Origin of the sequence: Sphingorhabdus sp., from assembly GCF_023910635.1 — a bacterium.
Lineage (GTDB): Bacteria > Pseudomonadota > Alphaproteobacteria > Sphingomonadales > Sphingomonadaceae > Sphingorhabdus_B.
On record NZ_JAAVVZ010000015.1, the window covers coordinates 1 to 56994 of the forward strand.

The following is a 56994-nucleotide window of genomic DNA, read 5'->3' on the forward strand; positions in this document are numbered from 1 at the left end:
CAAAGCTAGACTTAGAACCACTAAGCCTGCGCTTTGCCGCCTTGCACTGAACAAAATGGCCTCAAACCGCGAAGGTGAATTTAATAGGTCCTGACCCTAGCTATAAGACGGCGTCTGGCCGCTTTCGAAGGGATTTGAATTGATGAAAAAAGTCGCAACTTTTCTCGCTCCGTTGGCGCTGCTTGCTTTGGGTGCATGCGCAACGCCCTTTAACGCCGATGTGTCGCGTTTTCAGGAACTGCCCGCGCCGCAGGGTCAGACCTTTATGATCCGCGCGGCCAATCCCGCCAACACCGGTGGTATTGAATTTGGCCAATATGCCGCGTTGGTCGCCAATGAGCTTCAGGAAATTGGGTATGTGCCGTCATCGGGCAGCACCGCCGACATGACCGTATCGCTCGATTATGCCGTTGATGAAGGCAAGGAACGCAACATCGTTCGTCAGGATCCGTTTTACGATCCTTATTGGGGCTTTGGCAGCTTTTACCGCCCTTATGTTGTGCGCACGCGGCGCGGCGCACGTTATGTTATGGGCTATTATGACCCGTTCCTCTACAGCGGCTTCAACCGGCCATATGATGTTGACAGCTTCACGGTGTACACCGCCAATCTGGATCTAAAAATTGACCGCAATATTGACGGAAAACGCCTGTTCGAAGGCAAGGCAGAAGCCAAGTCGCGTTCGAACAAACTTCCCTATCTGGTGCCTAATCTGGTTGAGGCCATGTTCACAGGATTCCCCGGCAATGGTGGTGAGACCGTCCGGATTTCTGTCGCGCCAGAGGAAAAGCGCTAGGGTCAGGACCTAAGCGCGATCAAGGTTGTGGCGGTCTATACGCCGCAGCCCAATTCGGTCTTTCCATAAGCCGCGCCCTCACCCCGGGTGGCGGCGATGCCTGCATAAAGCTCCGTCCCGGTAAACAGCCCATCGCGTCCGATGTCGAACCCTTGCGCGCGAAATACGTCCATAACCTTGGCGGGTGAATCATCGAAATATAAAGATTGCGATTCATAATGCTGCGCTAGGCCGGTCAACGATAACCCTTCAAATGACCGGCGTAGCCGCATATATTTGCTTTTGCCTTCCACCGCCGAATAGGCCTTTTGACGGGCAGATTCACTATTATATTCCTTTGCCTCCAACGCCTCCCATTGTGCGCGTAACTGCGCGCCTATCTTGGCAAATTCCGCACCGATTTCGCCGGACAACGCACAGGTTTGAGGATTAAATCCGATGGAAATTGGCTTGCCCCCCAGTCGCTTTAATATCGACGGTGCGTCTGCAAGATATCCATAGCGACCATCGGCAAGCTTCACCTCAATGAAGTTATCTGCCGTGGTTCCCAATAGTGTCAGCTTTGTGCCCTCGCGCAGCCGGTCAAGCAAATTGCTATCTGCCAGGGTCGTGGCCCAGACATCGATTAGTCCATCTGCAACCCATGGCTGGTCGTTCAATGACTTTAATAAGACCGGGGGGCGACTTTCCGACATGTTGGTGAGGGCGACAAAGCCATTGCCGTCGCTCAATTTAAGCCACGGGCCATCAGGGGTTGAGCCAGGCTGGATTGTCCCGGTAACTTGCGAACCACGCGGAAGCTTGCCAAGAATGTTGCTACCCGCAGTGCTCGGTCTATCGCGTAAGTTCACCTCAGTCATCGCGAAGAATATTTGTGCGCCGGGGGATGAGGCGTCCCCGGCTTGCGTTATAAGCGTATCTGCATCCCGCTTCAAATCGTCAGCGATGAACAGCCAGAAATACAAACCGGCCAGCGCCAATAAAGTCACGACTAAAGCGAACCGCATGCGCCATGTGCGATTTGGGGCAGATGTTGACGGTTTTTTCGCCGCTTTTGGCTCCAACGCTTGCCCGCAACTGGCGCAAAAGGCAGCTTTGCTTGGATTAGCGGACCCGCACGACGCGCATTTTTTTCCCATCATTGTCCTTCCGACTCACATCGTGGGGATAAGCGCTGGAAAGCCTGTTGAAAAGGGGTGGAAAATTCAGGCTTCGAGTTGGCGGAGCAAAGCGCGGACATCATTGTCCATGTCGCTGTCTTGTTGCCGAAGCCCTTCGACCAACCGAACGGCGTGAATGACAGTGCTGTGGTCACGCCCACCGAACTTGCGTCCGATTTCAGGGTAGCTGCGCGGCGTCATGACCTTGGCAAGGTACATGGCGACCTGACGCGGGCGCACAACAGCGCGCGCGCGGCGCTTCGAAGACATTTCGCTGCGGTCGATGCGATAATATTCGCATACGGCACGTTGAATTTCGTCGATGGTGATGCGGCGGCGGCAAGCACTCAGGATATCCTTGAGCTGCTCTTCGGCCAATGTCCGCGTGACCGGCTTGCCCGTCAATTGGGCATAAGCGAGCAGCTTGTTCAAGCCACCTTCGAGTTCGCGGACATTGCGGCTGATCGTGCGGGCAAGAAACTCGACCACATCTTCACCCACTTGTGCCTCTGGCATATTGGCGAGGCGCTGTTGTAGGATCAAACGGCGTAATTCCAGATCCGCGGGTTGAATGTCGGCAACAAGGCCCATCGACAGACGCGACAATATGCGCTGGTCCACCCCATCAAGCGCTTGTGGTGCGCGGTCAGCGGACACCACCAGGCGTTTACCCGCACCAATAATGGCATCGATGGTGTGCAGAAACTCTTCCTGCGTCGACACCTTGCCAATGATGAACTGGATATCGTCGATCAGCAGCACGTCAACAGCACGCAAACGTGCCTTGAACTCCATGACTTCCTTGCGCCGCATTGCGGTCACAAATTCCATCATGAATTTTTCGGCGGACATATACAAAATCTGTGCGTCGGGATTTACCTCGGCATAGGCATGGCCAATGGCATGCATCAGATGCGTTTTGCCTTGGCCGGTCGCGGCTTGTAAATAGAGCGGGTTGAACAATGGCTTGTCTTTCGACGCCACGCGCTCCGCCGCGCTCAGCGCCAGCACGTTGGTTTGGCCCTTGACGAAATTCGCAAAAGTCATGCGTGGATCAAGCGCCGACCGTGTGGCTTGTGCCGCATTGGTTTCTTGCGCGACCGTGCGTTCTGCATTGGAGGAAGCGCGGAGCAATTCGACGCGCGGCGCACCGGGGCGGGTGCGAATTTTCAACTGCTTGACGCTGCTATTGGTGCTTGACCATGCAAGGCGCAAGCGGTCGGCATAATGGTCGGAAACCCAGCTTGCCGAAAAGTCCGAGGGCAGCAAAAGCTCCAACGTGCCAGTCAGGTCACAATAGTCACCAAGGCTGATGGAGCGAATCCATTGGCCGTAAACCTGCGCACCCAAATCGCGACGCAAGCCGGAGGAGATATTATGCCAATCGGCGTCAAAACGGACATGCGACGTAGAAATGTCATGTCCGCTTCCTGATAAACCGATTTTGCTTTGCGATACTGAATTGCCTTCGGCCAACGTGCCTGCCCCCATTTTCCACCCCAACCAGTACCACATAACCGCGCGCTATCTGCCAGACACAGGACGAACGGGGACGGGCCAAGCACTTGTTACCAAATGCAGCCAAGCTACGTGTTCATTCTCCATGTGAGGCATTGCCCGACTGTCGTCATGCGTTGCTGGAATTCGGTTATTAGACACCAATAAACGAGTCTATCAAGAGCAGCGCTGTAAAAAAATTGAAATAAATGGCATTGACTCGGTGGGAGCCAAGCAAATGCGTTACATATTTTATAACCGCATGTTTTAATATGATTTTTATCGGATCGCTAGCGCAGACGTTGCCCGAATCGCCGGAAATCCTCACACTCTAATTCTATCACCGTTGGCAAATAAAAACCCGCCGTGTTTGCGGCGGGTTTTGAATGTCTAAAACCGGAAGGTCCGGCGCCGTCAGTATCGCTTAAGCAAGACCGCCGACCGCCTTTGTGAGGCGACCAAATTTGCGCGAAGCTGTGTTTTTGTGGAATACACCCTTGGATACGCCGCGCGCCAGTTCAGGCTGCACTGCGGCAAGGGCTGCGGCTGCCGCTGACTTGTCGCCAAGTTCAATCGCCGATTCGACCTTTTTAATGAAAGTGCGAATGCGGCTGACGCGTGCGCCATTTACTTCGGTGCGACGCGCGTTGCGACGGATACGCTTTTTTGCTTGCGGCGTATTGGCCATTTTTGTCCTCGAATTTCAATAATTGAGAAGACGTGCCCATGCGGTACGCCCGTTGAAGGAGCGGCCCTTAACCCTGCCCAAGAGATTCGTCAACCTCATAATGCCGCCTCATCGCTGGCATTTCGGGCAGTAGAAGGTTGATCGTCCCGAATCAACGCGCCGCAATATAGTGCTGCCACAGACGCAAGCTTCACCCTCGCGGCCATAGACACGCCAGTCCTTTGCGAAATAACCAAGTTCTCCATCGGGCGCTGCAAAATCGCGCAAGGTAGACCCACCTGCGGCGATAGCGGCCGTGAGCACCTCTTTAATCGCGATGACCAATCGGGTCAGCCGCGCTTTGCTTATGCTTGATGCAGGGGCAACCGGGTCGATACCAGCCATGCTTAGCGCCTCGCACACGTAGATATTGCCCAAGCCCGCCACTATATTCTGATTGAGCAGCATAGCCTTAATCGGCGCTTTGCGACCCAACAGTGCCTTTTGCAGAACAGAGGTATCGAACGCCTCCGACAGCGGCTCAGGTCCCATTTTGGCAAAGAAGCGATAGGCGTCGATCTGGTCCGAATCGATAATATCCAGCGACCCGAAACGGCGGTGATCATTCAGTGCAACCACGCGTCCACTTGCCGTTTCCAGAATGAAATGGTCGTGCTTTTCAATTTCCACCGGGTCTACGCGCCAGCGGCCGGACATCCCTAAATGAAATATCAGCACGTCCTGCCGGTCGGTGTAGATCAATCCATATTTGGCGCGTCGGCCAAGTGTTTCGATGCGCGCGCCCGTTAGCCGCTGGCGCAAATCGGGTGGAATCGGCCATCGCAGGTCCGCACGGCGCGGCTCAGCGCGCACGATCAACGCGCCTTCAAGGACCGACCGCAGGCCGGACACAGTGGTTTCAACTTCGGGTAATTCGGGCATATGCTTTTGCACTTAAGGGTCAGGACCACTTAAATCCACCTTCGCGGCGTCAAAATGGCGAAGATATCGAAGCGAAATGACCGCTGCCAGGCAGTCATTCTGCCTGCAAGGGCATTTCGTTTTGAGATCGATGCCATTTTGGCGCCGCGAAGGTGGATTTAAGAGGTCCTGACCCTAACAGTCTTTGCGGCTGGCGCAACAATCGGCTAGAGGCGAGTTAATGAACGACACCGTATCCTTTGGCTATGAGGAAGTTAGCCCCGAAGAAAAGACGCAGCGCGTTGGCGACGTCTTTTCCAATGTCGCGCGCAAATATGACATTATGAACGACGCGATGTCGGGCGGCATGCATCGTTTGTGGAAAGATAGCTTCGTGCGCCGCGTCAAACCCCGCGCAGGCGAGGATATTCTCGACATGGCCGGCGGCACGGGCGACATTGCCTTCCGTATGGAAAAATCAGGCGCGCAGGTCACTGTCTCCGACATTAACGAAGACATGTTGGATGTCGGCATGGAACGCGCCATGAAGCGCGGTATCGACAGCCTCATCTGGTCGGCGCAAAATGCAGAGACGTTGACCTTCCCCGACGCGCATTTTGATGCCTACACAATTGCCTTTGGCATCCGCAACGTCACGGACATTCCTAAGGCCCTGCGTGAGGCGCACCGTGTGCTGCGTTATGGTGGCCGCTTTTTCTGCTTGGAATTTTCCACGGTAGAATGGCCTGGCCTTGCCCAAATATACGATGTGTATTCCGACAAATTGGTGCCAAAGCTGGGTAAGGCCATTGCAGGTGACGAAGACAGCTACCGTTATCTGGTCGAATCCATCCGTCGCTTCCCCGACATGCAAAATTTCAAACGCATGATAAGTGAGGCTGGCTTTGTCCAAACCAAAGTTGAGCCCATATTGGGCGGTCTGGTCGCGATCCATAGCGGCTGGAAGGTTTAACCCCGCACCCCATGACTCGTCCCGTTACCCACATCATTCGTTTGCTCAAATGGGGCCGCATTCTTGCGCGCCACGGCGCTCTTCGCGCCATTGAGGCGGATCGTAACACCCCTGCCCAAGTCAAGCGCCTGTGCCGCATCGCGCGCTTTGGGACGATTCAGCCAAAGGTGCCGGATTATGCAGGCGCATTTCGCGCGATTGGTCCCGCCGCAATCAAACTCGGGCAAACGCTGGCCACCCGACCCGACATCATCGGCGAAGAGGCTGCGCATAATCTGCTGATGCTTCAGGACCAGTTACCGCCAGCGCCATTTGACCAAGTCTATGCGCAGATCGACAACAGCCTGAATAAGCCAGCGGCAGCATTGTTTGAATATATCGACCCTGTGCCTGTCGGTGCCGCCTCCATCGCGCAAGTGCACCGTGCCCGCACGAACGAGGGCAAGGATGTCGCGATCAAGGTGCTGCGCCCCGGCATTCGCGAACAGTTCGCCCGCGACATTGAAACCTATGAATGGGCCGCCGCGCATTTGGAGGCGCTTGGCGGCGAAGCGGCGCGGTTGCGGCCACAACTGGTTATCGCCAATCTGAAACGTTGGACCTTACGCGAACTCGATTTGCGGCGCGAGGCGGCAAGCGCGTCCGAACTGAAAGATGCGATGGTCGCGGTGGAAGGTTACACGATCCCGACCATCGACTGGGACCGGACGTCAGGCCGCGTGCTGACTCTGGAATGGGTCGACGGCGTAAAAATTTCCGACATTGATGCGCTCAAGGCGGCTGGCCATGATCTTAATAAATTGGCCGAAAAGCTTGTCCTCACATTTTTGCGGCAAGCGATTTCGGAAGGCTTTTTCCATGCCGATATGCATCAGGGCAATTTGTTCGTCCGCGCCGACGGCACGATTGTCGCCATAGATTTTGGCATCATGGGCCGCATCAACCGGCAGGCGCGTTTCTGGCTGGCGGAAATTCTCTATGGCCTGACAACCGGCAATTATAAGCGCGTCGCCGAAATCCATTTCGAGGCGCAATATGTACCAAGCTATCACAATGTCGACGAATTTGCGACTGCGCTGCGTGCGGTCGGTGAGCCAACGCGCGGCAAACCCGTTAGCGAATTGTCGGTCGGGCAAATGCTCGACAGCCTTTTTGCGATCACGCGTGATTTCGACATGCAAACGCAGCCGCATTTGCTGCTGCTACAAAAAACGATGGTGATGGTCGAAGGTATTGCCACCTCATTAAACCCAAGTATCAACATGTGGAATGTTGCCGCGCCATATGTCGGCGACTGGATTCGGGGTGAGTTGGGGCCTGAGGCAATGCTCGCCGACGGATTACGCAAGCAAGCCGAAACACTGCGAATGATCCCTGACCTCATCCGCCGTTTGGATGAACAGCTACCGCGCAAGGGCGGCGCGCCCGAACCACCGCCATTGCCACCCGTGCAGCTTATTTGGGAACGTAAAGGGCAAAGCAACACCGGACGCTATCTGCTGGTTGCAGCATTGGCTGGTGCCTTGGGCGCTGCTGGCATGTGGTTTTGGGGTTGAACCAAGCTTTCGCCAGCTTGACCTTTGCTTTTATGCGCATAAAGTGTGCGCATGAATAAACCTTCGCAGTTTACCGCGCCCCGGCGTCCGACAAATATAAGCTTGCCATCCGATATGGTTGACGAGGCCAAGCGGCTTGGCATCAACGTATCGCAAGCCTGCGAAACCGGGCTGCAGGAACAGGTGCGCAAAGCCTTGGGCGAAGAGTGGAAACGCGAAAACCGCCAAGCTATTGAAAGCTGGAACAAATGGATCGCCGAAAACGGCATGCCATATGATGAGTATCGCCAGTTTTAATGGCGCGCTTTGACATTTACAAAGGCGCACAAGCGCGCGGTCTGTTGCTGGATATCCAGTCCGATTTGCTGGATGAATTTGGCAGTCGTGTGGTCGTGCCATTATTGCCAGCTAAAGACATGCAGTCCGTGTCGCGGTTGCATCCCGAATTTGTGATTAATGATGAACATTATATCATGTCGACACATCTGATTTTCGCCATTCCGCTTGATAGGCTTGGCGCAAAAATTGGCTCTCTGGCGCAGGAAGATTTAGTCATCACCTCCGCAGTCGATAAACTATTCAGCGGGTATTGAAGCGCATGAACGAAAAACGCATCCTCCTCATCGTCACTGGCGGCATTGCGGCGTATAAGTCGCTTGAACTTGTCCGCTTGCTCAAGCGCCAAGGCCTATCCCTGCGCGCGGTCATGACTCAAAGCGCGACTGAGTTCGTGACGCCCTTGTCGATGTCGGTAATGACCGAAGACCAAGTATATGGTCATATGTTCGACCTGAAGGAAGAAAGCGAGATTGGGCATATCCAGTTGAGCCGTCAGGCCGACTTGGTCGTAATCTGCCCCGCCACGGCCAACATCTTAGCCAAGATGGCGGCCGGCATATCCGACGACCTCGCGACCACCATATTGCTGGCGACCGATAAGCCAGTGCTTGCCGTTCCTGCGATGAACGTCCGCATGTGGAACCATCCGGCAACGCAGCGGAATTTGGCGCAATTGCAGGCCGATGGCGTCCACATCATGAACCCTGATGAAGGCGCAATGGCGTGCGGCGAATTTGGCCCCGGACGCTTGCCGGAGCCACCCGCCGTTGCCGAGCGGATTTGCGCGATGTTGGGGCATGATTTCGATATAATGCTGACATCGGGCCGTTCACCAACGACGGTCCCAAGCAACGCTGCGTTGACGGCGGAGCTGGCGCATCGGCCCTTGTCTGGCCAACGCATCCTGGTAACCGCTGGCCCAACGCATGAGGCGATTGACCCTGTACGCTATATCGCCAACCGCTCTTCGGGGCGTCAGGGCTTTGCCATTGCAGCAGCGGCCGCAGCCTTGGGCGCTGAGGTCACGCTCATTGCTGGTCCCGTTCATTTGGTGACCCCGCCCGGCGTCGCCCGAATAGATGTTGAAACCGCCATCGAAATGCAGGCGGAGGTGGAAAAAGCCTTACCCGTCGATGCCGCCATCCTAGTGGCGGCCGTTGCTGATTGGCGCGCGGTGCAAGCGCCTGAACAAAAAATCAAGAAAGACGGCGGCATTATCCCCGCGCTAAACTTAACCGAAAATCCCGATATCCTCGCCAGCCTCGCCAAGCATCCAAATCGACCCAAGCTGCTGATTGGTTTTGCGGCGGAGACAGAGAAGATTGTGGAACATGCGCAGGCAAAGCTCGCCAAAAAGGGTTGCGACTGGATCGTCGCCAATGACGTGTCCGGCGATGTTATGGGCGGCGCAAACAACGCGTTTCATATCGTTACCAAAGATGGCGTTGATAGCTGGCCCGAAAGCGCCAAGGACGTGATTGCCCGTAAATTGATGGAGAAGGTTGCCGATGCACTCGCAAAAGGTTGATATCCGCGTCAAGCGCCTAGATCACGGCGCTGGCCTGCCGTTGCCCGCATATGCAACATCAGGCGCGGCGGGCATGGACATTACCGCCGCCGAAAGCCTGACCTTGCGCCCCGGCAAACGCCACGCCGTTACAACCGGTTTCGCCTTTGCCATTCCCGATGGCTATGAAGTTCAAGTGCGCCCACGCTCTGGTCTTGCACTGAAACACGGCATTACGTGCCTCAACACACCCGGCACCATCGACAGCGATTATCGCGGCGAAGTGAAGGTCATTCTCGCAAATTTAGGCGACGAAGATTTCGTGATCAACATAGGCGACCGGATCGCGCAGATCGTTGTGGCACCGGTCACGCAAGGCATAATGTTCGAAGTCGAAGCCCTTGACGATACCGAGCGGGGCACCGGAGGCTTTGGTTCCACTGGCGTATGACGCTCAGCGACCAACAGCTTGACCGTTACGCCCGGCATATTGTGCTGCGCGATATTGGCGGTGCGGGTCAGTCCAAATTGCTGTCGAGCCATGTGCTGCTGATCGGTGCGGGCGGCATTGGTTGCCCTGCCATGCAATATCTGGCGGCGGCGGGCATAGGGACGATCAGCGTGGTTGATGATGATGTTGTGTCCTTGTCCAACCTCCAACGGCAAATTCTTTATAGTGACAGCGACATTGGCACGGCGAAGGTCGATGCCGCTGGCGCCGCCGTCGCGCGATTGAACCGGGATGTCACATTCCATGGCCGCAAGCAGCGTATTGACCGTTCCACCTCAGCAGACATTCTGAAGGGCGTCGATGTCGTCATCGACGGTTGCGATAATTTCGCCACGCGCCTGATCGTCAACGATTTGTGCCTTGCCGCCAAAGTGCCGTTGGTCAGCGCCGCGATTGGCCAATTTCATGGACAGATTGGCACCTTTACCGGATGGCAAGCCGACGCGCCTTGCTATCGCTGCTTTGTCGGCGACGCGCATGACCCCGATGATTGCGACGACTGCGCCACACAGGGCGTCCTGGGCGCGATGTGCGGTCTGATGGGATCATTTGCTGCTATGGAGGCCATACGTGCGCTGACCGGCTTTGGAGAGGCGCAGATGGGCAGGCTGCATTTGTTCGACGGCATCGCCCCGGCGATGCGGACTATCCGCTTGCCGAAAGACGCAGGGTGCAGGAGTTGCGGCGCTTTAACCGCTTAACCGCCTAAAATTTCTGTCACCCACGCCGGCACCATTAATGTCGCAGGGCCATGCCGCGATTCTTCGAACCATGATGTGCCGTGCGACGGTTCAAGGTTCAGTTCCAACGTTTTTATGCCCTTTTGCCGCGCCTCGCGGACAAGACCAGCAGCAGGATACACCGCGCCGGAGGTGCCAATGCTGACGAACAAATCCGCTTGGTTCAGCGCGTGGTAAATTTCGTCCATGCGATACGGCATTTCCCCAAACCAGACGATGTCCGGCCGCAACTGACCCGAAATTCCGCAAGCAGGACAGGCTGGCCGGTCCATCAACGTCTCGCGCCAACGGTGGCGTGCATCACAGGCGTTGCACCACGCGTTCAAATGTTCACCATGCATATGCAACAGGCGCTGTGTCCCTGCCCGTTCGTGCAGATCATCCACATTTTGCGTCACCAGCAGCAGATTGCCTGACCATGCCGCATCCAGCCTTGCGAGCGCATAATGCGCGGCATTTGGCTCCACCTGTTGAATACGTTCCCGGCGCATATCGTAAAAGCGCAGCACAAGATCGGGATCACGGGCGAAAGCTTCGGGCGTGGCCACATCCTCCACCTTATGCTGCTCCCACAACCCGCCTGCGCTGCGGAAGGTATCAATGCCGCTTTCGGCGCTGACGCCAGCGCCGGTTAGGATGACGATGTTTTTGATGTCTTGCCGCACATGCTTTCCTTCATCGTAACCCAAAACTTGTTTCAGTTGCCTAATATAGTAAGACCCAGACATTAGGTCAGGGCAAGAAATATGAAAATTGGAATTATTGGCAGCCAAGGGCGCATGGGTCAGGCTTTGGTCGATGCGATTGCCGCCAACGGCCACGAACATGCAGGCGGCGTCGATAAGGATGGCGATCTTGCGGGGCTAATCGCTGCATCCGACGTTCTGGTCGATTTCTCGAGCCCGCACGGCCTTGAGGCCAGCCTCGACGCATGCGTAGCTGCGGGCAAACCCATCATCATTGGCACGACGGGTTTGGAAGAGCGCCACCATTTCCTCATCGACGATGCCGCGCGCGACATTCCCATCTTGCAGACAGGCAATACGTCCTTGGGCGTGAATATGCTCGCCGCCTTGGTAGAACAAGCCGCGCGGCAGTTGGGCGCAGATTGGGACATCGAAATCCTAGAAATGCACCACAGGCACAAGGTGGACGCGCCATCGGGTACAGCCCTGCTGCTGGGCGAGGCCGCGGCAAAGGGCCGCGCGGTCAATTTGAAAGATCACAGCGAACGGGGCCGCGACGGGATTATGGCCACACGCAAGTCCGGCCATATCGGCTTTGCATCCTTACGCGGCGGCAGCGTGGCTGGCGATCACACCGTCATTTTTGCGTCCGACAATGAACGCATCGAGCTTATCCATCGCGCCGAAAATCGCGCGATATTCGCTAGCGGCGCGGTGAAAGCTGCGGAGTGGCTGACACGGCAAAAGGCGGGCCGGTATGATATGCAAGAGGTTTTGGGCCTTTGAAAAAAGAAGATATATTCGAATTTTATCGGCGCTTGGCGGAGGCCAATCCTGATCCGGAAACAGAGCTGGCGTATGGCAATGCGTATCAGTTGCTTGTTGCGGTAACCTGTTCGGCGCAATCGACCGATGTGGGGGTGAACAAGGCGACGAAGGCTTTGTTCGAGGATGTAAAGACGCCCGCGCAAATGGTGGCGCTTGGGCTGGAGGGTTTGAAAGCGCATATTAAGACCATTGGGTTGTACAATAACAAGGCAAAGAACGTTATCGCTTTGTCGGAAATCCTCGTGCGCGATCATAATGGCGAAGTGCCCGCCGACCGTGATGCGTTGGAGGCTTTACCCGGCGTGGGGCGCAAGACCGCCAATGTGGTGATGAACACCGCGTTCGGCGCGGAAACCTTCGCCGTCGACACCCATATCTTCCGCGTCGGTAATCGCACAGGGATTGCGCCGGGAAAAACCGTGGTCGCGGTCGAAAAAGCGCTGGAGAAAAGCACGCCAAAGCCGTTCCGCATTGGCGCGCACCATTGGTTGATCTTGCATGGCCGCTACATCTGCAAGGCACGCACACCCGAATGCTGGCGCTGCGCCGTAGCTGACCTGTGCCGCTTCAAATCCAAAACCCCTGCGCCCAAAATCAAGTCAGCAAAAGTTCAGAATGAAATGGGTAAAGTTAAGCCATAATGTGGGAGAAGTTTGATGCGTAAAATGCTGTTAATCATTCCTGCGATTGCATTGCTGTCAGGCGGCGGTGCCGTTGCGATTTCAAGCAAGAACGCACCTGAACCCGTTCGCGCAGTGGGCGAACCCAAAAATTGCGTCACGATATCGCAAATACGGTCAACGAAAGTCATTGATAGCCGTACCATCGAATTCCGCATGGTAGGCGGCAAAACCTATCGCAATGCCCTGCCCCAAAGCTGCCCCGGATTGAAGTTCGAAGACCGCTTTTCCTATCGAACGTCACTCAACCAATTGTGCAGCGTCGACATCGTCCGCGTACTGCACGACCAAGGCGGGCAGCTTTACGAAGGCGCAGGCTGCGGCCTTGGCAAGTTTCAAATGGTGGAGAAAGTAGCCGCTAATTAGGTGATGAAGTGGCGCAGCATCCGTCGCCCCAGCGCAGGCTGGGGCCTATCACGCCTGTCGATCTAACCAGACACACGTAATGGGCACCAGCCTTCGCTGGTGCGACGGTGTTGTTTGCTGAAAGATTTGGTTAAGGAAATAAGGCATTTGTCACCGGAATTGTCCAAATCACCCCTCCCCTTCAGGGGAGGGGAAGGGGGTGGGGTCTTTCGGCGTTGCGTAAACCTATCTACCCCACCCCAACCCCGTGGAGCCTCTCGGACCAGTCCTGGGGACTGGTCCCTCCACGCCTAAAGGGTAGGGGCTTAATTCCTCACCACGCACCGCCGCAAGGCAAAGGCGGCGGCGCGAATACCGCGCCGCACCTGCCCAACCTTACTTCCCCGTCCAATTACCGGGCCGCTTCTCGACAAAAGCTGCCATGCCTTCCTTCTGATCTTCGGTACCAAACAACCCATGGAACAAGCGGCGTTCAAACAGTACGCCTTGCTGCAACGTCGTTTCAAACGCGGCGTTGACCATTTCCTTGCAGGCGATTGCAGCCAAGGGGGCCATCGCGGCGATTGCCGTGGCCGTCTTTATGGCTTCCTCGACCAGCTCTGCCGCAGGAACAACCTTGGCGACCAATCCTGAACGCTCAGCCTCTGCCGCGTCCATCATCCGGCCCGTCAGGCACATTTCCATCGCCTTGGCCTTACCAATCGCGCGGGTCAGGCGTTGTGAGCCGCCCATGCCGGGGGTGACAGCCAGCTTGATTTCCGGCTGACCAAATTTGGCATTGTCGCCCGCGATGATGAAATCGGCCATCATCGCAAGCTCACATCCACCGCCAAGCGCAAAGCCGTTTACGGCGGCGATCCAAGGCTTGCGGGTGGCGGTCACGCGGTCATAGCCTGCGAAGAAGTTTGAACCGTATATTTCGGCAAAGGACTGCGACGACATTTCTTTAATGTCCGCGCCTGCGGCAAAGGCCTTCTCGCTGCCCGTCAGGACCGCGCATCTTTGACTGTGGTCGGCGTCAAACGCCGCAAAGGCCGCGATAAGGTCAGCCAACACCTGGCTATTCAGCGCGTTCAACGCCTGAGGCCGATTGAGCGTCATCAGCGTTACCGCGCCGCGTTGTTCGACCAATATCGTTTCATATGTGGCGTTAATGCTGGTCATAATGGCTTCCATTCTTCCTGCGCCGGCAAGGCGGCAAAGATGTCGTCGATCAGGTCCTCAGTCACGCCTTCGGGCGTTGCCGGGTCCCATTTGGGTACATTATCCTTATCGATGATGACGGCGCGCACGCCTTCGGCAAAATCGGGGCGGACAATCACGCGGCTGGCGATACGATATTCCATCGCCATATTCTCGGCAAAGTCGGTCAGGCGCGCGCTTTCGGCAAGCTGGCGCAATGCAACTTTACAGGTTTGCGGGCTTTTGGTCCGCAAGGTCGCCAACTCCTTCATCGCCCATTCGCTCTCATCACCTTCAAGGCTGGCGAGGATGCCCTCAAATGCATTGGAGGCAAAATGGCGATTGATCTGAAACAGCATGTCCACGATCTTCGACGCGGGCGGCGTTTCAGACACGGTGCCCAATATGCCGTCAAGGCGCTCGACATCTTCGCTCGCGATCCGCATTTTGGCTTCGGCTAGCGCGCTGCTCGGCACATAATGGGTGGCAAGGCCAAGCGCGAGGCAGCCTGCACCTGCAATACGCGACCCGGTCAACGCCAGAAACTGGCCCACGCGCCCCTCCAGCCGCGACAGATACCAACCGCCACCAACATCGGGGAAGAGGCCAATACCCGTTTCGGGCATTGCAAATTTGGTGTTCTCGGTCCCCACGCGGAAACGCGCAGGCTGACTTATCCCAACGCCCCCGCCCATCGTAATGCCGTCCATGAACGCCACGACCGGCTTTGGGTAAGTGAACAATATATGGTTCAACTGATATTCGTCGTGGAAGAATTTCCGGCCGGAATCGCCATGATCATTAATCGCCGAATCGCGCAGGAAAGCGATGTCGCCGCCTGCGCAAAAGCCGCGTCCCTCTGCATGATCGATAATGACGCATTTCACCGCATCATCGTCGCGCCACGCCAGCAACGCCTGCGTCATTGTGTGCACCATAGGCAGCGTCAGCGCATTCAACGCCGATGGCCGGTTCAGGCTTATGAAACCGGCATGACCTTCGATACGCGTCAAAATATCATCGGTCATTGCCTTAGCAAATCCCGGCCAATGATCATGCGCATGACCTGATTGGTCCCTTCCAGAATCGAATGCACGCGCAGGTCGCGCCAGAAACGCTCAATGGGATAATCACGTAAGTATCCATAGCCGCCAAATAATTGCAGCGCCTGATTGACAATCTCACTGCCGCTGTCGGTCGACAGGCGCTTGGCCATCGCCGAAAAGCGGGATTTGTCAGGGGCGTTCGCGGTGACCTTGGCCGCAGCGATGTAGAGCAAAGCCCGCGCGGCCTCCAAATCGGTTGCCATATCGGCGAGCATGAACTGCGTATTTTGAAATTCGGAAACGGGCTGACCAAATTGCTGACGCTCTTTGGTATATGCTATCGATTCATCCAGACACCGCTGCGCGCCGCCCAGCGAACAAGCGCCAATGTTCAACCGTCCGCCGTCCAAGCCCATCATCGCAAAGCGGAAGCCATCGCCCTCTGCGCCAACGCGATTGGCCACGGGCACGCGGCAATCTTCGAAAATCACTTGCGCGGTTGGCGAGGCATTCCAGCCAAGCTTTTTCTCAGGCGCGCCAAAGCTAAGCCCCGCTGTGTCCTTGTCGACGACAAGGCAACTAATGCCCTTTGCTTTCTCATCGCCCGTGCGGACCATCACGACATAAACGTCATTATAGCCAGCGCCCGAGATAAACTGCTTCGTGCCATTCAGCACATAATGATCGCCATCGCGCCGCGCGCTGGTTTTCAGCGCCGCAGCATCAGACCCGCTGCCAGGTTCCGTGAGGCAATAGCTTGCAATTTTCTCCATCGGCACAAGCTCGGGCAAATAACGCCCCTTCAACTCTGCATTGCCGAAGCAATCAATCATCCACGCGGCCATATTATGAATGGAAATAAATGCGCTGGTGGTGGGGCAGCCATAAGCCATCGCCTCCATGATCAACGCCGCCTCCAACCGGCCAAGGCCCGTGCCGCCCGATTCTTCGGAGACGTAAATCGCGCCAAAGCCAAGCGCGCCTGCCGCTTTCCACACATCTACCGGATAATGCGACTTTTCATCCCATTCGGCGGCAAAAGGCGTGATCGCGTCTGCGGTGAACTTGCGCGCCATGTCCTGTATGGCGACTTGATCGTCGGTGAGTTCAAACTGGTTTTGCATAAAGTCGCCGTAGCATCAACGTCTTGAGTTATCCAGCCATTAGGGTCAGGACCACTTAAATCCACCGTCGCGGTTTGAGGCCATTTTGTTCAGTGCAAGGCGCAGAAGCTTGGGCTTAGTGGTTCTAAGTCAAGCTTTGCCAAAGCAGTTATAGACAATATGGGCCAAATCCGACGGACGCTAAAATGGCTTTAATCTGGCAAGCAAGCGCGCAAATAAAAACGGAGCCCAAAAAAAACTTGGCGCAACCGCATCATGCCTGCTAACCGAACGCGACCCGCACCCATAGCTCAGCTGGATAGAGCGCTGCCCTCCGAAGGCAGAGGCCAGAGGTTCGAATCCTCTTGGGTGCGCCAGCTGCCCCAAATTTCCCAAAATCACGGCACGATTGCCACTTTGGCACAACGACGTTTGACCGGTTGTCCGGAGGGCAAAGTTTTAGCATCGCCGAACGGTATCATTTGGCCGCATTGAGCCTTACGCAGCTTGGCGCGAGCAAGGCCCAGATGTCTTCGAGGACGTCGGCGAAGGCTGGCACCGGGAGTTCGAGCGATTCCACATAGGCGCGCCAGCGTTGCTGTGCGGCTGCGTCCTCGGCCATCGCTACCGACAATCCGCTTGGCCGTTCCTTTGGGACATGCGTTGTCCGTCGCCCGAAGGTGGCAGCAATGGCGGTATCGAGCGCTTGGTCGTCGATCGGCAGGGCTTTGGGAATCGCCCACAGATCGTAAAAGTCCTTCATCCGGCCATTGGCGAGACCGAGCGCAACCATGGCCTGGAATTTCTCGGCGATAACCTGTGCGGGCGGATAAGTGCGGATGCTGGGCCGTTCCATGTCGAGGAGTGACGGATAGTCTACGGTCTGGCTGGCATCGGCGAGCGCATCGCCGAAGGCGATATCGAGCGTTACCGGAATACGCGCCCGTTCGAGGTAGGCAATGGTTTTGAGCCTGATGCCGTCATATTCCGCTTCCTCGCGGATGGTCGTCGCCGCGAGTGCGCCAATGTCGAAGTCGAGCCCGTCTTCGCTGGTAATCGCCATGATTTCGGCAAAGATGGCCTTGATCGTTTCGACGTCGGCCTCGCCGAAGCCCATAAAATCGGCGTCGCGCGTTTCGCGATTGTCATGGTCGAGCCACTGCGTGACCAGCATCCCACCTTTGAGGATATAATTTTCGCGATGGGCTGACTGCGACAACCGGAATAGCAGCCGTTCGAGTGCAAAGCGCACCAGCAATATGTCGAAACCACGACCCTGCGCGCGTGCCATATTGAGCAGCCGCTGTTTGACCGAGGCAGCAATATTTTTCGGCGCGTCAGCCATTGAAGGTCAGCGCCTCCAGATAGGGCCGCATGGCACGCCATGCACCTCCGGCGCGTGCGGCGTCGGCGATCTGCGCCGGATCGGCCTTGCGTTGATCAAGCGCTGCACGCAGCCCTTCGACCGCAACCGAGCGATCAACCAGCCGACCGTTGCGAAACAGGTCCGCAATCGTCTTGGCAACCGAGTAGACCAGGACATCGACCCCAGAGATCGTGTGCCGTTCGACGCCCTGCTGGAGATATTTTTCGGCAAAGCGCACGACGCGGACCGGCGGATAGCCCGATACCGGAGACCAGTCGCTCGCCCCGATCGCCACCCAGGTCTTTCGGGGCATCTGGTCGGTCAGCCCGTGATAAGCCAGCGCCGACACCATCGCGATCACGCCTTTGGGTATCCGTTTCGCAACTTCGGCTAGCGTTTGCTCGCTGTCCACGTCGCTTTGCGGATCTTGGTAGAGACCGCGACCGATCCGAATGATGTAGCCATCGTCGAGCGCACGCTGGATCGTCGAACCGGCGATCCCCGCGTTCCGCAGTTCCTGCGCACGGACGATCGACTTGCCCGATACGAGGGCTTTCAGCTGTTCACGCTGGCTCAGCGTCGCGGCGGACATGTTACAAATCCTATGACAAGATCGATTTTCATCAGAGGTTTTGTAACAAACTGTTCCCGAGCGCGCCAGAAGCAAAATCGACTCGGTCGGCAAATATCGAAAAGGCTGTTTCTGAAAGGGGAGAGCCTTCCCCTGAATTCCGGTGAGAATTCAGGTGACAAATGCGTCATCCCCTTCACCAACCCGTTCAGCAAAAAACCCCGTCATCCCCGCGCAGGCTGGGATCCATTACGCCTAGAGGAATCCCGCAAGCCACGTTGCTTACCCCCTGCAAGACGTGATGGATCCCCGCCTGCGCGGGGATGACGAGCCGGTTACCGTAACTGGTAATTGTAATTGGCCCTTAATTGGACCCGGCAGCTCTTCGAGCTTATGTAGCGATAATCTGCCGATGATCTTAGGTTCGGATATTCACAGCCGAGCGGCGAGCTTCGAACTTATATTCCAACCCAGCAGCGAGAGCTTCTCTGGTTGTGTGGACGAGGTCCTTACCCGTGAAGCTAACTGGCAACATTACTTCAGCCTCGGCGCGACCCGCTCCCAGAGGTTTAATCGCCGAAACCGCTAACGCCGGTGACCGCGACTGCTGCAATCTCGCAAAGCGCTTTACCCCATCCAGCGCACCCGAAACCGTTAGCTTCTGCTCGGCTGTAGATACCGTATGGTCGTTGCGACCGCACCCAGCCAAAGCTGTCGATGCAAGAATTGTTGTCAGCACGAGATTCCGCAAACGCATCTTTATTCTCCAACTATTTCATAGAGTCTACGATGGCATGCGTAAGAGAAACATGCAATTGGATTTCTTCTCAATTGATCCGAATGACGGCAACAAATGCGTCATCCCCGAAATAGCGCTGCATTTCGCCCGCCTTTGCCTTGCTGCGGTGCATGTTGCGAAATTAAGCCTCTCCCCTTCAGGCGTGAAGGGACCAGTCCCCCTCCACGGGGTTGGGATGGGGTATATAGCTTTACGCAACGCCGACAGACCCCGATAGCCGCAGCTTTATGCCGCCGGGTCGAGTTCGAAACTCGCGTCGTCAAACACTTCGAGTTGGTCCGGCCTTGGCAAAGTGTTGTTCCCTTTCAGGCGGGCGAGAAGATAGGCCACGGCGAGCACCATCTCTGCCGCGTCATAAGGCTTGGGCATCGAGCCGATTGCGACGGTTTTGGCCGAGCTTGCCCGGCTGACCTGTCCGCTGATGAGCAAAACCGGTATCTCCATTGCCTTGAGATGCTCTGAAAGTTCGATGCCATCGTCACGTCCCGCGAGCCGGATGTTAACCAACGCCAGATCAGGCTTTTCTGCTTTGGCAACTTCCAGCGCTTCGGCGTGACGATCCGTAAGGTCGAGGACCTTGTATCCCGCATTCTGCAACTCGTCTCGCAGGAGTATCGCCACGAGCGCCTCATCCTCGACGATCATCAGAGTTTGATTCGTCTTGCTATCTTTCGCGGCTGTCATGATCATTCCTCTTCTCGTTAGCTTTTGATCGCGCTGGACGCCGGATGCGCCCCTGCGGCCGGCTCGCGCACCGCTTGTGGCGCACCTTCCACCAGAGCGATCCGGCTATGTGTGATGGAAACCTGGGTGCCTGGGTGCGCGGCTGTTATTTCCACCGAAGCATGCAGTTGCCCGGCCAGCGCCGCAACGATGCTGGTGCCGAGGCCGGATCGGACCGGCGCGGTCAGCGGCATGCCTACGCCGTCGTCGCGCACACAAAGAACCCAGTTCGGCCCGTGAAAGTTATAGTCGACCGTAATAACTCCCCGCCGTCCGTCGGGAAAAGCGTACTTGAGCGCGTTAATCACCAGCTCGGTGACGATCAAGCCTAGGCTCACCGATACTCGAGCTTCGACCACGCCTTCTCCACCTTCGACAATCAACGCAATTTGGTCGACGTCGCCGATCATCGACGCCGAGATGCTTTCACACAGTCGGGTGAAATAGGCATGCACATTGATGTCGCCGTCTTCGGACGTTGACAACAGCCGTTCGAGAGCGGCCACGGACATAACCCTATGATGTGCATTTTCCAAATGGCCGCGCGTCTCTTCCGACGCAGTCGTTCGCGCATTGTGCAGTAATACGCTGGCGATGATCTGGAGACTGTTAGCGACCCGATGACGAACCTCCTGCAACAGGACTTGGTTTGCGCGGGCGGATTCTTCTTTCAGCGTCGCGTCGGTCCGCGCATGCGTGACATCCGATATAGCGACAAGGATACGAGTCTGTTCAAGATCAAGATACGTCAGCCGGCTCGCCTGAACGATCAGATGCCTAACTGGCCGTTGCGGCTGTTGCAGGTCGATGTCTCGGTCGGCTGGCTGCCCTTCACCAGACAAGGTTGCGGCCAACAATGATCGCAGTTCGGGATTATCCCATGTGCCGCCATCCAAGGCATAGAGCGGTTGCCCCGTCAACTGCGCCGCGTCGACGCTGAAAACGGAACAGAACGACGTACTCGCGGCGATGATATTGAGTTGGCCGTCCAAAAGTAGCAACGGCGCGGGCGATGACCTGACGATAGCCAAAGTCAGGCTCAGCGCTATGTCTTCAGGACTATGTTTTTCGCTCGACATCATAAGCCTTCGAGAACCGGAGGCTCGCGAAACGAGAGCTTGGGGCCGGGAGGTCGCGATCGTCGAAGGGTGCAGGTCAACACCCCTCACGGCGCTCGCATGGATCAATAATGCATGGCTGCGGGTAAAGTTCCCACCTTGAGAAATGCCGCACGCTTGCCAGCGCAAGATTCTTGCAATTTTTTGGCAGCGAAATCTCTCAAGCAGAGCATATAAATGACTGCCTGCGGCGGACGTTTTCTTTCGGTATTTTTGCCATTTTGACGCCGCGAAGGTGCGATTTAAGTGGTCCTGACCGTAGATTGGAGGGTTGGCTGTCCCTCGTCGGCAAAGCGAATTGGCGCGGCCAGATCAACTGCCTGTCTGGTGTTGAACACGAACAGGTTTATGAAAACGTGGCGGTGGAAGCATTGCAAGCAATGCCAGGTTATGCATAAGCGCCAGCCATTACAGTAGATAAAGTGCTACATAAACCTGCTCTTTACAAGCTCATTCTCCTCTCTGGAAACCCCAAAGGGCTTGAAGTATTCCGAGATGGTGAAGCGAAAACTTTAGGTGCCCACGTCTGCGTCGCACAGTATCGGCGCAACACTGGCGTTAAAAACCGCTAAAACTTGCCGAAAAGCGCAACGCCGATCTGGCGCTGTTGTTGGTAGGAATATTCACCAAGGCCATACGTGGGAAGACCAAGCGCGCCGTTTAAGGGGCGCAAATCAAACAAGTTTTTTACAAAAACTGTCAGCTCTATTCGTTCATCGCTTGATCCGATTCCCATGCGCCCGTCAACCAACCAATAAGGTTTTTGGATAATGGGAAAGGCAGGTCCACTGCCAAAATCGTAAACATCCATGATTTCGCTGCTTTGATACTTCGCGTTGCCCGATAGCAGCAAGTTTACGGAGCCCAAAGGCTGATTGAAATCAAAGCCAGTGGTTACGCTGAGCTTTGGTGAGGTAGCGAGGCGTTGCCCCGACGCATCACGCCCAGCGATATTGGCATCGCGGTACCGCGCGTTTAGCAACCCTACAGAAGTGCTGACTTCAAATGTTGGGGCTAATTGTGCCGTAACCGAAGCTTCTGCACCGTAAATACGGCTATTGGCAGCATTCGTCAGAATTTGCACTGCCGCCCCGCCAGAATCCACAACTGCAAAAACTTGCATATCACGATAGTCATAATAAAAAGCGTTTAAATCAAAACGGACCGCTCGGTTCAACATGCTGCCTTTGACGCCCGCTTCATACGACGTTAGCTTTTCGGGACGATAAGGAACAACTTCGGCTGCTGTCAGGGGAATGCCGCCATTAAACCCGCCTGACTTAAAGCCATTTCCAATCTTCGCATAAAGCAATGTGCCGCCGTCTGTTTTGTAATTCAAGTTCGCAGACCACAATATATTCTCGTTGCGAAGACTGCGGCTTTCATCAAGGAACACCCCGTCCGGGCCAAGGCTGATCGAGGCCAGATCTGCCGGACTTTCCTCGAACAAAGTAACTGTCCGGAAAGTGCGTCGTTCATAAGAATAGCGCAAACCTGCCTCGAACTTTAACTGATCGGTCAGGCTCCAGACCGTATGCCCGAAAATGGCGTATGTATCAGTTTTTTGGCGATAGGGGTTCGCCGCTCGGTTCACGCCATTGATCGGATCAAAACCGGTTGACGGGCGCAAATCCCGCAACACATCATAAACATTGCGCGATGTAATGGTGTCAGTCCCAAAATATCCACCAAGAATCCAGTCCACAGGGCCCGTTTCACCGGACAACCGTAGTTCTTGGCTGAACTGGTCAATACCGAAGGCGTAATCGATTTCAAGAAGTTGATTGGCACTGGCGTCGGCGTCATCGGGCCGCGTTCCGTCAAATTTTTCATAGCCGCTAATTGATGTCAGGTTGAAACCACCAAAATCATACTTCAGCACAAGCGAGGTGCCCCAGCTGTCATAATCAACTTTGCCAGTTTTGTTATATTCACCGGCCTGGGTATCGCCAACCGTGTCGGCATATCCTAATATATCGACGCAGGTCGAATCCGGAACACCTTTGGTCAAAAGCGGCGCGCAGGGTGCGAATGTTACCGGATCAAGCAATCCAACATGCTGATAGTGGCCAATATCGGAGCGATCACTGCCTGTATGAACATTAAACAATGCATTAAAATCTGCGCTTGGTTCCCATTTCAGCATGAAACGACCAGCAAACAAATCTCGTCCGCCAGTGCGTTTGCCGATGAAGCGGTTGTCGATATAATCCCCGCCGACATCGGTTAATGCGGCAACGCGGATTCCAAGGGTATCTGACAACGGCCCGCCCGCACCAATCTCGGCATTGAATCGGTCAAAATTATCATAGCTTAACCTGGCATTTGCCTGAAACTGCGCAGTCGGTTGGCGCGAGATAAAATTGATGGCGCCCGACGTTGTGTTACGGCCATATAAAGTGCCCTGCGGCCCTTTTAGCAGCTCGACACGTTCTGTATCGAACAGGCCAAAGGTCAGCATTACTGGCGATACAAGATAGATATCATCAACATAAACGCCAGCTGAGCTTGAATTATTCTCATTAAAATCCGCAAGGCCGACACCGCGAATGGTGATGATCGGGTTGCCTGCATTCCCGTAAGCAGCCCGGATCGCAAGGTTCGGCGATACCGCTTCAAGATCGCGAACTTCGCGCAGACCCCGTTCGCTAATTGCATCGCCGTCTAAGGCGATGATGGCAGACGGAACGTCGCTGAGCCGCTGGGATCTTCGATCAGCAGTCACGATAATGTCGCCAACGTTATCGGACGAACTGCCTTGATTTGCTTCCGATACCGACTCACTTTGTGCATGAGCTGAATATGGAAGCACCAGAGACAGCGCCATCACTGACGAAAAAAACCTCGCGTGCCGGTTCACAAAAATCCCCTCATCCGTTAGATGGGGCGATGGCCAAGTCCACATATCTCAAACCCGCGCCCCGATTATACAAAGGCCTGTTAAGCCTCATTAAATTACTAGCTGCCAGTCAGTTAATAGGTTGTCAAGTGACATATTTTCAAGTGCTAAGCACAGTTACAAGGTAACTTCGGCAAAGCGAAAACCATGGCTGGGCGAAATGCTGACATTGATTGTTGCAATCAACGCCGCTTCAGAAAAGCCGGTGGCCAAGTGCTATCAGTTTTGCAACATTATCCATGTTGCCCGTTATCTGCACCTGCTTGCGATTGATGGCCCGCATTGGATCGAGCGATCCATTTATCAACGCCAGCCAGTCCGCCCATGCTGTAGTGATGACTGTGTCTGCGGGCTTGCCCTGTGTGCCAAAGTGAACCTGTTGATCGATGCCATCAAGCATGATGAACCCGTCGGTCCCGAAATCGAGCAAAATACGCGCATCGGAAACCCACGCATTATTCGAAGCCATTTCATGCACCATCGCGTCAACCGACATGGCTGCGCTCCACACCGAGGCACGCGACAGCGGGAATGGCAACGGCTGCGGCAGCATCCATGCGGCGCCGCAACCATTCGTGAAACGTCTTCACATTATATTCCTCGGGCATTAGCACACCTGATGCAAATGGACTTGATCGCAGGCCTCGCTGATTCAGTTCGCACACCGCTGCATCTTCGTCCTGAACCTGTTGATTAAACGTCACGATTTGTGCCAGATCGAAATCGGGGTCAGCAAGTGCCGATGGCGACAAAAGCACTTCGCCGGTAACTTCGGTCTGCTCAGCGCCCAACGGCCGGTAAGAAACGATGCTGATATAGTCAACATGGGCGACCACAAAAAGCGTGGGCCAGATCACACAATAGACATGGCCTGTGCTGCGTTGATCATCCGTCAGGCCGGGAAACTCGGCAGTTGCAGCCTGACCGGAAATGGTCCAGCTGCGCGCGCCGGGGCGAAGTTCGCTTTCAGGCGCGGGCGTTTCAGGGCTCCAGTCAGGATCATCATAATAGGCGAGAAGACCCTTTTTGTGGATTGGAATCAAGTCGCACAATGACGGATGCACGCCGGGGCAATGCAGGCATTCGCTAAAATTTTCCCACAGGATTTTCCAATTGCATTCAACCAGATGTGTTTCGCGGTAGGCAGTTACCAAGTCACGCATCGGCCAGTTATCAAGGTCTTGTGTACCAAAAGCATTGTCGGTGCCGAATGGCTCTGGCGCGTCTGTCGGGCAGACGAACAGCAAGCCGTTCCAGTCCGTCACACCCACGGGATAAAGACCAAATACCGATGGATCAAAATCTGGCGCGCGCGACGCCGCCGCCGTGCTGGCCAACGATCCGTCGATATTGAAACTCCACGCATGATAGGGGCACAATATGCGTCCACCACGCAGCGGCTGTTCGTTAGTGGTGCACAATTCAGACCCGCGATGCGGGCAGACATTGTGGTAGCCGTGAATATCGCCTGTTTTCGAACGGGCAAGTAGCACGTTGGTTCCGGCAACATCCACGCGGCGCATGCTACCCGGTGCCAGATCTGCTGCCCGGCCAACATAAGTCCAACCGCGCGCCCAGACACTGCGGACTTCTTCTGTATATATGCCCGGGTCGCAATAATATGAAGGCGGCAAAGAGGCTGTGACCTCGCGCAGCAAAGGAGAAAGAGGATGTAGATGTTGCATTGACCAATCCGACCAGTAAGCTCAAATAATGTCGGTATGCCTGTCACGTGACAGATAGTCAAGATAGAGGGTGAGAATGACAAAAAAAATTCAGTCGGTTTTTTCATGCCCGCAAGGTGGCTCGGCCGACCTTGAAGAGGCGATACTGCAAATCCGCGGACCGCGTCCAACGCATACGGCGACTGCTCGAGAGATTTTAGGCGCTGCAATTGCGCTGGTTGAAGAGGTCGGTGCTGAAAATTTTTCAGCACGCAAAGTCGCCGACCGTTCAGGATTGAAGCTGGCGTCAGTACAATATTATTTTCCGACACGGGCAGCGCTTGTCCGGGCGATGATTGAACAATGGATCGATGACTACCATGATCGCCTTTTGGCACTGCTGGCAGATCAATCGGAAGACCCGGCCGCTGCAATGACCGGATATCTTGATTTTCTGATGACCGAATCACTGGCTCTGCGCGGACGAGCCTTTTGGAACTATGTATGGTCATTGGCTGATCTGGATGCCGAAGTCAGCGCGGCGCTAGATCAATTCATGGCGCTTTATCGCTCGTTGTTCGCCATGCTTATTCGTCGGTTAAACCCAGCCCTTTCCGAATTGCAATCTGTTCGGCTGGCCGCAGCACTTAGCAGCATGATCGACGGCATGGGCACCGTGATTGGTGAGGGCCGCTATGTTGCCAGCGATCTGATCGGCCTTGACGCGATGGTAAAGTCGCTAGCTTACCGCATCATGTGTGAAAAGCCAGTATGAGGCTTGCTAGGGTCAGGACCTATTAAATTCACCTTCGCGGTTTGAGGCCATACTGTTCAGTGAAAGGCGGCAAAGCGCAGGCTTAGTGGTTCTAAGTCTAGCTTTGCCAACGTAGCAATGGACAGTATGGGTCAAATCCGAAGGACGCCAAAATGGCTTCGATATCTTTGCCATTTTGACGCCGCGAAGGTGGATTTAAGTGGTCCTGATCCTAGCTACCGCAAGATGACGCGGGTTGCAAAAGTGAACGCCGGAATAGAGGAAACAAGAAACATCACCGCAACCGTTACGGCCAAAAGCGGGCTGTGTGTTCCGGTTGAAGTCAGCCCGACCGCCGCCGGGCCGATCATCATTCCTGCTGCCTGTAAAGCTGGCGTCAACGATGCAGCAGCGGGGCCATCGCGGTGCTGTGCCAACGCGCCTAGCTGCAACGGGGCGATAAACGCGGTGGCGCACGCACCGATCAAATAATAGCTAACATAACTGGGGATACCTAACGCAAAATAGAGCGGTGCGATGCTGGCAAGCGTAATCGCAGCGCCCCCTATAAAGGCGGACCGTCGTCCAAGTTTTATAGCCACCGGTGCAGCCGCTAGGCTGCCGATAACCGCCAACAATGTCGAGCCGACGAGGAGATGGCTCATCCCATCAATCGACATTCCAACGGTCCGACCCAATACTTCAGAAAACGCCCATGCCGCTTGGGTTGAAGCAGACAATAGCGCGATTGAAAGCAATAGTAACCAGCTGTGCACCGACAGGCTGGTTGCGGACGCAGAAAGCGCCACAGGGTCGGCGGAGCATGGCGGCAGGTGGCGGGTCAAGGGCAAAGCGAATGCAAAGCAAACAGCAAGAAGCGCGACAACGCCATGCCAGCCGCCCATGGCGTCAATCATCGGCAATAGCACCAGGACAGCAAGGCCGATGACCAGTTGAGTGGCAAAGGCAAAAGCAAAGTTGCGGTCTGGCTCTGCGCTGCTCGACAGCGTAATGATCGCAATCACCAGCAAAGGACCATCTCCAAAAATGCTGGTCAGCGCCCGGATTGCGAATAAAACAGTAAATGACGTCGTGAGTGCCGTGAGCATTATTCCAACGATCATCACGATAAGCGCGCTTGCCGCTGCCACCCGCCAGTTAACACGGTTAATCCACCACCGCGCACTTAACGCGGCGATCACGCCACCGAACGATTCCACGCCCGCCAAAAGGCCGATCTGCTGGTCTGACATAGGCAACCGCGCTGCCAGAAGCGCCATATAGACTGGCGTGATATAGGTGACCAACGGCGCAAGAGCATATAGCAGCCATGCGCTGCGCGCGCCCGGACTTTTGACGTCACAGTCCACACCTCGGCGCGTTCTGGGTATGCGCGCAAGCATGGCTGAGATCGGATCGCTTTGGCGGATCAACCGTTTGATGAATTCATGTATCAGCATGGACCTGGACTTTTTCTTCTACACCAAAGCTGTCCGCAGGCAGCGGCTGACGTATCCGCACGAGTAGCCATAATATAAGCAGCATTGGTCCAAGCGCTAAGAATAGCCCCCAATTGTTCGTTATGCTCAGGCCCAGGCCTCCAATTGCTGGGGCAAAGGCACCGCCGACGGTGTAGGCCGCAACAACGGTCGGTATCGCCAGGCTTTGTCCGCGATGCGATGTGCCAACGCGGATCATGGTCAGCGTATAAATAGCACCGCCCGCCCCGCCCCAGATGACGCCTGCTAGCCAGATTGCCAGCGGAACATGGTACGCCACCGGAACAATCAACAAAGATAGGAACAGCGCGCCACACAATAATTGCGCTATCAGGTTGATGCCGACGCGATCGGCAAGCCAACCTATGGGATATTGAACGACTAAGCTGGCGAGTGCGATCACGCCCGTCAATATCATGGCGGAATCACCTGTCATCGCCCCTAGCCGTTCCGCTTGAACCGGGCCCAAGACATTCAATCCCACTTCAAAAACGCCACCAATACAGCCTAGCGCGGCCAGCGGCAATAAAGGCAGAAAGCCTGTTTCATGTTGGGAGGATTGCTTATTCGGGAATGCAATATCCAGATTTTTATTACCGGGTATAATAGGTAGCCATGCCGCCAACGCCAAAATGGCCGCCACCAACCCGGCACTGTTCAGCGATAGCCCAAATAGCGGAACCAAAAACGGCCCGATGACATAAGCTGCGGCAACAAGGGATTGATAGGCTCCCGTTGTTGCGCCAAGACGATCAAGTGGCGCTGACCATGCAATCAAAGCTTCCAATGCGGTCCAGCGATACGCCGCGCCAATACCCACCAACGCGGCACCAAAGCACAATATCATATACTCGCGAGAGGCAACGCTGACAACGATACCCAGTGTTGACAAAAACAAACCCAGCCTAAACATCCGGACAAAACCGAAGCGGCGCATGGCGAGAGAAACAAATGGTAAATTTGCCAGCAGCGCACAAAATGGCACGGCTGCGTAAATGCCCACGAGCGCTGGCGATAGACGCTGATCGTTCAGGAACAGCGCGATCATCGGGAACATCATCGCAACCGCCACAACATCAATCAACGACGACAGCGTATAACGCCATACAAGTTTCATTGTGGACTGCATGACAATCTGACTACCTGTCAGTTGACAGAATGTCAAACGACAGGTGGCGTGAATTACCTTTTGAAGTTTTGTTATGATCACACGCAGAACTGTAATCGCGTTGACAGCGGCATTGGCGCTTACCGCTGCGTAACTCATCAGAGCACATCCCAAACAATCCCAAGCAATGATAATAACTACTTGTAAAGTATATCAAATTTTTGCATATCGAAAAAATGCACAAACCGCACACATAACCCAGAAATTCATTATGAATTATTGATTTATATAAATTATTTTAATCGTTAAGGGCCCTCAGAAGGCAGAGACCAGAGGTTCGAATCCTCTTGGTCGCACGCCCAATCCCATCCTATCTGCTGCTGATGAAGGCCGTGAAGGCTATGTTCCGAACGTCGTCTACACGTGCGGAGCGATCCGCGTTGGATATGATCTCTTCCTGCCTTAGGTCGTCGGCGATAGCTCTGTGTGTTTCGCATTTGTAGCGAACCACGAGATTTTAGCTGCGATCAGATAGCAACGTTTGCATTATCTGCGCCGCAAAATTTCCAGTATTGCTGTCTTTTGCTGACCTGCTCAAACAACACCGCACAATTGACGGCCAGATAGCAAGCAAACGCGCAAGCGGCTTAACTTGGCACGAACTCAATCTTGTCCGCAGCTGCGCCAGACATGATGAAACCAATAGGCCGTTCGGTCTCTTCCTGCAGATGCGCGATGATACTTGCGGTGCGCGCGAGCAGTGAAATGCCTTTCAGTGCCGCCAACGGAAAGCCGACGTCAAGCATGACAGCGGGAATCGCGCCATTGACATTTATAGGTAGTGGCCGCCCGATCGCCTCTGGCAAAATGTCCTGAATGGCGCGCAGCATGCCGATATGCTTGCCAACAATCCCATGTTCTTCGGCGAGACGCAGCAAAAGGTTTGCGCGCGGGTCGCCGTCTGAATGTTGCGGATGGCCAAATCCGGGAATTGGTTGTTTGTCGGCACGCCGCGCGATGATTTTCGCTTTGGCAATGTCGGAGGCATCGGCGCCTTCAGATTCTGTTGCCTCTACACATTCAGCGTAAAAACGCCCCGCTACTTCGGCGCTGCCTAAGACGACGCTGCCGCAACCTAAAAGGCCGGCTGCAACGGCTCCATGGAACGCCTCTGGCGCGGCAGCGAAGGTCATGCGCGATGCAACGACGCTGGGAACCAAGCCATGCTCGGCAATTGCCGCGAGTACGGCATTGCAGAAGAACAATTGCGTCGGAGTCGGCAGAGTTCCGGTGACGAGCATCCAGAAATAGCTCGTGAAATCGATCTTACCGATCACGTCCTCGCACAAATCCAGCCCGCGCACATTTATGCTGTGTGCGTCCGAAGTGCAGATGGATGTAAAAGGTGCGTCTTGTTTACCGATGCGCATGATTGCTCCCGATTTCGAATTTCGAAGTTGATTTCGTTATTCGAATTTTCTACGATGAAGTCAAGTCTGGAGACATAAATGGCAAAGCCGCTCAGCAATATCACTATACTCGAAATGGGTACATTCATTACTGGGCCGGCCGCCGGTATGCTGCTCGCTGACCTTGGTGCGACGGTTATCAAGATTGAACAGCCGAAGGTTGGTGACCCGTTTCGCGCATTTCGCGGTGCTTTGTATAGCCCGCATTTTCAAACCTATAACCGGAATAAGAAAAGCATCACGCTGGACACTCGGCTGCCAAAGGATCTGGCTGTGTTTGATGCGCTGCTCGCCGACGCTGATGTGTTTATTCAGAATTTCCGTCCCGGTGTGGCTGAAAAAATCGGCGTGTCGCCAGCGCGTTTGCAGGGGCTGAACCCCCGACTTGTCTATGCGTCAATCTCCGGCTTTGGAAATGAGGGCCCTGACCGTGACCGGCCAGCATTTGATACGGTTGCGCAAGCCGTCAGTGGTTTCCTGCGGTTGTTGGTAAACCCTGTCCACCGCCGTGTGGTTGGGCCAGCTTTGGCAGACGCAACGACGGGTTTCTATGCAGCTTATGGCGTGTTGGCTGCCTTATACGAACGCGAACGTACCGGCAAAGGCCGTTTGGTCGAAACATCCATGTTTGAATCCATGGCGCATTTCAATCTTGATGATTTCACGCATTACTTCTCCGACAATCAGATCATGGGCCCATATAGCCGCCCGAATGTATCGCAATCTTATGTCTTCGAATGTGCCGATGGGGCCTGGATCGCCCTGCACATGTCATCGCCACCCAAATTCTGGGAAAATCTGGCAATAGCGGTTGGCCAGCCAGATATGCTGAGTTTACCAATGTTCGAAAGCCGTGAGGCGCGGATTGCGAATTACGAAAATGTCATCGGCTTTCTGGCACCGATCTTCAAAACCCGTGACCGCCCGGCATGGTGCGATATCTTGCGTGGATTGGAAGTGCCGCACGCCCCTATGAACACATCAAAAGAGGCAATTGAGTCCGAACAGGCTAAGGCGCTTCAACTGTGCATTGAAGATCCAAATGGCCCGCATGGCGTGTTCCGGACCATCAGATCGCCCGTGACTTTCGACGGCGAACGTGCTCTTGACGTTACTGCACCGCCCGTGCTCGGCGCGCATGATGAAGAGTTGGTTGCGCCGCTGAGAAGGGCCTTGGAAAGGTAAGATTGATGTCTAAGATGCAGAAAGACCCCGAGTATCTTTCGACACTCGAACGTGGTCTTTCGGTATTGCGAGCCTTTGACGATCAACATCCAGAAATGCGCTTGAGTGAGGTTGCTGCCGTTACAGGATTAAGCCCTGCGGTGGCCCGCCGCTGCCTCAATACATTGGTTGCTTTGGGGTATGTGGCGCAGCATGACCGCAACTTCCTGCTTCGGCCGGAGGTGCTTGCCTTTGGATCTGCCTTTCACTCGTCGATGCATCTTGAACAAGTGTGCGTTCCGCCACTGCAGGGTCTGCGCGATGAAACTGGGGATAGCGCGTCTATGGTGTCATTGGCGGGCAAAGACATCTTATATCTGGCGCACGTCTCGACCAACCGGCGTATCCGGCTGGGCGTAAATGTCGGCACGCGCTTTCCGGCGCATGCCACCTCGATGGGTAAAGCCATCTTGGCGTTTATGCCCGATGCCGACATAGAGGCCTTTCTTGCCACCGCACCATTTGAGAAATTCACTGAGCATACCGTGATAACGGCCGATGCAATGCGGGCGCGGCTGATGCATATCCGTGACAAGGGATATGATTCCGCCTTTGACGAGCTCGACTTTGGTATTGTTTCGGTTGCGGTGCCGGTCTTTGACGCATCGCGGCGGGCAATTGCTGCGGTCAATTGCTCGACATCAACAACGCGCATTTCGCAAGAAGATCTCATCGCATCGCGCCTACCGCTGCTGCGCGAAGCCGCCGCAGAGATAGAATCTGCACTTCGGCGATGGCCTTCACTGGCCTTTGCCCTGAAGGCTGATTCTACAACATAAAAATTCGCATATCGAACTTGACTTCGATTTTCGAACGATTTAACACGATGTGATACGCTTCGGTGATAGAAGGCGTTCGACATAATCCGGGGAGGATGAAGAATGGCATTTCAGTCTGCAAAATGGGCTTCTGCGGCCTTAATTACTCTGATGGCAACTGCTGCCGCAGTACCAAGCGTTGCATTGGCGCAAGAGACGACTGCTGAAGACGCACCAAAGGAAATCGTTGTAAGCGCGCTGCGCCGCGACCAGAATTTGCAAGATGTGCCCGCCGCCGTCACCGCGTTCAGCGCAGAGACGATTGAGAACGCCGGTATTGAAAAACCGCTCGACTTCATCAACCTGACATCGAACGTAAACTTGGTTGAGACCCAAAACTCGGGCAACGCCTTCATCATCATCCGTGGCATTACGCAGGCGCGTAACAGCGAACCTTCGGTTGCGGTCGTGATCGACGGTGTGCAGCAAGTGAATCCTGCCGCATTCAACCAGGAACTGGTCGACATCGCGCAGATCGAAGTTCTGAAAGGTCCGCAAGGTGGTCTTTACGGCCGCAACGCAATTGGCGGCGCGATCATCATCACCAGCCAGAAGCCGACTGACGAATTTTCGGGCAGTATCAAAGCTGGCATCGACAATGGCTTTGGTTGGAACGTGCGCGCCGGCATCAGCGGGCCTTTATCGGACACCGTGAAATACCGCGTTTCGGGATCGTACCGCGATACAAAGGGCTATCTCCCCAACACATTCCTGAAAGAAGATGCCGACCCTGTTAAGGACCTTTCACTTCGCGGCAATCTGCTGTTCGAGCCAGGCAATGGCTGGACCGCAGACTTCCGTGCGTCCTACGCAAAGCTTGAAACACAGGCACTTTATTTCAACATCGTCAATGACGTTAATGACGTCAGCTTGCCAATCCGCGTCAACAACCGCGGCATCAATAACCGGGATATCGTGAACGTCGCGGCGAAATTCGCGTATGAGGGCGACGGCTTCACTGCAACATCGATTACATCGTATGACACGGTGAAGGAAATCCTCACCGGCGACGCCTTTGACTTCCGGCCAGTGAACGAATCTTTCTTGTTCCGCCCAGCCAATTCACCTTTCGGATTTGGCCTCGGTTTCGGTATCGATATTGCGCAAAGCCAATATCTTAACGTGAAGGCAGTCAGCCAGGAAATTCGCATTGAATCTCCAAAGAACGATAAATTGTTCTGGATGTTCGGTGGCTATTTCATCGATACAGCGCGTTTCATTTCGACAGGAAATCTGGTCGATTTTGGTCAAGGCGTGGTTCCAGTTTACCGCTCGCCTTCGACCAACCCGTCCAGCCCGCAACAGACGTTTCTTGCCGACAGCCAAAACAACTTCGCATGGGCGGTGTTCGGAAACCTTGGCTATGAATTCTCTGACCAGATCCGGGTTGACGGGTCGCTGCGTTATGACCGTGACAAGCGCGTCAACACGACGCTGACGCCCACGGCATTTCTGCCTAACGTTCCTGGCTTCCCGCAAGGCGCGACCGGTGAAAAGCGTCGCGCGACCTTTGACGATCTGCAACCAAAGGTCACGTTGACCTATCAGCCAAACGATGACGTTACATTGTATGGTGGATACAGCCGTGGGTTCCGTTCAGGCGGTTTCAACCAAACGGGCGTTGGCGGCGTCGCTAGCAGCAATAATATTGTCGGCGTCTCGGACCTGTTTAAGGATGAAACAGCAAGCACGTTCGAAGCTGGCGTGAAAACACGCTTGCTAGATCGTAAGCTGACATTGAACGCAGCGGTGTATTCGACCATCTCGAAGAATAGCTACTTCTTCGTTTTCCTTGCAGCCAACTCGACGCAGAACTTAGGCAACGTCCCGAAGACCAAAATTCAGGGCTTTGAAATTGAAGCCAATTTCCGCCCAACATCGGACATTCAGTTGAACGCAGCCGCAGGGTATACCTTCAGCGAAATCAAGGAATTCCCGGATGCGTCAGCCATCGGTAACGAAGCACCGCTGATTTCGCGTTACACCTATAATCTGGGCGCACAATATACGCCGCAGCTTACCGATACGCTCGATGGTCTGTTCCGTGTGGATTATCGCCGCACCGGTAAGACATGGTGGGAGCCATTCAACACCACCGTTCGTCAGCCAGTCGATCTGGTCGACGTGCGCGCCGGTGTTAACAGTGATAGCTGGAGCATGGCGGCCTTTGCCAGCAATCTGTTCAACGAAAAGTATAATGCGGAATTCTCGCCCGGTGGCTTCGTCTTTAAGGCGCGTCCACGTATCTATGGGCTTGAGGCCAGCTATAAATTCTAAGGAAACCAGTATGACCAAAGTCCTTGTCCTATATTATTCAAGCTATGGCCATATTGAGGTTATGGCGGAGGCTGTAGCCGAGGGAGCAAGGTCGGTTTCAGGGACCACAGTCGACATAAAGCGGGTACCTGAGCTGGTACCCGAAGAAGTGGCGGCTGCCGCACATATCAAGGTCAATCAGGCAGCGCCCATTGCGACGCCTGATGAGCTTGCCAATTACGACGCCATCATTTTCGGGACGCCAACGCGTTTCGGAAATATGGCGGCGCAAATGCGTAACTTTCTCGACCAGACGGGCGGGCTCTGGTTTGCCAATGCATTGGTGGGCAAGGTGGGCAGCGTTTTCTGTTCCACCGCCAGCCAGCATGGCGGACAGGAAACAACGATTACGTCGTTCCACACAACGCTTCTGCATCATGGTATGGTGATTGTCGGCCTTCCTTATACTTTCAAAGGCAATAGCGAAATGAACGAAATCAGCGGCGGGACGCCATATGGCGCAACGACGCTTGCAGGAAACGATGGTAGCCGGATGCCAAGCGACAATGAACTGGCTGGTGCGCGTTTCCAGGGCAATCATGTTGCACAAATTGCTGGCAAACTGGTAGCCTGACCAACGACTGCAATCATTTAAGCGGATAAGGACGAACAGCATGAGCACGCAAATTCTTGCCAAGAGACTGCACCACACAGCCTATGTGACCAAAGACTTGGAAGCGACCCGCGCCTTTTACGAGGACATATTGGGCTTTCCGTTGATGGCGACCTATTGCGAAAAGGACGAATTGTTCGGCAAGGAACGGGTATATTGCCATTGTTTCTTTGAATTGGCCGACGGCAGCGCGCTTGCATTTTTCCAATTTGCCGATCCTGCTGATCAAGCCGAATTTGGCCCTGAAATGCCAGAGTCGCCATTCATCCACATCGCGCTTCAGGTTGACAAAGCGGGTCAGGAAGAATTGGAGCGGCGTATCGCTGCTGCCGGTTTTGTTGAACCGCAAACCTATACGCTTGAGCATGGTTATTGCCGATCGGTTTACGTCAAAGACCCCAATAATATGACGCTGGAGTTCACATATGACGCGCCAGAAGCTGCGCCGTTGGATGCCCAGCGTCGTAGCGAAGCACGCGGTGAATTGAGCCGTTGGTTGGCGGGCAATCACGCGAACAACAACCCGTTCCGGGCAATGCACGCCTGATCGCCGGTGTTGACCAGTCGCCAGTTCGAAGGGTCAGGCGACGCAAGCGCTGAATCGCATTGGGTGCAAGTCGCGGGTGGGCAGCTTCATGTCCGTGCCGCAGGTTGCGGCCCATTGGTCATTTTCCTGCACGGTTGGACATTGGACTGGCGCATTTGGTTGCCGCAATTGGAATTGTCTGGCGTCCAAATTGTTCTACCGGACCGCCGTGGCTTTGGCCGTTCCACCGCTCCGCCATGTCTTGCGTTAGAACGCGATGACATCCTCAAGATTGCCGACCATTTCGGTGCGCGGGTGTTTGCGCTGGTCGGTCTGTCGCAAGGCGCAGCGGTAGCGCTGGATATCGCGCGCAGCCATCAGGATCGGGTGGGGGCGATGTGCCTGATTGGCGCGCCGCTGCATCATCTGGTGCCTGAGCCTGCAGAGGCGCCTGAGATTGACCGCGCGGCGTTCGCGAAGCTGGTTCGCGCGGGAAAGCTCTCCGAGATGTTGGCGCAATGGCAAACACACCCGCTCACGCAGGTTGCGCCCGCTGGGGAACGACTGTTGCATGATATTCTCACTGATTATGACGGCCGCGACCAATTGGTGGACCAAGATACGCTGGCATTTAACGCGCAGGACATTGCGGCGCTAACTATGCCCATTCTAACGATCGCAGGCGCTCAAGACAGCGACTGGCGTAAACAGGTTGCGCGCTATATTGGCAGCCACGTCCATCATGGACAAACCAAGTTTATCGCAGACGCTGGCCATCTGGCCAATGTTGATCAGGCAGAATCTGTCAATCTGCTGCTCCAGAATTTTTTGAACGCACATTATCTGAAGGAAGTTTGACATGGCTAGCACTGGACGTTTTCTTACCACCCACGTCGGCAGCTTGCCGCGCGAAGATGATCTCATCGAAATCATGTTCGCGAAGGAAGATGGCCTTCCGCTTGATCTGGCTGCTGTTGACGAACATATAGCCGCGGCGGTCCAATATGTTGTTGATCGCCAGGCGGAGGCCGGGCTGGACATCATCAATGACGGCGAACAGTCAAAACCAAGCTATGCCACTTATATCAAGGACCGGCTGAACGGGTTTGGTGGTACCGGCAATAGCTTTGCTTTTCAGGACATTGAGGATTTTCCTACCACCAAGGAGCGGGTATTCTCCGACCCCGGCCGCAAACACCGCAAGACCCCTGCCTGCAACGCACCGATCACCGTCAAGGACATGACGGCCGTAGCCCGCGATGCGTCCGCGCTAAACGCTGCGATTGCAAACCATCCTGGCAAGCAAGCATTTATGAGCGCCGCATCACCGGGCGTGACCGCCTTGTTCTTTCGCAACGATTTTTATGACAGCGACGAAGATTATGTGTTCGCTTTGGCCGAGGGGCTTCGTCACGAATATGAGGCGATAGCCGCGCAAGGCATTATCCTGCAAGTCGACTGCCCTGATCTGGCGATGGGCCGCCACACGCAGTTCCGCGAATTGGACCTCAGCGGCTTCCGCGACAAGATGGCGTTGAATATTGAGGCGCTTAACCGCGCGACGGCCAATATCGCGCCAGAACAATTGCGGATGCACATGTGTTGGGGCAATTACCCCGGACCGCATCATTGCGATGTGCCGTTTCGCGACATTATTGATCTTGTGTGGCGGGCCCGTCCGCACGCCATCCAGTTCGAAGCGGCAAATCCGCGCCATGCGCATGAATTCGCGATGTTCGAAGAAATCAAACTACCCGAAGGTAAAGTGCTCATTCCCGGCGTTATCGAATGTCAGTCAAACTATATCGAGCACCCCGAACTTATTGCCCAGCGCATATCACGATATGCCCACTTGGTCGGCCGGGACAATGTCATGGCAGGCGCCGATTGCGGTTTCAGCATCCATGTTGGTTCCGGCAGCGTCGACCGCAGCGTAGTCTGGGCGAAGATGGCTGCATTATCGCAAGGCGCGAAAATTGCATCGGCTCAGTTTTGGCCATAATGAACCCACTAACGTCAAGGCCCCATGTGGGTCATTAACAGAGTTTGGATATCATTACGGCGCAACCCGTTGCGGCCAATATTGCATGATATGCCCGTGGGCGTGCCGTTGCGGTTTGAACACCTGGTCCGCTTTCGGATGAGCCAAAGATCAAGTGAATGACCTACATTGGGCGCAAAGCGGAAAGGCAGCAAATGGGCCGGGAGCGGACCGGCTGCTTTGGGGGTCTAAACGGGGCAATGCAGACGTTCGCATGACCGGCATAATTACTACTAAATTTCATGGACACATTTTAGGGTCAGGACCTATTAAATCCACCGTCGCGGCGTCAAAATGGCAAAGATATCGAAGTAAAATGTCCGCCGCAGGCAGTCATTCTGCCTGCAAGGGCATTTTGCTTTGAGATCGAAGCCATTTTGGCGTCCTTCGGATTTGACCCATACTGTCCATTGCCGCGTTGGCAAAGCTAGACTTAGAACCACTAAGCCTGCGCTTTGCCGCCTTGCACTGAACAGTATGGCCTCAAACCGCGAAGGTGGATTTAAGTGGTCCTGACCCTAAAACATCTTGTGATATCAATGCGAAAGCGCTTTTTTATTTTTTAAAAACACACTGAATTAAATCCAAATATTATTGGAACTTTTTTTATAAAATAACGTTTCAATTTTATATCGTGTTTGGAATTAATCTCAGGCAAAGATATTTTATTCTGACTCGATGCAATATTGTTTTTCCAATCACCTAGCCAGTGATGGTTAGGAGCAATCGAGGGCTCCATGTTGAAGTCGAGTGTGTTCGCCATCGCCTTTTTCACGAGCGCCGGGGGCGCTTATGCGCAGCAAGTTCCCGACGCTGGCCAGCAAATCCAGCAGATTTACCAACCACCCATTGTCGAACGCCCCGCCCCTGACATTTTGATCGACAGACCGGCTGTCCTGACGTGACCCCTTAAATTCCCTCCATTTATAATTAGAGTCCGGCCCTTGAGAGAAGGACGGAACGATGAAGCGATTACGGTTTACAGAAGAGCAGATTATCGGTGTGCTGAAGGAGGCAGAGGCAGGCGCGAAGACGGCTGACCTTGCCCGTCGGCACGGCGTATCGGAGGCTACGCTTTACAACTGGAAGGCCAAGTACGGCGGCTTGGAAGTATCTGAAGCGAAGCGTCTTCGAGCGTTGGAGGATGAGAATGGTCGGCTTAAGCGACTGCTGGCGGATGCGATGTTGGATAATGCAGGTCTTAAGGATCTGCTGTCAAAAAAATGGTAACGCCCGCTGCAAAGCGTGAAGCGGTCGCGCATCTTCAGGCCCTGCTTGATGTCAGCGAGCGGCGGGCGTGCAGGGTCATAGCGGCGGACCGGACGGTCATCCGCTACCAGTCTTGTCGCGGTGATGACGAGGTGCTGCGTGAGAAGCTGCGCGCTCTTGCGCACCAGCGCCGCCGGTTTGGTTATCGCCGCCTGCATATCCTGTTGCGGCGAGACGGCATCGCGATCAACCACAAGAAGACGCAGCGGCTTTACCGCGAAGAAGGGCTGACCGTGAGGCGGCGGAAGGGGCGCAAACGCGCGGTAGGCGCTCGTGCCCCGGCTCCCGTTGTAGCGCTGCCCAACCAGCGCTGGAGCCTCGACTTTGTGCACGACCAGCTGGCGAGTGGCCGCCGGTTCCGGGTACTCAACGTGGTCGATGATGTGACGCGCGAGTGCCTGGCAGCAGTTCCTGATACCTCGATCTGTGGCAAACGCGTGGTGCGCGAACTGACCTATCTGATCGCCGTGCGCGGCAAGCCCGGCATGATAGTCAGCGACAATGGAACTGAGCTGACCTCAAATGCGGTGCTCGAATGGTGTGGAACCGCCAAAATCGATTGGCATTATACGGCCCCGGGAAAGCCAACCCAGAACGCGTTCGTCGAGAGTTTTAACGGGCGGATGCGTGACGAACTGCTCAATGAGACGCTGTTCACCAGCCTCGATCATGCCCGCGAGAAGATCGCTGCGTGGGCGTGGGATTATAACACCCGGCGGCCCCACTCCTCGCTCGGATACGCCACCCCGGCCGCTTTTGCAGACGAACTGAAAAAGCAAGGGGCTGCTTCGCTCCGCATAGCCGGAGGCTACGCTACGCAGCCCCTTGCTTCACCAGCCCATATGGGCAAAAACAACGCTGAGGCTCTAATCAAAACTGGATGATAATTGGGGGTCACGTCAGTCCCCCTAGACCCCAGCATTGCCGGACCCAAAGTTCTTGTAAATGCGCTTCAAGTTACCGGCGAGACTGTGTTTTCAGATGCGCAACTGATCGCTGCGACCGGGTTCACCCCGGGCAGCGAATTGAACCTTTCCGACTTGCGCAATATCGCAGCGGCCATCGCACAATACTATAATGACCGCGGATATTTTCTAACGCAAGCCTATGTGCCGGCGCAGGACATCGAAGGTGGCGTGGTAACGATCGCGGTGATTGAGGGCCGTTACGGTGCAATCGATTTACGCAACCAGAGCCGACTCCGGGATAATGTTGCGCGCGGCGTTCTCGCTGGCCTCGACGGCGGTGACATCGTTGAAAGTGCGCCACTCGAACGGCGTCTGCTACTCTTGTCGGATATCTCCGGTATCGCGGTGCGCTCAACGCTTGCGCCGGGCAGTGCGGTGGGTACGTCCGACCTAATCGTCGATATTACGCCAGGCCGCAGGGTAACGGGTAGTGTCGAAGCCGATAATGCGGGTAACCGATACACCGGCCCATATCGTTTGGGCGGATCGGTATATTTCAATAATCTGACGGGCAGTGGCGACGTCGCAAGCCTGCGGGTGCTGGCCTCTAACCTCGGTCTTCTTTACGGGCGAGCGTCTTACCAGACATTGCTCGGCAATGCCTCGGTCGGCGTTGCCTATGCGCGAATCAATTACGAACTTGGCCGTGAATTCAAGAGCCTCGACGCGCGCGGCAGCGCGGACATATTAAGTCTGTTTGGAAGCTACCCGGTCATTCGATCGCGCAACTCAAATCTTTATGCCCTCGGCGCAGTTGAGGCCCGCTATCTCGAAGACCGGATCGGAGCCACCTCGACAGTCTCAAACCGCGACATCCATGCGCTCACCGCAGGGTTCAGGGGCGATCAGCGCGACGCCATCGGGCCCGGGGGATGGAGCACCTATTCAGTCGGCGTGACATGGGGCAAACTCAATATCCAAACCCCTGCGGCCCGCGCGATCGATGCAGTCAGCGCACGCCGGAATGGACAATATGGCAAGCTGCAGTTGAGTGTTGCCCATCTTCAGCATTTGGTCGGGCCACTTTCGCTTTACGGCGCGATCCGAGAGCAGTTTGCCACCAAAAATCTGGACAGCTCCGAACAAATGGCACTTGGCGGCGCTTATGCAGTTCGCGCCTATCCCGAAGGTGAAGCTTATGGCGATCAGGGCTATGTCGCCAATGTGGAAGCCAGATTCCTTCTCCCCAACTTTTCAGACACAATGCCGGGTCGGCTTCAACTGGTCGGCTTTGTCGATATCGGTGAAGTCACGCTTGCCAAAGACCCGTGGTACCCCGGCCCTAATAGCGCAAAACGCAAAGGTTATGGTGCCGGGATCATCTGGTCCAACCCCAATGATTTTCTGATCACCGCTTCTTACGCACGGAAATTGGGCAATCAACCCGCGACCTCCGCTCCCGATCATTCGGGTCGGTTCTGGGTCCAGTTCGTCAAACTCTTCTGATGCAGTCGACGCGCTACCCGCGTTGTATTTCTACAGGTACCAAGGGACAATGTTATGAAAAGCAATGATCTAAAGCCATTTCTCGATCTTAGAGGAAATATCAACGGCGCGTTTTTTCGCGACTTGCATCATGGCACATGGGCGCTGCGTGGTTCAACCGGTCTTTTCCGGCTGGCCCTAACCGGAATTGCCAGTTCGTTTGTCCTCGCTTCCCCGGTTGCCGCGCAATCATTGCCGACGGACGGTGTTGTTGTATCGGGAAATGCGACAGTCACCACGGCAGGTCCGACGATGACGATCAATCAAACGAGCCAGAAAACGGCGATGAACTGGGACAGTTTCAATATCGCGCAAGGACACACTGTCCAGTTCGTTCAACCAAACAGCAAATCGGTCGCGCTCAATCGGGTAATCGGGCAGGATGCATCGGTTATTTTTGGAAATCTGAGCGCCAATGGACAAGTGTTCCTGATAAATCCGAATGGGGTGTTGTTCGGCACATCTGCCCAAGTCAACGTAGCAGGATTAGTCGCGTCCACGCTGAACATGACCGACGCTGATTTTGCTGCCGGTCATTACCGCTTTGCAGGCAGCGGGGGTACGGTGGTCAATCAGGGCACTATAAACAGCGATGGCGGATATGTTGCGATGCTTGGTGCCAATGTCAGTAATCATGGTCTGATCCAGGCAAATATGGGCACTGTGGCGCTGGCTGCGGGAACCGCAATCACCCTCGACCTTGCAGGCGATGGTTTGCTTAATGTGGCTGTCGATCAGGGCGTGGTTCAGGCGCTTGTTGTAAATGGCGGGCTTTTACGCGCAGATGGCGGAACCGTTCTGATGACCGCACAAGGCGCAGGGAACATTCTGAAATCCGTAGTCAATAACAGCGGCGTTGTCGAAGCTCGCACGCTTGAAAGTCGGGCTGGAAAAATCCTGCTCCTTGCTGATATGAAGAACGGCTCCTTAAACATGAGCGGCGCGCTGGATGCAAGCGCCCCCGACGGCAGCAATGGCGGTTTCATCGAAACCTCTGCGGCGACGGTAAATGTTGCCGACAGCGCCCGGATCACGACGGCGGCAGTAAAGGGGACGACCGGCACATGGCTTATCGATCCAGCCGACTACACGATCGCTGCTATCGGCGGCAATATCACCGGCGCGACGCTTTCAGCTCAATTGGTGACCACCAATGTCATAATCAGCACGATACCTGTCGCAGGCGACAGCACGCCGGGTAATGGCGATATCCATGTGAACGACGCGATTGCCTGGGTCGCTTCGGGTGATGCGACGACGTTGACGCTAAACGCTTTCCGAGACCTTAATATCAACGCCGCGATTACCGCGACAAAGGGCAATATCGTTGCCTGCTGCGGCCGAGACGTGAACGTCGATTCGGCGCTGACTACGACCAATGGCAGCATTTTGTTAAATGCTGGCCAAGATGTAAACGTGCGGCACGCGATGACCACAACTGACGGGAACATCGTCTTGTGCGCCGGGCATGACATCCATATCGATGCAGCTGTAACGTTGACACGTGGCAGCACAATTCCAGCGCAAAGCCTAGGTTCGCCGGTCGGTCTCACGCTGATTGCGGGCGCCGCTGGCACTGGCCCCGGCGTAGGTGGCGGGATAATCATCTTTGCACCGCTCGCGCCGCCAGTTACGGTAACCGTCGCGCCAGTCAACATCACCTATAACCCGGTTTCCTATTCCGCCCCGACCGATTTTTCGACCAAGTTCGTTTTGACTGAGGGCGCGGCAATCACGCAGCGCATGCTGCTTTTCCCGACCGTCAGCAAAACTTTTGACGGAACAAGCAATGCTATTCTGACAGGTTTCAACACCACCGCAGCTTCGGGTATTCCTGCTGGAGTGACGCTGGTCGCGGCACCCGGTGCCACAGCATCTTTTGACAGCACCGCCGTAGGTACAGGCATCGGTATCACCTACAGCGGATATTCATTGGGCGGACCTAACGCCGATTTGTACACTTTGGCTGCTACGTGCTGCAATCCGGTCTTCAGAACAACCGGAAGCATTACTGAGGCAGCCACACCGCCACCTCCACCTCCACCTCCACCTCCACCTCCACCTCCACCTCCAACTCCAACTCCAACTCCAACTCCAACGCCTACCCCTACCCCTACCCCTACCCCTACCCCTACCCCTACCCCTACCCCTACCCCTACCCCTACGCCTAGTCCGCCGCCAACAGCCACACCGACACCCCCTCCGCCAGTGGTAGCGACTGTAGCGCTAACGCCATTGATCGCCTTTGCCCCAGCGCTTATAGGGTCGCCCAGGGGTGTAGAGTTGGCTGTTCTCGACAACGGCCTGAGAATGCCTGCAGTTGAAGTACCCGCGCCGCCTGCTCCTATCGCAGACGCTGCACCGTCTCCAGTTCCCGCGCCGCCGGTCGTAAAGCCACCACTGCCTGTTTATCCGCTAAAGCAGGCACGTCATTGATCGTGGTCGAGGTAAGTTTGTGAAACGGGCATATCACTATGCAGCACTGTTGGCCTGCTTTGCCTGCCCGCAGCTGCTTTGGGCATCAGAGGTAAAGGTTACGGATTCGGGGAAACAAGCGCCCAGTGGTGCTGACTTTCTAGGCGAGGTTGCGTCGCGCGATGCCGTTCGGGTAGCCGATTGGATTAAATCATCGCTCGATAATGGAGATCGTCCGTTCGTGATTGTCGATAAGGTAAATGCGCGTGTTTATTTATTCAACAAGCATGCCAAGCTGCTGGGCGCAGCATCAGCATTGTTGGGCCTAAGGCGCGGCGACGGCAGCGTCGCCGGCATCGGTCATCGCAAGCTTTCAACTATCACGCCAGAGGAACGCACTACTCCCGCAGGACGCTTTGTTGCATCGCTAGGCAATGATTACACACAGGATATATTGTGGATAGACTTTGATCTTGCATTGTCGCTTCACCGTGTGATCACCGGGAATGTCAACGACCGCAGGCATCAGCGCCTTGCCTCCGCGACGCCTCTTGATAACCGTATTTCCTATGGTTGCATCAACGTTCCGGTAGATTTCTATGACAAATTAATCATCCCAGCTTTCACGGGAACAACCGGCGTCGTGTACATATTACCGGAAACTACCGCAATCGAGGAAGTATTCTCGATGACCACGCCCTAACAGTACGCAGAATGCTGGCCGGACGAGGGCGGCCATAACGATTAGCCTACGCCAAGTCCGCTTGCCGCCGCACCAATTGGCTTTAAGGACGGCTGCATTTGGGCGCAAACCGGAAAGGCAGCAAATGGGCCGGGAGCGGACTGGCTGCTTTTAGCCGGATTGCAATGAAAGCGGCCATCAGCGCACCTGACATTCCAACGGCCTGAACTAACGGCTCTTTGCCTCCAGAGGCGGCGGAGCGGAATGCGTGTGAAGCTGTCATGCGTATGGCAGTGTCGAGTAGACGTTTTGTACGATATTGACAATTTGTATCCACATCATCACAAAGGCGCAATGCGCTGGGATCCCACACCTTATTTTGCCATCGCTGATGCCATGGCGCTCTTGCTGAAGCCGCAGGCCGAAGTGGTCGTGCATGACATCGACTCAGACCGCATATTGCACATCGCTGGTGCCTTTTCTCGGCGGCGGGCTGGCGATCCCTCGCTCAATGACCTGGGAACGCTGACCGCAACTGAGGGGGGCGTGATTGGCCCTTATGGCAAAACCAATTTCGACGGACGCGCGCTGAAGTCCGTGTCCGTGCCTATCATGGGGCAGGACGGCCAGCTGGCGGGCCTTTTCTGCATCAATTTGGATGTTTCAGCCTTTGCGGAGGTGCAGGCGGTGCTGGAACGGTTGATGCTGATCCCATCTGCGACAGTCCAAACCGCCGAACGCATGTTTCCGACGGATTGGCGGGAACAGATCAATGTTGAAATTGCCGAATTTCTCGGTGCACGCAATGCCTCGCTTGCGGGGCTGACAACCCACGATCTGGTTGAATTGACTGCCGCTCTTGATGATCGCGGCTTTTTCTCTATCCGAAAGGCCGCCGATTACATCGCAGCGGCTCTCGGGGTTTCGCGTGCCACACTTTACAAGCGCCTTTCGGCAGCCCGCAACGCCAACCCGTGATTAAACCATTCGTTGAAGGTAGCCTGTGTTATGCGAAATTTTGCCCTTGAGGTCCATTTTTCGAAATGGGAATTTGCCGCAAAATATCACCTGACGGCCTCTGACGCGCAAAGCATGAGCCTGTCCCAGTTGCTCGGTTTTGCATCCCCAGCAGACCGTGCGCGATTTGATGAATTGCACCTTGGGTACACGCAGACCTTTGGCGCGAAACCGTTGCTGAGAGAAATAGCCAAAACCTATGACGCCATCACAGACCAGCAGTTGCTCTGCTTTGCCGGCGCGGAGGAGGGCGTTTATGTGGCTATGCGGGTTTTGCTCCGGCCCGACGATCACTGCATTGTCATCACCCCCAACTATCAGGCCGCAGAAACAATTCCGTTGGCAATCTGCGCGGTTAGCGGGGTGGCGCTTGACGAACACAATGACTGGTCGCTGGATATTGACGCGGTTCGGGCGGCGCTTCGCCCCAATACGAAGCTGATTTCGATTAACTTCCCCAATAATCCCACAGGCGCCATCCCATCACATGCTACATTCGATGCGCTGGTCGAATTGTGCCGGGAACGCGGCATATGGCTGTTCAGCGATGAGGTTTACCGCCTGATAGAGCACGACCCAGCCGCACGCATTCCGCAGGTCGCCGATGTCTATGAACGAGGAATATCATTGAATGTAATGTCCAAATCCTATGGCCTGCCGGGCCTGAGAATTGGTTGGTTGGCCTCTCAGGACGGGGCGTTTCTGCAATCGTGTGAACGTTACAAGCATTATCTGTCGATCTGCAATTCGGGTCCTTCAGAGATACTCGCCGAAATCGCGCTCAAGGCGTGCGAACCTATCCTTGAACGAAATCGCGGTATCGCACGGCATAATCTTGGTCTGCTTGACGCTTTCTTTGCCGATTTCCTTGACCTGTTTGATTGGCGTGCGCCCGATGGGAGTTGCGTCGCCTTCATTCGCTACAAGGGCGGCGATGGGGTAGAGCGCTTCACCGATCGTTTGGTTGAGGAAAGCGGCGTGCTGTTGCTGCCGTCCAGCATCTATCGCTCCGAGCTCGGCCCTGTTCCGCAAGACTATTTCCGCATCGGATTTGGCCGCAGCAATATGGAAGAAGGCTTGGCGGTTTTCCGCGACTGGCTGATGAAAAACCGCGCGTGAGCCCAGGGTTTCCGATTTATACAATTGAGCAGATTGAGCCGCTGCTTAATCGGCGCGGAGTTATTGAGGCCGTCCGTGATGCTTTGATCCGGCATGCGCGCGGCGAGGTGCGGTCGCCCATGCCGGGCCATTTGCTGTTCGAAGAGGCCCGTGGGGATTGCCACATCAAATTCGGGCATATGGCAGGCGCCCCCAATTTTGCGGTGAAGATCGCCACCGGATTTTACGATAATGCCAGCCTTGGCCTGCCCAGCGCCAATGGCGTCATCCTATTGCTCGATGCCCGAACTGGCGCGCCGCTCTGCCTGTTTCAGGATGGCGGTTGGATGACGGCTTGGCGCACCGCGGCAGCAACGGCCATCGCCGCGCACTGGCTTTCACCAGAGGAAAATCCATTGATAGGCATCATTGGAACTGGTCTCCAAGCGCAGTTGACCCCGGCATGGCTACTAGAACTGTTGCCCGAGGCGCGCTTCATCATGACCGGGCGCGACATGACGCGGACCAGTCAGATTGCGGCGACCAGCGGGGCAACGCCGGTTGCAACGACGCAGGAATTACTGGCGATGGCGGATATTGTCATCACCGCAACCCCATCTGCTGTTGCGTTGTTCGATTCATCGCACGTCCGCCAAGGCACGCATTTTGTGGCTTTGGGCGCAGATGGCCCTGAAAAGCAGGAATTGCCCGCCGATCTTTTTGCGCGGGCCACGCATATTGTGTGCGATGATGTGCCTCAGTGCACCAAGCTGAGCGATTTTGGCAGGGCTGTGAGGGCTGGTGTCATCACAGCAGACGATGCGATCCCGTTGGGCCGATTATTGAGCGGCGATCAGGTCATAACGCACTCGCCCGACGAAATTAGCATTGTCAGTCTAACAGGCCTGGCAGCGCAAGACATTGCCATTGCCGATTGGTTCGCCAGACAGATGCCTCCAGAAGACGGTAAAATGGGGTAACGCTGGAATGGGGTGCGCGTGCTGGAACGACCACAATTAGGCGCAAAGCCCACATTTACCTCGCTTCTTAATCCTGTCGCATGTGTGATCGGCGTCGCATATCTGGCGTGTCCCCGCCCTCGCCACAAAAACGCCGTGTGAGGCGACCTAGCGTAATCTCAATCGCTTCCATATGACCGTCAACGCGCCAAATTGGAAACACCTACTGCCGATGATTTGGCAGACTATGGCTGCGTCGGCTTTCCAAAAGTGCGATACGCCAGAGCAAGCAGCGCAATCATAACGGCTTCAGCTATCATCGGCGGGACTGTCGTCGGTACAGTCCCATCCAATGCGATGCTGACGAAACGCCCGAGAAGCGCACATGTGAGAAGCGTCAGTGGCACCATCAGGGGGGTCCGGTCTGCGCGCCATGCCCCGATCAGCGAAAAGATAGCCCCTGTCAAAAAGAAGGCGGGGAAGTCGGCGCGCATCGTCGCCATCCCCTGCGTCCCCATCGGAGAAAGCGCGAATTCGGTTGCCATTTTCGTCGGGTTGAACAGGAAACTCAAACCGATAACGATATTCAAAAGGCCGACGAGGCCAATGATATATTGCATGGTTCTTTTCATCTGCTCTGTCCCCCAAAGTGGGCGAAGGATGCACGATGCCGTCCTTCGCCTGATAATATGGCATTGATAATGTCATTAGATTGCGTCAAACATGATGACAAGACAATTTAATGTAAGGACCACCCCTCCAATGTACGCAATTAACGGAGCACTGGGCTCACCTTATTCGATGAAGATGCGCGCGCTTATGCGTTATCGGCGCATTCCGCATATATGGGTGCACGGCGCAGACACGCGCGATGCATTGAGCAAGGTCAAGGCCCCTGTCATCCCGGTGATGGAACATCCCGATGGGACATTTCACAATGATTCGACGCCGCTCATCTATGATCTGGAGGCGCGGCACGCCGAACGCTCGGTGATCCCGCCCGATCCCGCAACCGCCTTTATCGCGCATTTGATTGAGGATTTTGCCGATGAATGGGTGACAAAGGCGATGTTCGGCTATCGCTGGCTGAAGGAGGTGGACCAGATCCAGATGAGCCGCTGGCTGGCGTTTGACGCGATGAAGGGCGGCGGGCTGGCGGCGAGCCAAGGCTTTGCCGAACAGTTCCGCGCACGCCAGGTCGGCCGCATGGCAATTGTCGGCTGCGCGGCTGAAAACTTCCCGCTGATTGAGGCCTCAACCCGTGCGATTCTGGGTGCGCTGGAGGCACATGTCGTGGACAATCACTGCCTATTCGGCACACGGCCCAGCATGGCGGAATTCGGGATGTACGGGCAATTGTCACAGCTTGGCGTTGATCCAACAGCACAGGCGATGATGCGCAAAGACTATCCCTATAGTTTTCGATGGCTGCTCCATATTGACGACATGTCGGGAATCAACGGGGAATGGGAGACTGAGACCGCTGGGGCCGACGCACCCTTTGCGCCGATCATCACCGCCTGGCTGCAACAGGTGGGCGAAATTTATATGCCCTTCCTCTGCGCCAACGCCGCAGCGATTGCAGCAGGCGACGAAACATTCAGCATCACCGCCATGGGCCTGCCCTACACGCAAGGTGTGTTCAAATATCAGGTAAAGTGCCTAGCCGATTTGCGCGCGCGCTATGCCGCTCTGGACAATGCAGCGCGGGCGAAGGTCGATCCGCTTCTGGCGCATACGGGCTGCCTCGATGCTTTACTGAACCGATGAACCTGAAGCGACCAGCAACCTTATTGATAGCATTAGCGTTGCTCAGCCCGGCAACGCTGGGTGCGCAGGCGGCGCCAACAAAGCGCCCCAATATTGTCATCCTCCTTGCCGATGATTGGGGCTTTAGCGATGTTGGGGCCTTTGGCGGCGAGATTGCGACACCCAATATCGACGCGCTTGCCGCCGAGGGCGTACGTTTTTCAAACTTCCATGTGGCTGGATCCTGTTCGCCAACACGGGCGATGCTGCAAACGGGCGTGATCAACCACCGCGCTGGCCTGGGCAATATGCCAGAAACAATTCCACCGGAACATCTGGGCAAACCCGGCTATGAAGCGCGGCTCAACAACCGCGTGGTAACCATTGCTGACCAGCTACGCGTTGGTGGCTATCGCACCTATCTGACGGGGAAATGGCATCTGGGGCACACGCCCGATACCGTGCCGACAGCGCGCGGCTATGATCGTGCGCTTGCACTCGCGCAATCGGGCGCGGATAATTTTGAAGATAAACCCAATCTGCTGATTTACGACAAGACCGATTGGAGTGAGGATGGGAAGCCTGCAAAGCTGCCGAAGCGCTTCTATTCATCAACGCTGATTATCGACAGGATGATCAGCTATATCGACAGCGGCAAGGCCAGCGGAAAACCATTTCTGGCATCCGTCAATTTCATCGCCAACCATATTCCGGTGCAGGCACGCGATGCGGATATTGCAGCTTATGCCGGGCGCTACAATGCTGGCTGGACTGCATTGCGCAACCAACGCCGCGCCGCCGCAATTGCCAAAGGCGTAATGCCCGCTGGTGTTGCGATGGTAAGCATGGACACCAGTGGTGACTGGTCGATATTGTCGGCACAGCAGCGCCGGCAACGTGCGGGGGCGATGGCCGCTTATGCGGGCATGGGCACAGCGATGGATCGCGAAATCGGCCGATTGGTCGCGCATCTAAAGGCCATCGGCGCATATGAAAATACCATCTTTGTGTTTTTGTCTGACAATGGCGCGGAAGCCACTGATCCCATGAACATGGGCGCATTCACGCGCTGGAACGCCAATCAACTCTATGATCAAAGCATCGCCCAACAGGGACGCCCGGGCTCGCTGACCGCACAAGGTGCAGGCTTTGCAAGCGCATCGGTCTCGCCGCTGCGTGGATACAAGTTTACGGCGAGCGAAGGTGGCTTGCGTGTTCCGATGATCCTTGCCTGGCCAGGCAACCCTGCGATCAAGGGCGGCAGCGTTGCAACAGGCTTTGCCCATGTCACCGATATGTCGCTGACCTTGCTAAAGCTTGTCGGGGTCACGCCGCAGCAAGGCAGTTTTGCCGGCCGCCGCGTCGAACCAATGATCGGGATGGACCTATCACCTATGCTCACCGGGGCTGCATCCTCGGTCCATGCGGCAGACAAGCCCTTGGGGTATGAATTGTCCGGCAATGCGGTGTTATTCAAAGGCGATTATAAGCTTGTCAAAAACCTGCCGCCCTACGGAGATGGCCGCTGGCGGCTTTACAACATCGCAACCGACCCCGGAGAGGCCAATGATCTGTCGGGTTCAGCCCCCGACCGTTTTGTTGCGATGCAACAGGATTATGCCGCCTTTGCCAAGGCAAATAAAGTGTTGCCGATGCCCGAAGGTTATACCGCGCCCAAACAGATTTTCGCCAACGCATTGCGCACTTTGCTGATCCCGCGACTATTTGCGCTTTGGCCGGCGGGTGTCCTATTATTGATAGCAACAGCCGCCGCAATCTGGTGGCGCAGACGGCGGCGGGGGTTCGCAAGACCTTCACGGCTATAGTATTTTTAGGATGCAGTCGATAAAGCCTTGCGGATCATTTTCCTGAATGAAGTGACCACCCTTCAACGTGCAATGCGGCTGACCCAATGTGCCAGGAACGCGGCCAATGAACCTGCTCTCGCCGCCGCGCGTCACGGGATCGCCATCGCTGAAGCAGCATAGGAACGGCTTGTCCCATTGCTCAAATACTTGCCAGGCCCGCTTCTGATCGGGGATCGCGACATTATTTTCAAACGGAACGAAGCTAGGGAATATCCGCGCCCCGGCTTTGTAGCGGCTGTCTGGGAACGGCGCGTCATAAGCTGCAATCTCGGCAGCGCTCAGCGCGCGCTTCGCCCCAGCGTTGACGATTTTGCCGATTGGAAAGAACGGGCTCCATTGGGAAAAGGCGCGCCAAATGGCAAAAGCGCGCGGTGCCGGGCCGCCTTCGGGTAAGCCGCCATTGGACAAAACGACGCCGGCAAAACGATCGGGCATTTCCGCGACAAGGCGCAGGCCGATCAGCGACCCCCAATCCTGACAGACAAGCGTCATGTTATTCAGGTCAAGCGCCTCAATCCACTGACGCATCCAGCCAACATGGCGTGCATAGCTATAGTCTGTTTTTTGAGTTGGCTTGTCCGATTTGCCAAAGCCAATCAGGTCAGGCGCGACAACGCGAAAGCCTGCCGCGACGACTGGACCGATCATATGGCGATAGAGGTAGCTCCAGCTTGGCTCGCCATGCATCATCAGCACAACCGGCGCATCGCGCGGCCCTTCATCCACATAATGCACGCGCAATGCTGTGCCGTCGGAGGGATCGGCAATCTCCACATAATTTGGCGCAAAGGGAAAATCGTGGATATCGGCAAAGGCGCTATCGGGTGTGCGTAGGACTTTCAAAAGTTAACCCCTAAAATAAATTATATTGACACTTTAAGTGCCATATTATGAATGGCGGGTCAAGAAGTCGGCCCCACCTTCTTCGTATCCACCAGCCTAAACCCGATATGGTCGGTCCCTAGCCCGCGTTCCTGGAACTGACGCGCGGCGGGGCGATAGCGCGCGCAATAATTGGCGGCGCAGAGATAGGAGCCACCTTTTATGATGTTAACCGGCTCGCTGGCGTCGGCGCGCGCTCCGCTGGCGCTCGTCCATTCCCACACATTACCGATCATGTCGTACAGACCAAATCCGTTGGGTTTGAAACAGCCGACTGGCGCGCGACCGACATAGCCGTCCGTGTTCAGGTTTTTCACCGGGAAGACGCCTTGATAATAATTTGCTTGCGGCTGGCCCTTTGCATCAACCGGCTCCGGCAACGCCGCCGCGCCGCCGCGCGCGGCATATTCCCACTGTGCCTCGCTCGGCAATTCTTTCCCCACCCATTGCGCATAAGCCTCCGCATCCTGATAGGCGATCTGGACAACGGGTTCGCGGTCTCGCCCGATTATGCTCTCATTCTGCCCAGAAGGATGCCGCCATTGCGCCCCCGGCACCCAGCGCCACCAACGCGGGTCGGCGTCCGACGGAATGTTAAACACAGCAGAACCCGGAACCAGCATGTCTGGCGGTGCATCGGGCAGCTTGGGTGGGTCGCGCTCGGATATGGTCTTGTAACCAGTCGCTTTTACAAAGGCCGCAAATTCGGCGTTGGTGACTTCATGCGTGTCGATCCAGAAACCCTTGACCATAACGGTCTTTGGCGGGCCCTCCTCCGGATAATGCGGATCGTCACCCATCACGAAACGACCGCCAGCTACCCAAACCATATTGTTGCCCGACGGGCCAGTGCACACCCTTTCGGGCGGCCCGGATGCATCGCTACAGCCCGACAGCATGAGAAGCAGACCAAGAGCAAACCCAAAGCGTTGCATCAATCCTCCGGCATGCCGGCCATAGCATCGCCCAGCAAACGCCGCACGACAGCCTTAGCGTCGTCCACAGGCAGTTCCTGATCATGCCGTAACAGCCGCCATGTCTGGAAACTCAATATGACATTAAGCCCATGGGCACCCGTCACATCGGCCTTTACCGTCGCGGGCAAATATGACCCAATGGTATCAGATTCCAGCCGCAGCATGCGGCGATAGTCCTGCATCAGATAAGGCGACTGGAAACGTTTGAGATTGGCCGAAATCCGATAAGGCAGAATGGTTTCGAAAACCATCGCACGACGGTTCGCGATGTCGAACAGCTTTTCCCGCCAAGTAGCGCCCGTTGGCGGCTGGAGGATGATGGGCATCACCTGCGCCTCAATCACTTCGCCCATTTCGCGGTAAAGCTCATCCATATCGTCAAAGTGTCGGAAAACCGAGCGGAGCCCGACGCCCGCCACCTCCGCAACACGCGCAGCGCTGGGCGCGACATCGCCTTTGCCGACTAGATCGAGCATCGCTGCGACTATCTTTGAGCGGCTAGACCGGCTGCGTTCGCGCCGACCATCGGCCAATGGTGCCTCTGCGCGTGATGTCATTTTGTGCGATATGGTGGTCATGCCGCCATGTTTTGCGGCAAACGGCCGTTGGCGCAAGCGACAAAAGCGATTGCAAATATATTTTGGCACAATTAATGCCAATAAAATTCCGCCGAGTTGCTGTCGGACAAAAAATCGCTGGGCGAGGAAGAAGGTAAGAATGTCAAAAACCGTTTTCATTTTGGCCGCGTCGGCCCTGCTGCTGTCTGCTACAATGCTGTCGGCGCAAAACACTGTGCGCGAAGCTTGCATGCCCGATATCCGTAAATATTGCTCCGCAGAATTGGGCAGCTTTAGCCGGGAAAATGTCCGCGCCTGCCTCATCAAAAATATCAAACAAACGTCGCCCGCCTGTCAAGCAGCGGCAAAGGCGCGACGCGATGCCGAACGCGCCAAAAAGAAAGGCAGTTAGAGCCATGACGATATGGATAATCTGGGGCACGGCGCTGCTCGCTTATGGCGTATTTCGGCTCTGGTATGATAATACGTCCGGCCCGCTGAAACCTGCCGAGATTGATGCGTTTCTGGCACAGGTGGCGGGTCGTTTCGCGGGCACAGGAAATAGCGCGGATGTTATGCGGGCTTTCCTTGAAGCCGATGACGGCCGCGAGTTTGTCATGCTCAATCTGGTCAAGGCGCAGATGGCGCAGGTTGAGGACCCCAAAACGGGGCAAATGGTTCAAGGCTTTGATCTGCTCAAGCGCTATTCGAGACGCTTCATGCCGGTTCTGTTCCGCACGGGCGGCCATCCCGGCATGGTCGGACGCAAGGTCGGCGGCTATATCGACGCTTGGAACACCGAGGCGGATCCCGACTGGACGATCTTTGGCCTGATGCGCTACCGCAGTCGGCGCGATATGATAAAGCTGGTGATGGACCCCCTATTTACCGAAGGCCATCCCGATAAGCTGCTCGGCACGCTTGCGACCTTTTCTTTCCCAACCCAGCGGATGGTGTCCTTTTATGTCAGCCCACGGGTAACTGTCGCGCTGGTTCTTGCTCTGCTCGCGGCGCTGACACATATCCTATGGTTGACGAACGGCGCATGAAGTCCGCGCTACACGCACGGCCAGAGACGCTCTGGAACCGGCGGCTATGGATGCGGCTTGCCACGGTCAACGCGCTCGCATCTGTCATCGCACTTATGTTCTCGGTGCATGTGACGGAAGATGTTTCATCAATCGTTCGGCTTGGCGCCCAAGTTCAGTTCATGCACAGCATGGCCAGCATCGCTTGTGCCACGTTCATGAATATTGGCGCAGAGGCCGCGCGCCGTGCCCCGGCCTTCCTCCTCGGCGGATCGCTTTTGTTTGCGGTGCATCACCATGGCGCAGCCGCAGGCCTTTGGGGGTTGGCCAATGGGTTGATCGTTTTTGCAGCGGTCGTGATGGCCAGTGGCTGGATGATCATGCTGGCGGCTGGACGAAGTATCGATACATGAAGCAGGCAGTTGGGAGACATTGGAGATGCGCAAACTGATATGGATCGGGGCATTAATGCTGTTGATCGGCGCAGGCTATTTGGGTTTTCAGCAGTATAAAATCTATCTGCCCGGCATTATCGGCGAATGGCGCGAACCCATTGCCGAAAACCGCCCCATAGCATGGGCGCAGGGTCCTGCCGTCGCCCCATCTGGCAAACGTCCGCCTAATGTCATCCTGATTGTCGCCGATGATTTGGGCATGAACGACATTTCGCTGTACGGTGGGGGAGTAGCCGGTGGAGCGGTGCCGACCCCCAATATCGATTCGATTGCCAAACAGGGTGTCAGCTTTGCCAATGGCTATGCCGCCAATGCCACCTGTTCGCCTTCGCGTGCAGCTTTGATGACGGGGCGCTATCCGACACGGTTTGGTTTTGAATTTACCTCTATTCCAGCTGCATTTGCTTCGAATCTGGCGCATAATGGTGGAAATTCACCCTATCCGACCATCTATCATGAAGAGCTGAACAAGGACCTGCCGGCCTATGCCGACATGGGGGTGCCCAATGCGGAAATCATGTTGCCCGAGATACTGAAAGCCAAGGGGTATCATAACATCCACATCGGCAAGTGGCATCTGGGTGAAGCAAAGCCATTGCGGCCAACGTCACAGGGTTTTGACGAAAGCCTTGGCATGCGTGCGGGCGGGGATTTGTTTATGGCCGAAGATGACCCTCAGGTCGTCAATGCAAAGCTACCATGGGATCCGATCGACCGCTTTTTATGGGCAAATCTGCCACACGCCGTCTATTGGGGGGATAGCCAGCGCTTTCGTCCCAAAGGCCATTTGACCGATTATTTCACCGACAATGCATTGGCCGCGATTGACGCAAACAAGAACCGGCCCTTCTTCATGTATCTCGCTTATAATGCGCCGCACACACCGTTGCAGGCGCTGAAATCGGATTATGACGCCCTGCCGCAGATCAAGGACCATACCCAGCGCGTCTATGGCGCGATGATGCGCCAGCTTGACCGGCGGATTGGCGATGTGCTGCAAAAACTGAAGGACACAGGCCTCGACAACAATACCCTGGTTATCTTTACCAGCGACAATGGCGGCGCGTGGTACACGGGCATAAAGGACCACAACACACCCTATCGCGGGTATAAAGGCACCTTTTTCGAAGGCGGCATTCACGTGCCGATGCTGATGCGCTGGCCGGGCAGAATCGCGCCGGGGACCGTTCGCAATGATGTGGCGCAGCATCTAGATATGTTTGCAACGATTGCAGCGGCAACTGGCGCAAGCCTGCCCAGTGATCGCAAGATGGACAGCTTCAACCTGCTTGGCACGGGGCCAAAACGCGAAATCACCTTCTGGCGTTCGGGGCATTACCGCGTTGTCCGCGCGGGCGACTGGAAATTGCAGATTTCCAAACGTCCCGAAAAGGCATGGCTGTTCAACCTAGCCACCGACCCAACCGAGCAAGTCAATTTGGCCGCTAAAGACCCTGCGCGCGTGGCGGAACTGCGCAAGTTGATCGAAGCCCAAAATGCCGGACTTCCCAAGCCGCTC

At 55.5% G+C, this 56994-nt stretch carries 57 protein-coding genes, 1 tRNA gene and 1 pseudogene (1 of these 59 only partly in view); 36 read left to right on the forward strand and 23 right to left on the reverse strand.

The genetic code is table 11. The features are described from left to right. Positions 1–142 precede the first annotated feature (142 nt). Positions 143–796 carry a DUF4136 domain-containing protein gene (locus HEQ34_RS09710; protein ID WP_296200006.1) on the forward strand — a complete coding sequence of 218 codons (654 nt, stop codon included), beginning with the start codon at positions 143–145 and terminating at the stop codon, positions 794–796. A gap of 35 nt (positions 797–831) precedes the next feature. On the opposite strand, the gene HEQ34_RS09715 is transcribed toward HEQ34_RS09710, so the two are convergent. The 4 genes from HEQ34_RS09715 to mutM all read right to left on the reverse strand — a co-directional run bounded on the left by HEQ34_RS09715 (position 832) and on the right by mutM (position 5062). Further along, complete coding sequence (locus HEQ34_RS09715) at positions 832–1803, reverse strand: hypothetical protein (RefSeq protein ID WP_296200007.1); 972 nt, start codon at positions 1801–1803, stop codon at positions 832–834. Positions 1804–2001: 198 nt separating this feature from the next. Further along, on the reverse strand, positions 2002–3471 hold the full coding sequence (gene dnaA / locus HEQ34_RS09720; RefSeq protein ID WP_296200008.1) for a chromosomal replication initiator protein DnaA: 1470 nt from the start codon (positions 3469–3471) through the stop codon (positions 2002–2004). A 406-nt stretch (positions 3472–3877) separates the two neighbouring features. After that, a complete protein-coding gene (rpsT, locus tag HEQ34_RS09725) occupies positions 3878–4141 on the reverse strand; it encodes a 30S ribosomal protein S20 (RefSeq protein WP_296200009.1) in 264 nt (87 codons plus the stop codon). Positions 4142–4249: 108 nt separating this feature from the next. Continuing rightward, on the reverse strand, positions 4250–5062 hold the full coding sequence (gene mutM, locus HEQ34_RS09730; protein WP_296200010.1) for a bifunctional DNA-formamidopyrimidine glycosylase/DNA-(apurinic or apyrimidinic site) lyase: 813 nt from the start codon (positions 5060–5062) through the stop codon (positions 4250–4252). Positions 5063–5282: 220 nt separating this feature from the next. Between mutM and HEQ34_RS09735 the strand changes: the two genes are divergently transcribed. The 7 genes from HEQ34_RS09735 to moeB are packed head-to-tail and all read left to right on the forward strand — an operon-like array spanning position 5283 to position 10628. Continuing rightward, positions 5283–6014 (forward strand): class I SAM-dependent methyltransferase, encoded by a 732-nt coding sequence (locus tag HEQ34_RS09735; RefSeq protein ID WP_296200011.1) that lies wholly within the window; start codon positions 5283–5285, stop codon positions 6012–6014. Positions 6015–6025: 11 nt separating this feature from the next. Beyond that, positions 6026–7570: a 2-polyprenylphenol 6-hydroxylase gene (ubiB, locus tag HEQ34_RS09740; protein ID WP_296200012.1), complete on the forward strand. Its 1545-nt coding sequence runs from the start codon at positions 6026–6028 to the stop codon at positions 7568–7570. Between the two features lie 51 nt (positions 7571–7621). Further along, complete coding sequence (locus HEQ34_RS09745; protein WP_296200013.1) at positions 7622–7867, forward strand: type II toxin-antitoxin system CcdA family antitoxin; 246 nt, start codon at positions 7622–7624, stop codon at positions 7865–7867. Beyond that, positions 7867–8163 carry a CcdB family protein gene (locus HEQ34_RS09750; protein ID WP_296200014.1) on the forward strand — a complete coding sequence of 99 codons (297 nt, stop codon included), beginning with the start codon at positions 7867–7869 and terminating at the stop codon, positions 8161–8163. Before HEQ34_RS09745 ends, HEQ34_RS09750 begins: the two co-directional genes overlap by 1 nt. 5 nt (positions 8164–8168) lie before the next feature. Beyond that, positions 8169–9437, forward strand: coding sequence for a bifunctional phosphopantothenoylcysteine decarboxylase/phosphopantothenate synthase (locus HEQ34_RS09755; RefSeq protein ID WP_296200015.1), 1269 nt, complete (start codon positions 8169–8171; stop codon positions 9435–9437). Next, positions 9418–9867 carry a dUTP diphosphatase gene (gene dut, locus HEQ34_RS09760; RefSeq protein ID WP_296200016.1) on the forward strand — a complete coding sequence of 150 codons (450 nt, stop codon included), beginning with the start codon at positions 9418–9420 and terminating at the stop codon, positions 9865–9867. Before HEQ34_RS09755 ends, dut begins: the two co-directional genes overlap by 20 nt. Then, positions 9864–10628, forward strand: coding sequence for a molybdopterin-synthase adenylyltransferase MoeB (moeB, locus tag HEQ34_RS09765; protein WP_296200017.1), 765 nt, complete (start codon positions 9864–9866; stop codon positions 10626–10628). Before dut ends, moeB begins: the two co-directional genes overlap by 4 nt. Here moeB and HEQ34_RS09770 read toward each other — a convergent pair. Beyond that, positions 10625–11332 (reverse strand): NAD-dependent deacylase, encoded by a 708-nt coding sequence (locus HEQ34_RS09770; protein ID WP_296200018.1) that lies wholly within the window; start codon positions 11330–11332, stop codon positions 10625–10627. The genes moeB and HEQ34_RS09770 overlap by 4 nt on opposite strands. A gap of 81 nt (positions 11333–11413) precedes the next feature. Here HEQ34_RS09770 and dapB point away from each other — a divergent pair, with 81 nt between their 5' ends. The 3 genes from dapB to HEQ34_RS09785 are packed head-to-tail and all read left to right on the forward strand — an operon-like array spanning position 11414 to position 13227. Next, positions 11414–12139, forward strand: a complete 726-nt coding sequence (gene dapB, locus HEQ34_RS09775; RefSeq protein WP_296200019.1) for a 4-hydroxy-tetrahydrodipicolinate reductase — start codon at positions 11414–11416, stop codon at positions 12137–12139. Further along, the gene (gene nth, locus HEQ34_RS09780) at positions 12136–12822 is read left to right on the forward strand and encodes an endonuclease III (RefSeq protein ID WP_296200020.1); all 687 of its coding nucleotides are present in this window, start codon (positions 12136–12138) and stop codon (positions 12820–12822) included. The genes dapB and nth overlap by 4 nt, the downstream gene beginning before the upstream one ends. Positions 12823–12837: 15 nt before the next feature. Continuing rightward, positions 12838–13227, forward strand: a complete 390-nt coding sequence (locus HEQ34_RS09785; protein ID WP_366934859.1) for a hypothetical protein — start codon at positions 12838–12840, stop codon at positions 13225–13227. A gap of 375 nt (positions 13228–13602) precedes the next feature. On the opposite strand, the gene HEQ34_RS09790 is transcribed toward HEQ34_RS09785, so the two are convergent. The 3 genes from HEQ34_RS09790 to HEQ34_RS09800 are packed head-to-tail and all read right to left on the reverse strand — an operon-like array spanning position 13603 to position 16579. Continuing rightward, positions 13603–14391, reverse strand: coding sequence for an enoyl-CoA hydratase (locus HEQ34_RS09790; RefSeq protein WP_296200021.1), 789 nt, complete (start codon positions 14389–14391; stop codon positions 13603–13605). Further along, positions 14388–15437 carry an enoyl-CoA hydratase/isomerase family protein gene (locus tag HEQ34_RS09795; RefSeq protein WP_296200022.1) on the reverse strand — a complete coding sequence of 350 codons (1050 nt, stop codon included), beginning with the start codon at positions 15435–15437 and terminating at the stop codon, positions 14388–14390. The genes HEQ34_RS09790 and HEQ34_RS09795 overlap by 4 nt, the downstream gene beginning before the upstream one ends. Further along, positions 15434–16579: an acyl-CoA dehydrogenase family protein gene (locus HEQ34_RS09800; protein WP_296200023.1), complete on the reverse strand. Its 1146-nt coding sequence runs from the start codon at positions 16577–16579 to the stop codon at positions 15434–15436. The genes HEQ34_RS09795 and HEQ34_RS09800 overlap by 4 nt, the downstream gene beginning before the upstream one ends. A 279-nt stretch (positions 16580–16858) precedes the next feature. Here HEQ34_RS09800 and HEQ34_RS09805 point away from each other — a divergent pair. Further along, positions 16859–16935: transfer RNA gene (locus HEQ34_RS09805), tRNA-Arg, on the forward strand. A gap of 101 nt (positions 16936–17036) precedes the next feature. Here the strand turns inward: HEQ34_RS09805 and HEQ34_RS09810 are convergent. From HEQ34_RS09810 to HEQ34_RS09830, 5 genes are all read right to left on the reverse strand, one after another. Continuing rightward, positions 17037–17903 (reverse strand): nucleotidyl transferase AbiEii/AbiGii toxin family protein, encoded by an 867-nt coding sequence (locus tag HEQ34_RS09810; RefSeq protein ID WP_296200024.1) that lies wholly within the window; start codon positions 17901–17903, stop codon positions 17037–17039. Next, the gene (locus tag HEQ34_RS09815; protein WP_296200025.1) at positions 17896–18516 is read right to left on the reverse strand and encodes an AbiEi antitoxin N-terminal domain-containing protein; all 621 of its coding nucleotides are present in this window, start codon (positions 18514–18516) and stop codon (positions 17896–17898) included. The genes HEQ34_RS09810 and HEQ34_RS09815 overlap by 8 nt, the downstream gene beginning before the upstream one ends. A gap of 397 nt (positions 18517–18913) precedes the next feature. Continuing rightward, positions 18914–19252 carry a hypothetical protein gene (locus HEQ34_RS09820; protein ID WP_296200026.1) on the reverse strand — a complete coding sequence of 113 codons (339 nt, stop codon included), beginning with the start codon at positions 19250–19252 and terminating at the stop codon, positions 18914–18916. A 267-nt stretch (positions 19253–19519) separates the two neighbouring features. Further along, a complete protein-coding gene (locus HEQ34_RS09825) occupies positions 19520–19978 on the reverse strand; it encodes a response regulator (protein WP_296200027.1) in 459 nt (152 codons plus the stop codon). A gap of 17 nt (positions 19979–19995) precedes the next feature. Continuing rightward, the gene (locus HEQ34_RS09830; RefSeq protein ID WP_296200028.1) at positions 19996–21099 is read right to left on the reverse strand and encodes a histidine kinase dimerization/phosphoacceptor domain -containing protein; all 1104 of its coding nucleotides are present in this window, start codon (positions 21097–21099) and stop codon (positions 19996–19998) included. 170 nt (positions 21100–21269) lie between these two features. Between HEQ34_RS09830 and HEQ34_RS09835 the strand changes: the two genes are divergently transcribed. Next, complete coding sequence (locus tag HEQ34_RS09835; RefSeq protein ID WP_296200029.1) at positions 21270–21533, forward strand: hypothetical protein; 264 nt, start codon at positions 21270–21272, stop codon at positions 21531–21533. Between the two features lie 170 nt (positions 21534–21703). Here the strand turns inward: HEQ34_RS09835 and HEQ34_RS09840 are convergent, their stop codons facing one another. The 3 genes from HEQ34_RS09840 to HEQ34_RS09850 all read right to left on the reverse strand — a co-directional run bounded on the left by HEQ34_RS09840 (position 21704) and on the right by HEQ34_RS09850 (position 25719). Then, the gene (locus tag HEQ34_RS09840) at positions 21704–23860 is read right to left on the reverse strand and encodes a TonB-dependent receptor (RefSeq protein ID WP_296200030.1); all 2157 of its coding nucleotides are present in this window, start codon (positions 23858–23860) and stop codon (positions 21704–21706) included. A 367-nt stretch (positions 23861–24227) separates the two neighbouring features. Further along, entirely contained in the window at positions 24228–24530 is a 303-nt protein-coding gene (locus HEQ34_RS09845) for an SCP2 sterol-binding domain-containing protein (protein WP_296200031.1), read from the reverse strand. Beyond that, a complete protein-coding gene (locus HEQ34_RS09850; RefSeq protein ID WP_296200032.1) occupies positions 24520–25719 on the reverse strand; it encodes an aromatic ring-hydroxylating dioxygenase subunit alpha in 1200 nt (399 codons plus the stop codon). The genes HEQ34_RS09845 and HEQ34_RS09850 overlap by 11 nt, the downstream gene beginning before the upstream one ends. A 76-nt stretch (positions 25720–25795) precedes the next feature. On the opposite strand from HEQ34_RS09850, the gene HEQ34_RS09855 reads away from it, so the two are divergent. Beyond that, positions 25796–26473 (forward strand): TetR family transcriptional regulator, encoded by a 678-nt coding sequence (locus HEQ34_RS09855; RefSeq protein ID WP_296200033.1) that lies wholly within the window; start codon positions 25796–25798, stop codon positions 26471–26473. 215 nt (positions 26474–26688) lie between these two features. Here the strand turns inward: HEQ34_RS09855 and HEQ34_RS09860 are convergent, their stop codons facing one another. Next, the gene (locus HEQ34_RS09860; protein ID WP_296200034.1) at positions 26689–27912 is read right to left on the reverse strand and encodes a hypothetical protein; all 1224 of its coding nucleotides are present in this window, start codon (positions 27910–27912) and stop codon (positions 26689–26691) included. Then, entirely contained in the window at positions 27899–29068 is a 1170-nt protein-coding gene (locus HEQ34_RS09865) for an MFS transporter (protein ID WP_296200035.1), read from the reverse strand. The genes HEQ34_RS09860 and HEQ34_RS09865 overlap by 14 nt, the downstream gene beginning before the upstream one ends. 337 nt (positions 29069–29405) lie before the next feature. Here HEQ34_RS09865 and HEQ34_RS09870 point away from each other — a divergent pair. Continuing rightward, positions 29406–29594 (forward strand): annotated as a pseudogene (locus HEQ34_RS09870) (glycosidase); the annotation flags it as partial. A gap of 112 nt (positions 29595–29706) precedes the next feature. Here HEQ34_RS09870 and HEQ34_RS09875 read toward each other — a convergent pair. Beyond that, positions 29707–30489 (reverse strand): citryl-CoA lyase, encoded by a 783-nt coding sequence (locus HEQ34_RS09875; protein ID WP_296200036.1) that lies wholly within the window; start codon positions 30487–30489, stop codon positions 29707–29709. 78 nt (positions 30490–30567) lie between these two features. On the opposite strand from HEQ34_RS09875, the gene HEQ34_RS09880 reads away from it, so the two are divergent. The 15 genes from HEQ34_RS09880 (at position 30568) to HEQ34_RS09950 (ending at position 47980) form a co-directional block, all read left to right on the forward strand. After that, positions 30568–31713, forward strand: a complete 1146-nt coding sequence (locus HEQ34_RS09880; RefSeq protein ID WP_296200037.1) for a CoA transferase — start codon at positions 30568–30570, stop codon at positions 31711–31713. A gap of 5 nt (positions 31714–31718) precedes the next feature. After that, positions 31719–32531: an IclR family transcriptional regulator C-terminal domain-containing protein gene (locus tag HEQ34_RS09885; protein ID WP_296200038.1), complete on the forward strand. Its 813-nt coding sequence runs from the start codon at positions 31719–31721 to the stop codon at positions 32529–32531. A 102-nt stretch (positions 32532–32633) separates the two neighbouring features. Further along, positions 32634–34847: a TonB-dependent receptor gene (locus HEQ34_RS09890; protein ID WP_296200039.1), complete on the forward strand. Its 2214-nt coding sequence runs from the start codon at positions 32634–32636 to the stop codon at positions 34845–34847. 10 nt (positions 34848–34857) lie between these two features. Continuing rightward, entirely contained in the window at positions 34858–35460 is a 603-nt protein-coding gene (gene wrbA, locus HEQ34_RS09895) for an NAD(P)H:quinone oxidoreductase (RefSeq protein WP_296200040.1), read from the forward strand. 40 nt (positions 35461–35500) lie between these two features. Beyond that, entirely contained in the window at positions 35501–36046 is a 546-nt protein-coding gene (locus HEQ34_RS09900) for a VOC family protein (RefSeq protein ID WP_296200041.1), read from the forward strand. 6 nt (positions 36047–36052) lie between these two features. Continuing rightward, a complete protein-coding gene (locus HEQ34_RS09905) occupies positions 36053–36883 on the forward strand; it encodes an alpha/beta hydrolase (protein ID WP_296200042.1) in 831 nt (276 codons plus the stop codon). A gap of 1 nt (position 36884) precedes the next feature. Beyond that, positions 36885–38027: a cobalamin-independent methionine synthase II family protein gene (locus tag HEQ34_RS09910; RefSeq protein ID WP_296200043.1), complete on the forward strand. Its 1143-nt coding sequence runs from the start codon at positions 36885–36887 to the stop codon at positions 38025–38027. A 776-nt stretch (positions 38028–38803) separates the two neighbouring features. After that, positions 38804–38971, forward strand: a complete 168-nt coding sequence (locus tag HEQ34_RS09915; protein WP_296200044.1) for a hypothetical protein — start codon at positions 38804–38806, stop codon at positions 38969–38971. Between the two features lie 58 nt (positions 38972–39029). Beyond that, positions 39030–40219 (forward strand): IS3 family transposase gene (locus HEQ34_RS09920; RefSeq protein ID WP_296200045.1). Its coding sequence is split into 2 segments (ribosomal slippage): positions 39030–39282 and positions 39282–40219, totalling 1191 coding nucleotides; the frame shifts between segments, so codons are not numbered across the junction. Positions 40220–40222: 3 nt separating this feature from the next. Further along, positions 40223–41749: a ShlB/FhaC/HecB family hemolysin secretion/activation protein gene (locus tag HEQ34_RS09925; RefSeq protein ID WP_296200046.1), complete on the forward strand. Its 1527-nt coding sequence runs from the start codon at positions 40223–40225 to the stop codon at positions 41747–41749. Positions 41750–41803: 54 nt separating this feature from the next. Then, positions 41804–44224: a filamentous hemagglutinin N-terminal domain-containing protein gene (locus tag HEQ34_RS09930; protein WP_296200047.1), complete on the forward strand. Its 2421-nt coding sequence runs from the start codon at positions 41804–41806 to the stop codon at positions 44222–44224. A 19-nt stretch (positions 44225–44243) separates the two neighbouring features. After that, a complete protein-coding gene (locus HEQ34_RS09935) occupies positions 44244–44906 on the forward strand; it encodes a L,D-transpeptidase (protein ID WP_296200048.1) in 663 nt (220 codons plus the stop codon). 333 nt (positions 44907–45239) lie between these two features. Next, the gene (locus tag HEQ34_RS09940; protein ID WP_296200049.1) at positions 45240–45863 is read left to right on the forward strand and encodes a PAS domain-containing protein; all 624 of its coding nucleotides are present in this window, start codon (positions 45240–45242) and stop codon (positions 45861–45863) included. A 30-nt stretch (positions 45864–45893) separates the two neighbouring features. Then, complete coding sequence (locus HEQ34_RS09945; RefSeq protein WP_296200050.1) at positions 45894–47021, forward strand: aminotransferase class I/II-fold pyridoxal phosphate-dependent enzyme; 1128 nt, start codon at positions 45894–45896, stop codon at positions 47019–47021. Then, the gene (locus HEQ34_RS09950; protein WP_296200051.1) at positions 47018–47980 is read left to right on the forward strand and encodes a hypothetical protein; all 963 of its coding nucleotides are present in this window, start codon (positions 47018–47020) and stop codon (positions 47978–47980) included. The genes HEQ34_RS09945 and HEQ34_RS09950 overlap by 4 nt, the downstream gene beginning before the upstream one ends. A 224-nt stretch (positions 47981–48204) precedes the next feature. Here HEQ34_RS09950 and HEQ34_RS09955 read toward each other — a convergent pair whose 3' ends face one another. Next, complete coding sequence (locus HEQ34_RS09955) at positions 48205–48591, reverse strand: DUF4345 family protein (protein ID WP_296200052.1); 387 nt, start codon at positions 48589–48591, stop codon at positions 48205–48207. Between the two features lie 130 nt (positions 48592–48721). On the opposite strand from HEQ34_RS09955, the gene HEQ34_RS09960 reads away from it, so the two are divergent. Further along, positions 48722–49729 carry a glutathione S-transferase family protein gene (locus tag HEQ34_RS09960; protein WP_296200053.1) on the forward strand — a complete coding sequence of 336 codons (1008 nt, stop codon included), beginning with the start codon at positions 48722–48724 and terminating at the stop codon, positions 49727–49729. After that, complete coding sequence (locus tag HEQ34_RS09965; RefSeq protein ID WP_296200054.1) at positions 49726–51534, forward strand: arylsulfatase; 1809 nt, start codon at positions 49726–49728, stop codon at positions 51532–51534. Before HEQ34_RS09960 ends, HEQ34_RS09965 begins: the two co-directional genes overlap by 4 nt. Here the strand turns inward: HEQ34_RS09965 and HEQ34_RS09970 are convergent. From HEQ34_RS09970 to HEQ34_RS09980, 3 genes are read right to left on the reverse strand one after another with little or no spacing between them, the layout of a single operon-like run. After that, positions 51529–52419 (reverse strand): haloalkane dehalogenase, encoded by an 891-nt coding sequence (locus tag HEQ34_RS09970; protein ID WP_296200055.1) that lies wholly within the window; start codon positions 52417–52419, stop codon positions 51529–51531. The two genes, HEQ34_RS09965 and HEQ34_RS09970, sit on opposite strands and share 6 nt — an antisense overlap. Before the next feature lie 59 nt (positions 52420–52478). Next, entirely contained in the window at positions 52479–53393 is a 915-nt protein-coding gene (locus HEQ34_RS09975) for a formylglycine-generating enzyme family protein (protein WP_296200056.1), read from the reverse strand. Further along, positions 53393–54013: a TetR/AcrR family transcriptional regulator gene (locus tag HEQ34_RS09980; RefSeq protein WP_296200057.1), complete on the reverse strand. Its 621-nt coding sequence runs from the start codon at positions 54011–54013 to the stop codon at positions 53393–53395. Before HEQ34_RS09980 ends, HEQ34_RS09975 begins: the two co-directional genes overlap by 1 nt. 139 nt (positions 54014–54152) lie before the next feature. On the opposite strand from HEQ34_RS09980, the gene HEQ34_RS09985 reads away from it, so the two are divergent. The 4 genes in view from HEQ34_RS09985 to HEQ34_RS10000 are tightly spaced (at most 25 nt apart) and all read left to right on the forward strand, a layout consistent with a single transcriptional unit that may run on beyond the window. Continuing rightward, positions 54153–54404: a hypothetical protein gene (locus HEQ34_RS09985; RefSeq protein ID WP_296200058.1), complete on the forward strand. Its 252-nt coding sequence runs from the start codon at positions 54153–54155 to the stop codon at positions 54402–54404. Between the two features lie 4 nt (positions 54405–54408). Beyond that, a complete protein-coding gene (locus tag HEQ34_RS09990) occupies positions 54409–55041 on the forward strand; it encodes a hypothetical protein (protein ID WP_296200059.1) in 633 nt (210 codons plus the stop codon). Continuing rightward, positions 55038–55433, forward strand: coding sequence for a hypothetical protein (locus HEQ34_RS09995; RefSeq protein ID WP_296200060.1), 396 nt, complete (start codon positions 55038–55040; stop codon positions 55431–55433). The genes HEQ34_RS09990 and HEQ34_RS09995 overlap by 4 nt, the downstream gene beginning before the upstream one ends. Positions 55434–55458: 25 nt before the next feature. Continuing rightward, positions 55459–56994: the 5' portion of a sulfatase-like hydrolase/transferase gene (locus HEQ34_RS10000; RefSeq protein WP_296200061.1), read on the forward strand. The gene runs 93 nt beyond the window's last position; the window shows 1536 of its 1629 coding nt (coding positions 1–1536); it begins with the start codon at positions 55459–55461; its stop codon lies beyond the right edge, outside the window.

Coding starts and splice junctions, on each gene's coding strand:
- HEQ34_RS09965 (WP_296200054.1), top strand. CDS start 49,726: ATGAACCTGAAGCGACCAGCAACCTTATTGATAGCATTAGCGTTGCTC.
- HEQ34_RS09800 (WP_296200023.1), bottom strand. CDS start 16,579: ATGCAAAACCAGTTTGAACTCACCGACGATCAAGTCGCCATACAGGAC.
- HEQ34_RS09750 (WP_296200014.1), top strand. CDS start 7,867: ATGGCGCGCTTTGACATTTACAAAGGCGCACAAGCGCGCGGTCTGTTG.
- HEQ34_RS09900 (WP_296200041.1), top strand. CDS start 35,501: ATGAGCACGCAAATTCTTGCCAAGAGACTGCACCACACAGCCTATGTG.
- dut (WP_296200016.1), top strand. CDS start 9,418: ATGCACTCGCAAAAGGTTGATATCCGCGTCAAGCGCCTAGATCACGGC.
- HEQ34_RS09975 (WP_296200056.1), bottom strand. CDS start 53,393: ATGCAACGCTTTGGGTTTGCTCTTGGTCTGCTTCTCATGCTGTCGGGC.
- HEQ34_RS09990 (WP_296200059.1), top strand. CDS start 54,409: ATGACGATATGGATAATCTGGGGCACGGCGCTGCTCGCTTATGGCGTA.
- HEQ34_RS09945 (WP_296200050.1), top strand. CDS start 45,894: ATGCGAAATTTTGCCCTTGAGGTCCATTTTTCGAAATGGGAATTTGCC.
- HEQ34_RS09875 (WP_296200036.1), bottom strand. CDS start 30,489: ATGCGCATCGGTAAACAAGACGCACCTTTTACATCCATCTGCACTTCG.
- HEQ34_RS09845 (WP_296200031.1), bottom strand. CDS start 24,530: ATGTCGGTTGACGCGATGGTGCATGAAATGGCTTCGAATAATGCGTGG.
- HEQ34_RS09745 (WP_296200013.1), top strand. CDS start 7,622: ATGAATAAACCTTCGCAGTTTACCGCGCCCCGGCGTCCGACAAATATA.
- HEQ34_RS09735 (WP_296200011.1), top strand. CDS start 5,283: ATGAACGACACCGTATCCTTTGGCTATGAGGAAGTTAGCCCCGAAGAA.
- HEQ34_RS09885 (WP_296200038.1), top strand. CDS start 31,719: ATGTCTAAGATGCAGAAAGACCCCGAGTATCTTTCGACACTCGAACGT.
- HEQ34_RS09710 (WP_296200006.1), top strand. CDS start 143: ATGAAAAAAGTCGCAACTTTTCTCGCTCCGTTGGCGCTGCTTGCTTTG.
- HEQ34_RS09820 (WP_296200026.1), bottom strand. CDS start 19,252: ATGCGTTTGCGGAATCTCGTGCTGACAACAATTCTTGCATCGACAGCT.
- dnaA (WP_296200008.1), bottom strand. CDS start 3,471: ATGTGGTACTGGTTGGGGTGGAAAATGGGGGCAGGCACGTTGGCCGAA.
- HEQ34_RS09880 (WP_296200037.1), top strand. CDS start 30,568: ATGGCAAAGCCGCTCAGCAATATCACTATACTCGAAATGGGTACATTC.
- HEQ34_RS09815 (WP_296200025.1), bottom strand. CDS start 18,516: ATGTCCGCCGCGACGCTGAGCCAGCGTGAACAGCTGAAAGCCCTCGTA.
- wrbA (WP_296200040.1), top strand. CDS start 34,858: ATGACCAAAGTCCTTGTCCTATATTATTCAAGCTATGGCCATATTGAG.
- HEQ34_RS09785 (WP_366934859.1), top strand. CDS start 12,838: ATGCGTAAAATGCTGTTAATCATTCCTGCGATTGCATTGCTGTCAGGC.
- rpsT (WP_296200009.1), bottom strand. CDS start 4,141: ATGGCCAATACGCCGCAAGCAAAAAAGCGTATCCGTCGCAACGCGCGT.
- dapB (WP_296200019.1), top strand. CDS start 11,414: ATGAAAATTGGAATTATTGGCAGCCAAGGGCGCATGGGTCAGGCTTTG.
- moeB (WP_296200017.1), top strand. CDS start 9,864: ATGACGCTCAGCGACCAACAGCTTGACCGTTACGCCCGGCATATTGTG.
- HEQ34_RS09830 (WP_296200028.1), bottom strand. CDS start 21,099: ATGATGTCGAGCGAAAAACATAGTCCTGAAGACATAGCGCTGAGCCTG.
- HEQ34_RS09810 (WP_296200024.1), bottom strand. CDS start 17,903: ATGGCTGACGCGCCGAAAAATATTGCTGCCTCGGTCAAACAGCGGCTG.
- HEQ34_RS09860 (WP_296200034.1), bottom strand. CDS start 27,912: ATGCTGATACATGAATTCATCAAACGGTTGATCCGCCAAAGCGATCCG.
- HEQ34_RS09825 (WP_296200027.1), bottom strand. CDS start 19,978: ATGACAGCCGCGAAAGATAGCAAGACGAATCAAACTCTGATGATCGTC.
- HEQ34_RS09960 (WP_296200053.1), top strand. CDS start 48,722: ATGTACGCAATTAACGGAGCACTGGGCTCACCTTATTCGATGAAGATG.
- HEQ34_RS09850 (WP_296200032.1), bottom strand. CDS start 25,719: ATGCAACATCTACATCCTCTTTCTCCTTTGCTGCGCGAGGTCACAGCC.
- HEQ34_RS09910 (WP_296200043.1), top strand. CDS start 36,885: ATGGCTAGCACTGGACGTTTTCTTACCACCCACGTCGGCAGCTTGCCG.
- HEQ34_RS09985 (WP_296200058.1), top strand. CDS start 54,153: ATGTCAAAAACCGTTTTCATTTTGGCCGCGTCGGCCCTGCTGCTGTCT.
- HEQ34_RS09790 (WP_296200021.1), bottom strand. CDS start 14,391: ATGACCAGCATTAACGCCACATATGAAACGATATTGGTCGAACAACGC.
- HEQ34_RS09995 (WP_296200060.1), top strand. CDS start 55,038: ATGAAGTCCGCGCTACACGCACGGCCAGAGACGCTCTGGAACCGGCGG.
- HEQ34_RS09855 (WP_296200033.1), top strand. CDS start 25,796: ATGACAAAAAAAATTCAGTCGGTTTTTTCATGCCCGCAAGGTGGCTCG.
- HEQ34_RS09915 (WP_296200044.1), top strand. CDS start 38,804: ATGTTGAAGTCGAGTGTGTTCGCCATCGCCTTTTTCACGAGCGCCGGG.
- HEQ34_RS09865 (WP_296200035.1), bottom strand. CDS start 29,068: ATGAAACTTGTATGGCGTTATACGCTGTCGTCGTTGATTGATGTTGTG.
- HEQ34_RS09930 (WP_296200047.1), top strand. CDS start 41,804: ATGAAAAGCAATGATCTAAAGCCATTTCTCGATCTTAGAGGAAATATC.
- mutM (WP_296200010.1), bottom strand. CDS start 5,062: ATGCCCGAATTACCCGAAGTTGAAACCACTGTGTCCGGCCTGCGGTCG.
- HEQ34_RS09980 (WP_296200057.1), bottom strand. CDS start 54,013: ATGACCACCATATCGCACAAAATGACATCACGCGCAGAGGCACCATTG.
- HEQ34_RS09890 (WP_296200039.1), top strand. CDS start 32,634: ATGGCATTTCAGTCTGCAAAATGGGCTTCTGCGGCCTTAATTACTCTG.
- ubiB (WP_296200012.1), top strand. CDS start 6,026: ATGACTCGTCCCGTTACCCACATCATTCGTTTGCTCAAATGGGGCCGC.
- HEQ34_RS09955 (WP_296200052.1), bottom strand. CDS start 48,591: ATGAAAAGAACCATGCAATATATCATTGGCCTCGTCGGCCTTTTGAAT.
- HEQ34_RS09795 (WP_296200022.1), bottom strand. CDS start 15,437: ATGACCGATGATATTTTGACGCGTATCGAAGGTCATGCCGGTTTCATA.
- HEQ34_RS09715 (WP_296200007.1), bottom strand. CDS start 1,803: ATGCGGTTCGCTTTAGTCGTGACTTTATTGGCGCTGGCCGGTTTGTAT.
- HEQ34_RS09755 (WP_296200015.1), top strand. CDS start 8,169: ATGAACGAAAAACGCATCCTCCTCATCGTCACTGGCGGCATTGCGGCG.
- HEQ34_RS09940 (WP_296200049.1), top strand. CDS start 45,240: ATGCGCTGGGATCCCACACCTTATTTTGCCATCGCTGATGCCATGGCG.